This window comes from Acetobacter vaccinii (assembly GCF_008365315.1).
Classification (GTDB): domain Bacteria; phylum Pseudomonadota; class Alphaproteobacteria; order Acetobacterales; family Acetobacteraceae; genus Acetobacter; species Acetobacter vaccinii.
Window position 1 is genome coordinate 1,498,572 of record NZ_CP043506.1, and the last position, 54,663, is coordinate 1,553,234.

General features: G+C 60.0%; 59 protein-coding genes, 1 tRNA gene and 1 riboswitch (2 of these 61 running past the window's edge). Of the genes, 33 read left to right on the forward strand and 27 right to left on the reverse strand.

Annotated features, from left to right (window positions below):
- The 7 genes from FLP30_RS06695 to FLP30_RS06725 all read left to right on the forward strand — a co-directional run.
- On the forward strand, nt 1-714 hold the 3' portion of the coding sequence (locus FLP30_RS06695; RefSeq protein ID WP_149279123.1) for an ABC transporter ATP-binding protein. The gene continues 327 nt to the left of window position 1, outside the view; 714 of the gene's 1,041 nt are visible here — the last part of the coding sequence; its start codon lies off the left edge, out of view; it ends in the stop codon at nt 712-714.
- Nucleotides 715-743: 29 nt separating this feature from the next.
- On the forward strand, nt 744-1,874 hold the full coding sequence (locus FLP30_RS06700) for an ABC transporter substrate-binding protein (RefSeq protein ID WP_149279124.1): 1,131 nt from the start codon (nt 744-746) through the stop codon (nt 1,872-1,874).
- On the forward strand, nt 1,874-2,725 hold the full coding sequence (locus FLP30_RS06705) for an ABC transporter permease (protein ID WP_149279125.1): 852 nt from the start codon (nt 1,874-1,876) through the stop codon (nt 2,723-2,725). The genes FLP30_RS06700 and FLP30_RS06705 overlap by 1 nt, the downstream gene beginning before the upstream one ends.
- Complete coding sequence (locus tag FLP30_RS06710) at nt 2,722-3,513, forward strand: ABC transporter permease (RefSeq protein WP_149279126.1); 792 nt, start codon at nt 2,722-2,724, stop codon at nt 3,511-3,513. The genes FLP30_RS06705 and FLP30_RS06710 overlap by 4 nt, the downstream gene beginning before the upstream one ends.
- Before the next feature lie 12 nt (nt 3,514-3,525).
- Nucleotides 3,526-4,449: a LysR family transcriptional regulator gene (locus FLP30_RS06715; protein ID WP_149279127.1), complete on the forward strand. Its 924-nt coding sequence runs from the start codon at nt 3,526-3,528 to the stop codon at nt 4,447-4,449.
- A gap of 136 nt (nt 4,450-4,585) precedes the next feature.
- Nucleotides 4,586-5,056, forward strand: coding sequence for an HIT family protein (locus FLP30_RS06720; RefSeq protein WP_149279128.1), 471 nt, complete (start codon nt 4,586-4,588; stop codon nt 5,054-5,056).
- The gene (locus FLP30_RS06725; protein ID WP_149279129.1) at nt 5,053-5,415 is read left to right on the forward strand and encodes an ArsC family reductase; all 363 of its coding nucleotides are present in this window, start codon (nt 5,053-5,055) and stop codon (nt 5,413-5,415) included. Before FLP30_RS06720 ends, FLP30_RS06725 begins: the two co-directional genes overlap by 4 nt.
- Nucleotides 5,416-5,466: 51 nt before the next feature.
- Here FLP30_RS06725 and bfr read toward each other — a convergent pair whose 3' ends face one another.
- The 4 genes from bfr to cysG all read right to left on the reverse strand — a co-directional run bounded on the left by bfr (nt 5,467) and on the right by cysG (nt 10,545).
- A complete protein-coding gene (bfr, locus tag FLP30_RS06730; RefSeq protein ID WP_149279130.1) occupies nt 5,467-5,952 on the reverse strand; it encodes a bacterioferritin in 486 nt (161 codons plus the stop codon).
- 155 nt (nt 5,953-6,107) lie between these two features.
- Nucleotides 6,108-7,127 carry an Lnb N-terminal periplasmic domain-containing protein gene (locus FLP30_RS06735; RefSeq protein WP_149280273.1) on the reverse strand — a complete coding sequence of 340 codons (1,020 nt, stop codon included), beginning with the start codon at nt 7,125-7,127 and terminating at the stop codon, nt 6,108-6,110.
- Entirely contained in the window at nt 7,127-9,133 is a 2,007-nt protein-coding gene (locus FLP30_RS06740; protein ID WP_149279131.1) for an esterase/lipase family protein, read from the reverse strand. The genes FLP30_RS06735 and FLP30_RS06740 overlap by 1 nt, the downstream gene beginning before the upstream one ends.
- 5 nt (nt 9,134-9,138) lie before the next feature.
- Nucleotides 9,139-10,545: a siroheme synthase CysG gene (gene cysG / locus FLP30_RS06745; RefSeq protein ID WP_149279132.1), complete on the reverse strand. Its 1,407-nt coding sequence runs from the start codon at nt 10,543-10,545 to the stop codon at nt 9,139-9,141.
- 129 nt (nt 10,546-10,674) lie between these two features.
- Nucleotides 10,675-10,891, forward strand: a riboswitch (cobalamin riboswitch).
- A gap of 39 nt (nt 10,892-10,930) precedes the next feature.
- Between cysG and FLP30_RS06750 the strand changes: the two genes are divergently transcribed.
- On the forward strand, nt 10,931-11,344 hold the full coding sequence (locus FLP30_RS06750) for a hypothetical protein (protein WP_149279133.1): 414 nt from the start codon (nt 10,931-10,933) through the stop codon (nt 11,342-11,344).
- A gap of 31 nt (nt 11,345-11,375) precedes the next feature.
- Here the strand turns inward: FLP30_RS06750 and qhpR are convergent, their stop codons facing one another.
- On the reverse strand, nt 11,376-12,425 hold the full coding sequence (gene qhpR, locus FLP30_RS06755) for an AraC-like transcriptional regulator QhpR (RefSeq protein ID WP_149280274.1): 1,050 nt from the start codon (nt 12,423-12,425) through the stop codon (nt 11,376-11,378).
- A gap of 180 nt (nt 12,426-12,605) precedes the next feature.
- Here qhpR and FLP30_RS06760 point away from each other — a divergent pair, with 180 nt between their 5' ends.
- The 3 genes from FLP30_RS06760 to FLP30_RS06770 all read left to right on the forward strand — a co-directional run bounded on the left by FLP30_RS06760 (nt 12,606) and on the right by FLP30_RS06770 (nt 15,853).
- Nucleotides 12,606-13,994 carry an ethanolamine ammonia-lyase subunit EutB gene (locus tag FLP30_RS06760; RefSeq protein WP_149279134.1) on the forward strand — a complete coding sequence of 463 codons (1,389 nt, stop codon included), beginning with the start codon at nt 12,606-12,608 and terminating at the stop codon, nt 13,992-13,994.
- A complete protein-coding gene (gene eutC / locus FLP30_RS06765; RefSeq protein WP_149279135.1) occupies nt 13,991-14,782 on the forward strand; it encodes an ethanolamine ammonia-lyase subunit EutC in 792 nt (263 codons plus the stop codon). Before FLP30_RS06760 ends, eutC begins: the two co-directional genes overlap by 4 nt.
- A 291-nt stretch (nt 14,783-15,073) precedes the next feature.
- A complete protein-coding gene (locus FLP30_RS06770) occupies nt 15,074-15,853 on the forward strand; it encodes a DNA/RNA non-specific endonuclease (RefSeq protein WP_246856449.1) in 780 nt (259 codons plus the stop codon).
- Between the two features lie 155 nt (nt 15,854-16,008).
- Here FLP30_RS06770 and FLP30_RS06775 read toward each other — a convergent pair whose 3' ends face one another.
- From FLP30_RS06775 to FLP30_RS06780, 3 genes are all read right to left on the reverse strand, one after another.
- Complete coding sequence (locus FLP30_RS06775) at nt 16,009-16,239, reverse strand: hypothetical protein (RefSeq protein WP_149279136.1); 231 nt, start codon at nt 16,237-16,239, stop codon at nt 16,009-16,011.
- Between the two features lie 112 nt (nt 16,240-16,351).
- Nucleotides 16,352-16,489 (reverse strand): hypothetical protein, encoded by a 138-nt coding sequence (locus FLP30_RS14090; RefSeq protein WP_168200060.1) that lies wholly within the window; start codon nt 16,487-16,489, stop codon nt 16,352-16,354.
- 41 nt (nt 16,490-16,530) lie between these two features.
- A complete protein-coding gene (locus FLP30_RS06780; protein ID WP_149279137.1) occupies nt 16,531-17,025 on the reverse strand; it encodes a flavin reductase in 495 nt (164 codons plus the stop codon).
- A gap of 60 nt (nt 17,026-17,085) precedes the next feature.
- Between FLP30_RS06780 and FLP30_RS06785 the strand changes: the two genes are divergently transcribed.
- Nucleotides 17,086-18,114 carry an enoyl-CoA hydratase/isomerase family protein gene (locus FLP30_RS06785; protein WP_149279138.1) on the forward strand — a complete coding sequence of 343 codons (1,029 nt, stop codon included), beginning with the start codon at nt 17,086-17,088 and terminating at the stop codon, nt 18,112-18,114.
- Between the two features lie 221 nt (nt 18,115-18,335).
- Here FLP30_RS06785 and FLP30_RS06790 read toward each other — a convergent pair whose 3' ends face one another.
- The 3 genes from FLP30_RS06790 to FLP30_RS06800 form a co-directional block, all read right to left on the reverse strand.
- Nucleotides 18,336-18,956 (reverse strand): acetate uptake transporter, encoded by a 621-nt coding sequence (locus tag FLP30_RS06790; RefSeq protein ID WP_149279139.1) that lies wholly within the window; start codon nt 18,954-18,956, stop codon nt 18,336-18,338.
- A 182-nt stretch (nt 18,957-19,138) separates the two neighbouring features.
- A complete protein-coding gene (locus FLP30_RS06795) occupies nt 19,139-21,403 on the reverse strand; it encodes an FUSC family protein (protein ID WP_210419352.1) in 2,265 nt (754 codons plus the stop codon).
- The gene (locus FLP30_RS06800) at nt 21,396-21,869 is read right to left on the reverse strand and encodes a MarR family winged helix-turn-helix transcriptional regulator (RefSeq protein WP_408834362.1); all 474 of its coding nucleotides are present in this window, start codon (nt 21,867-21,869) and stop codon (nt 21,396-21,398) included. The genes FLP30_RS06795 and FLP30_RS06800 overlap by 8 nt, the downstream gene beginning before the upstream one ends.
- Nucleotides 21,870-22,166: 297 nt before the next feature.
- Between FLP30_RS06800 and FLP30_RS06805 the strand changes: the two genes are divergently transcribed.
- Nucleotides 22,167-22,811: a histidine phosphatase family protein gene (locus FLP30_RS06805; RefSeq protein ID WP_149279140.1), complete on the forward strand. Its 645-nt coding sequence runs from the start codon at nt 22,167-22,169 to the stop codon at nt 22,809-22,811.
- On the opposite strand, the gene FLP30_RS06810 is transcribed toward FLP30_RS06805, so the two are convergent.
- The 4 genes from FLP30_RS06810 to cobT form a co-directional block, all read right to left on the reverse strand.
- The gene (locus FLP30_RS06810) at nt 22,756-24,249 is read right to left on the reverse strand and encodes a superantigen-like protein SSL4 (protein ID WP_149279141.1); all 1,494 of its coding nucleotides are present in this window, start codon (nt 24,247-24,249) and stop codon (nt 22,756-22,758) included. The genes FLP30_RS06805 and FLP30_RS06810 overlap by 56 nt on opposite strands.
- Nucleotides 24,250-24,356: 107 nt before the next feature.
- Nucleotides 24,357-24,995 carry a 5,6-dimethylbenzimidazole synthase gene (gene bluB, locus FLP30_RS06815; protein WP_149279142.1) on the reverse strand — a complete coding sequence of 213 codons (639 nt, stop codon included), beginning with the start codon at nt 24,993-24,995 and terminating at the stop codon, nt 24,357-24,359.
- 126 nt (nt 24,996-25,121) lie between these two features.
- Nucleotides 25,122-25,916 (reverse strand): adenosylcobinamide-GDP ribazoletransferase, encoded by a 795-nt coding sequence (cobS, locus tag FLP30_RS06820; protein ID WP_149279143.1) that lies wholly within the window; start codon nt 25,914-25,916, stop codon nt 25,122-25,124.
- A complete protein-coding gene (gene cobT, locus FLP30_RS06825) occupies nt 25,913-26,953 on the reverse strand; it encodes a nicotinate-nucleotide--dimethylbenzimidazole phosphoribosyltransferase (RefSeq protein ID WP_149279144.1) in 1,041 nt (346 codons plus the stop codon). The genes cobS and cobT overlap by 4 nt, the downstream gene beginning before the upstream one ends.
- 68 nt (nt 26,954-27,021) lie before the next feature.
- On the opposite strand from cobT, the gene cobU reads away from it, so the two are divergent.
- Entirely contained in the window at nt 27,022-27,591 is a 570-nt protein-coding gene (cobU, locus tag FLP30_RS06830; RefSeq protein WP_149279145.1) for a bifunctional adenosylcobinamide kinase/adenosylcobinamide-phosphate guanylyltransferase, read from the forward strand.
- Between the two features lie 173 nt (nt 27,592-27,764).
- Nucleotides 27,765-29,219 carry an NAD-dependent succinate-semialdehyde dehydrogenase gene (locus FLP30_RS06835; RefSeq protein WP_149279146.1) on the forward strand — a complete coding sequence of 485 codons (1,455 nt, stop codon included), beginning with the start codon at nt 27,765-27,767 and terminating at the stop codon, nt 29,217-29,219.
- 134 nt (nt 29,220-29,353) lie between these two features.
- On the opposite strand, the gene FLP30_RS06840 is transcribed toward FLP30_RS06835, so the two are convergent.
- Both FLP30_RS06840 and FLP30_RS06845 read right to left on the reverse strand, forming a co-directional pair.
- Nucleotides 29,354-31,582 (reverse strand): TonB-dependent receptor, encoded by a 2,229-nt coding sequence (locus tag FLP30_RS06840; RefSeq protein WP_149279147.1) that lies wholly within the window; start codon nt 31,580-31,582, stop codon nt 29,354-29,356.
- A 198-nt stretch (nt 31,583-31,780) separates the two neighbouring features.
- On the reverse strand, nt 31,781-32,275 hold the full coding sequence (locus FLP30_RS06845) for a DUF2946 family protein (protein ID WP_149279148.1): 495 nt from the start codon (nt 32,273-32,275) through the stop codon (nt 31,781-31,783).
- A gap of 114 nt (nt 32,276-32,389) precedes the next feature.
- Here FLP30_RS06845 and FLP30_RS06850 point away from each other — a divergent pair, with 114 nt between their 5' ends.
- From FLP30_RS06850 to FLP30_RS06870, 5 genes are all read left to right on the forward strand, one after another.
- Nucleotides 32,390-33,205: an energy transducer TonB gene (locus FLP30_RS06850; RefSeq protein ID WP_149279149.1), complete on the forward strand. Its 816-nt coding sequence runs from the start codon at nt 32,390-32,392 to the stop codon at nt 33,203-33,205.
- Nucleotides 33,206-33,259: 54 nt separating this feature from the next.
- Nucleotides 33,260-33,335 (forward strand) — tRNA-Glu (locus tag FLP30_RS06855).
- 524 nt (nt 33,336-33,859) lie between these two features.
- Nucleotides 33,860-34,738 carry a hypothetical protein gene (locus tag FLP30_RS06860; RefSeq protein ID WP_149279150.1) on the forward strand — a complete coding sequence of 293 codons (879 nt, stop codon included), beginning with the start codon at nt 33,860-33,862 and terminating at the stop codon, nt 34,736-34,738.
- Between the two features lie 132 nt (nt 34,739-34,870).
- A complete protein-coding gene (locus FLP30_RS06865) occupies nt 34,871-35,461 on the forward strand; it encodes a sugar O-acetyltransferase (protein ID WP_149280278.1) in 591 nt (196 codons plus the stop codon).
- Nucleotides 35,462-35,518: 57 nt separating this feature from the next.
- Nucleotides 35,519-36,397, forward strand: coding sequence for a PhzF family phenazine biosynthesis protein (locus tag FLP30_RS06870; RefSeq protein ID WP_246856450.1), 879 nt, complete (start codon nt 35,519-35,521; stop codon nt 36,395-36,397).
- Between the two features lie 403 nt (nt 36,398-36,800).
- On the opposite strand, the gene FLP30_RS06875 is transcribed toward FLP30_RS06870, so the two are convergent.
- The 4 genes from FLP30_RS06875 to FLP30_RS06890 all read right to left on the reverse strand — a co-directional run bounded on the left by FLP30_RS06875 (nt 36,801) and on the right by FLP30_RS06890 (nt 40,030).
- Complete coding sequence (locus FLP30_RS06875) at nt 36,801-37,559, reverse strand: hypothetical protein (RefSeq protein WP_149279152.1); 759 nt, start codon at nt 37,557-37,559, stop codon at nt 36,801-36,803.
- 445 nt (nt 37,560-38,004) lie between these two features.
- A complete protein-coding gene (locus FLP30_RS06880; RefSeq protein ID WP_149279153.1) occupies nt 38,005-38,484 on the reverse strand; it encodes a YaiI/YqxD family protein in 480 nt (159 codons plus the stop codon).
- 136 nt (nt 38,485-38,620) lie between these two features.
- Complete coding sequence (locus tag FLP30_RS06885; protein WP_149279154.1) at nt 38,621-39,394, reverse strand: TSUP family transporter; 774 nt, start codon at nt 39,392-39,394, stop codon at nt 38,621-38,623.
- Nucleotides 39,395-39,511: 117 nt separating this feature from the next.
- On the reverse strand, nt 39,512-40,030 hold the full coding sequence (locus tag FLP30_RS06890) for a hypothetical protein (protein WP_149279155.1): 519 nt from the start codon (nt 40,028-40,030) through the stop codon (nt 39,512-39,514).
- 200 nt (nt 40,031-40,230) lie between these two features.
- Here FLP30_RS06890 and FLP30_RS06895 point away from each other — a divergent pair, with 200 nt between their 5' ends.
- Nucleotides 40,231-40,599, forward strand: a complete 369-nt coding sequence (locus FLP30_RS06895; protein WP_246856451.1) for a hypothetical protein — start codon at nt 40,231-40,233, stop codon at nt 40,597-40,599.
- Between the two features lie 17 nt (nt 40,600-40,616).
- Here FLP30_RS06895 and FLP30_RS06900 read toward each other — a convergent pair whose 3' ends face one another.
- The gene (locus FLP30_RS06900; RefSeq protein WP_246856452.1) at nt 40,617-41,108 is read right to left on the reverse strand and encodes a PACE efflux transporter; all 492 of its coding nucleotides are present in this window, start codon (nt 41,106-41,108) and stop codon (nt 40,617-40,619) included.
- 62 nt (nt 41,109-41,170) lie between these two features.
- Between FLP30_RS06900 and FLP30_RS06905 the strand changes: the two genes are divergently transcribed.
- From FLP30_RS06905 to FLP30_RS06935, 7 genes are all read left to right on the forward strand, one after another.
- Nucleotides 41,171-42,073 (forward strand): LysR family transcriptional regulator, encoded by a 903-nt coding sequence (locus tag FLP30_RS06905; protein WP_149279156.1) that lies wholly within the window; start codon nt 41,171-41,173, stop codon nt 42,071-42,073.
- 150 nt (nt 42,074-42,223) lie between these two features.
- Nucleotides 42,224-42,721 (forward strand): RNA polymerase sigma factor, encoded by a 498-nt coding sequence (locus tag FLP30_RS06910; RefSeq protein WP_168200061.1) that lies wholly within the window; start codon nt 42,224-42,226, stop codon nt 42,719-42,721.
- A 34-nt stretch (nt 42,722-42,755) separates the two neighbouring features.
- On the forward strand, nt 42,756-43,706 hold the full coding sequence (locus FLP30_RS06915) for a FecR family protein (protein ID WP_149279158.1): 951 nt from the start codon (nt 42,756-42,758) through the stop codon (nt 43,704-43,706).
- Nucleotides 43,707-43,960: 254 nt separating this feature from the next.
- On the forward strand, nt 43,961-46,390 hold the full coding sequence (locus FLP30_RS06920; RefSeq protein ID WP_246856453.1) for a TonB-dependent siderophore receptor: 2,430 nt from the start codon (nt 43,961-43,963) through the stop codon (nt 46,388-46,390).
- The gene (locus tag FLP30_RS06925; protein WP_246856454.1) at nt 46,390-46,674 is read left to right on the forward strand and encodes a hypothetical protein; all 285 of its coding nucleotides are present in this window, start codon (nt 46,390-46,392) and stop codon (nt 46,672-46,674) included. The genes FLP30_RS06920 and FLP30_RS06925 overlap by 1 nt, the downstream gene beginning before the upstream one ends.
- Nucleotide 46,675: 1 nt before the next feature.
- Nucleotides 46,676-48,232 (forward strand): PepSY-associated TM helix domain-containing protein, encoded by a 1,557-nt coding sequence (locus FLP30_RS06930; protein WP_149279160.1) that lies wholly within the window; start codon nt 46,676-46,678, stop codon nt 48,230-48,232.
- On the forward strand, nt 48,232-48,555 hold the full coding sequence (locus tag FLP30_RS06935) for a DUF3325 family protein (protein WP_149279161.1): 324 nt from the start codon (nt 48,232-48,234) through the stop codon (nt 48,553-48,555). The genes FLP30_RS06930 and FLP30_RS06935 overlap by 1 nt, the downstream gene beginning before the upstream one ends.
- Here FLP30_RS06935 and FLP30_RS06940 read toward each other — a convergent pair.
- The 5 genes from FLP30_RS06940 to FLP30_RS06960 are packed head-to-tail and all read right to left on the reverse strand — an operon-like array spanning nt 48,552 to nt 52,374.
- Nucleotides 48,552-49,202, reverse strand: coding sequence for a M48 family metallopeptidase (locus tag FLP30_RS06940; RefSeq protein ID WP_246856455.1), 651 nt, complete (start codon nt 49,200-49,202; stop codon nt 48,552-48,554). The genes FLP30_RS06935 and FLP30_RS06940 overlap by 4 nt on opposite strands.
- 31 nt (nt 49,203-49,233) lie before the next feature.
- The gene (locus tag FLP30_RS06945; RefSeq protein ID WP_149279163.1) at nt 49,234-49,701 is read right to left on the reverse strand and encodes a YcgN family cysteine cluster protein; all 468 of its coding nucleotides are present in this window, start codon (nt 49,699-49,701) and stop codon (nt 49,234-49,236) included.
- Nucleotides 49,698-50,117 (reverse strand): hypothetical protein, encoded by a 420-nt coding sequence (locus FLP30_RS06950; protein WP_149279164.1) that lies wholly within the window; start codon nt 50,115-50,117, stop codon nt 49,698-49,700. The genes FLP30_RS06945 and FLP30_RS06950 overlap by 4 nt, the downstream gene beginning before the upstream one ends.
- Nucleotides 50,114-51,301, reverse strand: coding sequence for an extracellular solute-binding protein (locus FLP30_RS06955; protein ID WP_149279165.1), 1,188 nt, complete (start codon nt 51,299-51,301; stop codon nt 50,114-50,116). The genes FLP30_RS06950 and FLP30_RS06955 overlap by 4 nt, the downstream gene beginning before the upstream one ends.
- On the reverse strand, nt 51,250-52,374 hold the full coding sequence (locus tag FLP30_RS06960; RefSeq protein WP_149279166.1) for an ABC transporter ATP-binding protein: 1,125 nt from the start codon (nt 52,372-52,374) through the stop codon (nt 51,250-51,252). The genes FLP30_RS06955 and FLP30_RS06960 overlap by 52 nt, the downstream gene beginning before the upstream one ends.
- A 73-nt stretch (nt 52,375-52,447) precedes the next feature.
- Between FLP30_RS06960 and FLP30_RS06965 the strand changes: the two genes are divergently transcribed.
- The 5 genes from FLP30_RS06965 to FLP30_RS06985 form a co-directional block, all read left to right on the forward strand.
- Nucleotides 52,448-52,750 (forward strand): hypothetical protein, encoded by a 303-nt coding sequence (locus FLP30_RS06965; protein ID WP_149279167.1) that lies wholly within the window; start codon nt 52,448-52,450, stop codon nt 52,748-52,750.
- 41 nt (nt 52,751-52,791) lie between these two features.
- Nucleotides 52,792-53,217, forward strand: coding sequence for a phage holin family protein (locus tag FLP30_RS06970; RefSeq protein ID WP_149279168.1), 426 nt, complete (start codon nt 52,792-52,794; stop codon nt 53,215-53,217).
- Between the two features lie 134 nt (nt 53,218-53,351).
- On the forward strand, nt 53,352-53,864 hold the full coding sequence (locus tag FLP30_RS06975; protein WP_149279169.1) for a MarR family winged helix-turn-helix transcriptional regulator: 513 nt from the start codon (nt 53,352-53,354) through the stop codon (nt 53,862-53,864).
- The gene (locus tag FLP30_RS06980; protein ID WP_149279170.1) at nt 53,858-54,052 is read left to right on the forward strand and encodes a DUF1656 domain-containing protein; all 195 of its coding nucleotides are present in this window, start codon (nt 53,858-53,860) and stop codon (nt 54,050-54,052) included. The genes FLP30_RS06975 and FLP30_RS06980 overlap by 7 nt, the downstream gene beginning before the upstream one ends.
- 26 nt (nt 54,053-54,078) lie before the next feature.
- A protein-coding gene (locus FLP30_RS06985) for a biotin/lipoyl-binding protein (protein WP_149279171.1) crosses the window boundary here: on the forward strand, nt 54,079-54,663 show its 5' portion. Its footprint extends 327 nt past the window's final position; the window shows 585 of its 912 coding nt (coding positions 1-585); it begins with the start codon at nt 54,079-54,081; the stop codon falls past the right edge of the window.

Consider the following 54,663-nt stretch of genomic DNA (forward strand, 5'->3'; position numbering starts at 1 on the left):
CGTATGCGCGGCGTGGGCGTTGCCGAACGCCGGGCGCGGGCCCTCAAGGCGCTGGAAATGGTGCATCTGCACGCAGTCATGGACCGGCGGCCAGCCCAGCTTTCAGGCGGGCAGCGCCAGCGTGTGGCGCTGGCGCGTGCACTGGTCAACCAGCCATCCCTGATCCTGCTGGACGAACCCCTGGGGGCATTGGACCTCAAACTCCGGCGGGAAATGCAGGTTGAACTCAAGCGTATTCAGAAACAGACAGGAATCACCTTTGTCTATGTCACGCATGATCAGGAAGAAGCCCTGAGCATGAGCGACAGGATTGCGGTGTTTTCTGAAGGTGTGATCGAGCAGATCGGCACACCGGCGGACCTGTATGAGCGGCCTGTCAGCACGTTTGTGGCGCGGTTTATCGGGTCTTCCAACATCCGTCATGAAGCGGGGTACGAGGTGCTGCTGCGGCCGGAGGATATCCGGCTGGAAGCACAGGGCTACGTTCCCGCCCCTGATGAAGTCGGCCTTGCTGGCACCATTGGGGAGGTATCCTACCTTGGTCCCGTCACGCGCTGCCGTGTTGTGACCGAAGGGGGGGAGGACGTGCAGGCAATTCTGCCCTCACGTCTGGCGCGCGGTCTGCGCGAAAACATGGCCGTTGTGGCCGTCTGGTCCCGTACGGCGGCCTATACTCTGCCCCACGGGGCAGGGCGGGCGTCCGGGCCGGTCTGACTGTTCGCATGGGATACAAGAGGATGAGCATGAAGGGTTTTGGAACACTGCTTCTGGCAGGCTGTTGCACGTTTCTGGCCTCGGGGGCCCGGGCGGCGGATCTTCCGGCATCCATTGGCAAGGGTGAAGGCGACCTGAACGTGGTTGCATGGGAAGGCTACGCGGATGATGCGTGGGTCAAGCCGTTTGAAGCCACAACAGGCTGCAAGGTGCACCGCAAATACGTTGGCTCGTCGGACGAAATGGTGGCCCTCACCCGCATGGGGGGCGGCAAGGGGTTTGACGTTGTCTCAGCCTCGGGTGACGCTGCACTGCGGCTTATCTTTGGCAAGAATGTCCAGCCGGTGAATGTCAGCCTTATTCCCGCCTATGCTGACATCATGCCCGAACTCAAGGAGCCTGCGTTCAACACCGTCAAGGGTGTGCATTACGGCGTTTCCTACGAGTGGGGGCCCAATGTGCTGATGTGGAACAGCAAGGCCATTACCCCGGCCCCCACAAGCTGGTCTGTCATTTACGACAAGGCCCATGCCGGGGTGATTACGGTGCCCGACAACCCAGTGCAGATTGCCGATGCCGCCCTCTACCTGGCGCATATCAAGCCCGAGCTGCACATTACCGACCCTTATGAACTGACACAGGAGCAGATGGACGCCGTGGTGGCGCTGCTCAAGGCACAGCGGCCGCTGGTCAAGAAATACTGGGCACTGGCCTCGGACGAGGTAGATCTGTTCAAAAGTGGTGATGCCCAGGTGGGTGCTGCGTGGCCGTACCAGGCCAATACGCTGCGTGCGGCGGGTGTGCCGGTGCAGGATACCATCCCGGTGGAAGGGGCAACAGGCTGGGCTGATTCCTGGATGATCAGCGCACATGCGGAACACCCCAACTGCGCGTATCTGTGGATCAACAATGCCCTGACCCCCAAGGTGCAGGCCCAGCAGGCTCTGTCCTTTGGGGAAACACCGGCTAACACCAAAGCCTGTGCTGAAATGGATGCCCTGCAACCCGGAAGCTGCAAGCAGTACCATGCCGATGCCTCGGCGGCGTATTTTGCCAGCATCAAGTTCTGGAAAACCCCGGTCAAACAGTGTGGGAACGGGCAGAACTCCTGCCTTGACTATTCCGCCTGGCAGCGGGCCTGGCAGCAGGTCAAGCAGTGATGCGCGCGGGCCGAAAGCTTTTGGGGCATGTGGCCCTGCTGGTGCCGCCGTTTGGCTGGTTGACGGTGTTTTACCTCGGCAGCCTGTCAGTCCTGCTGCTTTCGGCCTTCTGGCAGGTTGATACGATGTCGGGCGAGATTGTCCATGACTGGACGCTGGAGAATTTCCGTATTCTCCTCTCGGATGCGACGTATCGGATCGTGGCGCAGAGAACGGCGGGCATCGCCGTTCTTGTCACCCTGACAGATATTGTTCTGGCATGGCCGCTGGCCTGGGTGATTGCCCGCAAGGTGGGGCGGCGGGCGCGGCTGGTCCTGCTGGTGCTGGTTGCGTTGCCGTTGTGGTCGAGCATGCTGGCACGCATTTATGCGTGGCGGCTTATTCTGGGGCACGATGGTGTGCTCAACTGGTTCTTGCGGGCGGCGGGCCTGCCCGAACAGTCCTTTGCATTTACCAATGTGGCCCTGTGGCTGGTGTTTTCCTACCTGTGGCTGCCGTTCATGCTCATGCCGCTGGTGGCCGCGCTGGAGCGTATTCCGGCATCCTTGCTGGATGCCGCGGGCGATCAGGGGGCAACACCTGCACAGGTTTTCCGCACGGTTATTCTACCCTTGGCGGTGCCGGGTATGGCGGCGGGGTCGGTCTTTACGTTCGCAGTCACATTGGGTGACTACGTGACCCCCATGCTGGTGGGCGGTGCCGGGTCCGAATTTATCGGCAATGTCGTGTATTCCAATGTTGGTGTGTCGGGAAATATCCCTTTTGCAGCGGCATTTTCCTTAATTCTTCTTATGGCGGTCGGCGCGTATATGCTGGTTGCCCGCCGGTTTGGAGCGTTTGACGGGGCATGAGCGAAACTGTACGCACCTGGGTGCTATGGGCTGCCGCCATGGCGGTTCTGGCTTTTCTGCTGCTGCCGTTGCTGGTGGTGCTGGTTTATGCGTTTGACGCGGCATCGGTACAGGTCTGGCCGATCCGGGCGTTCTCTCTCAAATGGTTTGCCGCCACCTGGGCGGATGAGGAAGTGCGCGGCGCTCTTACGGCCTCGCTGGAGGTGGCGGGGCTGGCAACACTCTTTGCCACCGTGCTGGGCACGCTGTCGGCTCTGGGCATGAATGGCCTGTCCCCCAGGGCCACGCAGGCGGGGTCGTTTTTGCTGACCCTGCCCATTGCCCTGCCCGGCGTGCTGACCGGGATTGCCATGAACAGCTTTTTCACCGCCTGTGGCATTCCCTTTACTCTGGTTACGCTGGTGATTGCGCATACGACGTTTTGCATGGTGATCATCCATAACAATGTCATCGCGCGGTTGCGGCGGCTGCCACCGTCCTTGGCGGAGGCCGCGCAGGATATGGGGGCCACCCCGTTACGCAGTTTTGGCACCATCACCCTGCCGCTGCTGGCCGGGTCCATTGTGTCGGGCATGCTGCTAGCCTTTGCCCTGTCGTTTGATGAGGTGATTGTCTCGACTTTCACGGCGGGGAGTGAGACAACATTGCCCTTGTGGATTTTCGGCGCAATCCGTCTGGGGCAGCATATGCCGGAGGTCAATGTGGTGGTGTTTGCGGTCATTGCCGTCACACTCGTGCCCATTATCATCGGGCAGAAACTGGCGGGGGATGTCTCCCGCGAACATTAGGGAAGACAGACTATGGCCCTGACCCTGCGGCAGTTGCGGTATTTTGCATCTGTAGCGGAGGAGGGGTCTATCTCCGGCGCGGCCATGGTGCTGCTGGTGTCGCAGTCCACCGTTACGGAAGCTCTGCGGGATCTGGAAGCCGAAATGGGTTTCCGCCTGTTCGACCGCCACGCCAGAGGTGTTATCCTGACCCGGCGTGGCCAGCAGTTTTTGCAACGTGTGCAGCGTATTTTAGAAGACGTAACCGCCGCCACCCGTATGAAGGACGAGGCGGAAGAATCCCTCGCCGGGGCGTTTGTGCTGGGGGTTACGCCCGTTGTGGCAGGGTATGTGCTGCCCGATATTCTCACCCGTTTCCGCCGCGCCTTCCCACGTGTGAAAGTCACGCTGGTGGAGGACCAGCCCGAATATCTGGACCACATGCTGGTGGGGGGCGAGCTTGATCTGGCCATCATGCTGCGGCTGGGTAATACCGTGCCCAATGCCTGTGGGTTCAGGGTCATGGGGGTATCGCCCCATTATGTCTGGCTATCGCATGGGCACCCCTTGGCCGAGCAGCAGCAGATCAGCCTGCGCAACCTGCAGACCGAACCCTATATTGCTTTGGCGTCAGACGTGCTGGAAAGCCGCATGGGGGCTGTGTGGGAGCGCCTGTCTTTTCGGCCGGAAACGGTTTTTCGCACAACATCGATCGAGGCGGTGCGTAGCCTTGTGGCCTCGGGCCATGGGGTGGCGGTGCTGCCACAACTGATCTATCGCCCCTGGTCGCTGGAAGGTGAGAAGATAGAACGCCGCCCCGTGCAGGAAGAGCTGCCCGCGGCGGATCTGCTGGTCATGTGGCGGCGTGGGCTGACTTTGGGTACGCCTGCCCAGTATTTCATGGATATGGCGCTCCAGCGCAGTAACCGGGCGGGTACAAGCCTTCAGGACGACTAGTGGCTTTTACTTTTTAAAGTATGACCTGGATTCAGGCAGATAGAGCGGCGGGGATGGTTCCCTTGCCACTTCGGTTACGTGTCGGCCCGGCATGAGCCTGCTATAAGGGCGTGCTGATGGAGCATGGGAAAAAACAATGCCGACAGAAAATATTATTGCCCACCGCGTTGAACTGGCCCGTAAGGGACGCTTCGCACAGGTTATTGGCAAAATGCCCTCAGGCTGGCTGGTCGTGGCGGATACGCAGCCTGTGCCGGGTTACTGCATTTTGCTGGCAGACCCCGTTGTGTCCAGCTTGAATGCGCTTGAAGGAGAGGCCCGCCAGCGCTATCTGGCCGATGTTGTGGCGGTGGGTGATGCCCTGCTGGCAGTCACGCAGGCCGAGCGGATCAATTACGAGACATGGTGCAATCTGGCCCCCAGCCTGCACACCCATATTGTACCCCGTTATGCGGATGAAGACGCTGCCCGCCGGGTGCAGCCCTTATGTGTCGGGTATGATATTGCCGCCGCACGGCCTTTTGACCCGCAGGCGGATGCCGCCTTTATGCAGAGCATGCGCGCAGCGTTGGGGATTGCCCCGGCAGAAGGAGAACACCAGGCATGACCGATACCACACCCACACTCTATGGCATCAAAGCATGTGACACCATGCGCAAGGCCCGACTCTGGCTGGCAGAGCATGGGGTTGATGTTGTTTTTCATGATTATAAAACCCAGGGCATTACAGCAGCGCGGCTGGAATCCTGGGTGGCGCAGGTCGGGTGGGAAAAACTGCTGAACCGGGCCGGAACCACATTCAGAAAGCTGTCCGACTCTGACAAGGACACTATAGATCAGGCAAAAGCGATTGCTCTGATGGTCCAGCATCCGTCGCTGATAAAGCGGCCGGTGCTTATCTATGCAGGTGGGATTTGTGTTGGCTTTAAGCCAGACATTTACGCGGCCCTGCCACTACAGGGCTGAGCTGTCATATAACGCAACCCCGCCGGGCTAAAGGCCCGGCGGGGGAGTGTCTTATTCCTGGTCCGGCGCTGCGGCGGAGTTCAGCTGGATATAGCGTTCGATACCGATCTGGCGGATCAGGTCGAACTGGCGGTCCAGGAAGTCTTCATGCTCTTCCTCGTTGGCCAGAATCTTCAGCAGCAGATCGCGGGAGACAAAGTCGCGCACGCTTTCGCAGTAGGCGATGCCTTCACGCAGGTCGGCCATGGCCTTTTCTTCCAGCTTTAGGTCGCATTCGAGAATTTCCTTCACGTCCTGGCCGATCAGGATCGTGTTCAGGCGCTGCACGTTGGGCAGGCCACCCAGGTACAGAATGCGCTCGATCAGCCAGTCGGCGTGGCGCATTTCCTCGATGGATTCTTCATATTCCTTCTTGCCCAGCTGGGTCACGCCCCAGTGGCGCAGGGTGCGGGCATGCAGGAAGTACTGGTTGATGGCTGTCAGCTCGTTGGTGAGCTGGAGGTTGAGATAGTCGATAACCTTGGGGTCTTTAACCATGGTCTTGTACCTTCCTGTCATAGGGTGCGTGTTGCACTATCTACTGTTTGTTGTGGGCTTATGCAAATAAAAAATTTTATTAAATCAGTATATTAAGAAGAATAATTCGCATTTGCGGATCAATGTTTCATTTACGCGTGATGTGTATTTGCGTGTTATTCCGAACTGGGGGGCAGTGGCAGGCCACGGCGGATGCTGGCGGAATAATCAGGGGCATCCGGCGTTGCCCCCTCGGGCCGCTGGATCAGGCTGCGGCGTTGCAGGTCTGCAAAAGGAATATGCGTGTCCAGCAGGCCCAGGTCATAGGCAAGGGCTGCGGTATGGCCACTTAGCAGCACGCGCCAGTCAAACCGCCAGTGCAACTGCACCCCTGCACGGGTGAGGATTTCGGTCGTGCAGTTGGTGGTCAGCGTATTGTACCAGCGTGGGTGGTCATGCAGGGTTTTTATGGCGTGCAGATAGTTCAGGAACAGCGCCTTGCGTGTCTTGGCAGACAGGTCAAGGTGGTAGACATACACACGTTCTTTGCGAATATCGGTGCGTACGCCAATCAGATCACGTTCGTCCGCCACAACGTAGAACAACTCGTAATGGTGGAAAAAACCGGCAATGGCGGAATAGGGAAAAGTCTTCTGCCGCCGCGTTTCAATGGAAACCGCAAGGTGGCGGCCATCAGCAAACCCGAAGCTGAGAAAGACATGGGCAATGGCCGGGCCAGACCAGTAGGAGGTGATCAGGTCAACCGAGGTCACATCATCCGTATTAAAGGCAGCGTTATAATACTGCGTTGTGTAATCGTCGGGTGTTTTGTAGCGGATATTGCGAATGTTCTCGATATACGCCGTATTGCCTTTAAAAATGACATTTGCAGGCACGGCGTATTCCGCCGCCCAGTCGCGGGTATTACGGGGCTGGTCGGTCAGATACCACGTCAGCCCGGCTGCGAGTAGGCAGCTTATGGCAATACGGCGCGGGGCTGCCGGGCGCACCAGCAGGCAAAGCAGCAGCAGGGCGGGAAACAGTATGGCCAACACACCGCGCAGCATGGGCGGTGTTAAGGTGGAGTACCAAAAGGCCGCTCCGCCATATAAGGCGATGGGCAGCAGCAGCCCCTGCAACAGCCAGCGCCCTATGCGGTGAGGGGGCGTAGCGGGGCGGGGCTGTAGGTTGCTCATCATGGCTGCGAAAGGGCGGGCGCTTGCAGGTACTGGCCACCCATGCGGGTAATGTCGGCCTTGTCGGTGTTGTCCTGCAAGGCGGTTGCGGAGTGAGTGGCGGCAAGCTGCTGGAGCAGAATACGCCTGACCTCGGCAATGGTGATCGGGTTTGCCTGGGTGGAATGGCCCGAGTGTCGGACTACCAGTTCCGACACGGTGCCGGGTAGATGGGCACTGCTGTACATGACAACGCCATCATCCGCTGTTTTGAGCGGGCCATCGCCCAGCACGGGAATAATGGAGTATGTGTGCACATCAGGCGCAATCGGGGTTGCCGCCAGCGCACGGATAAACGGGCTGTTGGGCGACATGCTGTAAACACTGCCCAGGCGGCGGGGCCCCATGTCGGTTTTAATGGTGTCACCATTGCCTTTGATGATCTGGCCCATGGCGTCGGTAATACTGAATGGCAGCGTGACCATCCCCCCGATCAGATGCGCGATGGAAAACCCGGCGACGTAACTGCCCTGGTGCGGTGTGGCGATAAAAACAACCGAGCGTATGTCCGGCATGGGGGTGGGGAACAGCGCGGCCTGAAGGAAAGCGCGCGTCCGTGCGGGCATGTGCAGGCTGGCCAACGGGTGATGGGACAGGCTGTTCCAAAGCCTGTCCTGCGGGTTGATGACCAGCATTCGGGCCAGCAGCCCCCCCTGACTATGGCCGACCAGCACGATCTGCCCCAGTGCCGGGTCGGCCTTGGGGCCACCCAGGTCTGTGATGGCCTTGTCCAGCGCCTTGCGGAGTTGCAGGGCGGAATAGGGAATGGGGTTGCCCGTGGCATAGGAAAAAAACCAGAACTCAAAATGCTCGGTTATTTCAGGGTCTTCCAGCAGGTCATTGACCATGTCGGCCCAGCGGCCGGGGCTGGAGGCCGTGCCGTGTATCAGCACGACAGGAATATGCCCCGGCTTGTGGGGTTCAATGCTGACAAGCTGTGCCTTGTGGGTGCCGTCAAAAAAACGACCGTCCAGAAAACCCTTGTATTCGCTTGACCAGTCCACATTCTGGTTCAGGCTGATGGCACGTGTGGCGGACTGGTCATACTGGAGGGGCGGGGTATTCTGCGCCTGTGTGCCGCTCTCGGCCCCATCCATGCTTTTAAGGATCAGGCGGCCCATAATCCGGTCTGACAGCACCTGCCTGCGCGGGTCGGGGATTTGCATGAACAGGCTGACGGGCACACGCAGTTTGTCAGAGACAGTCAGTAAGGTCTTGCTCTGGCCCGCCGTGTTCTGGGTGGGTTTTATGGCGACTGCGGCCAGTGGTTCGCCCATGCCCGGCTTGCTGTAAATATTTTTCAGCCCCGAGACAGACAGCCGCGCCGTGGGTTGGAAGTCTGTCAGAGTATAGCCGTGCCACAGGCGCTCGGTCGGGTCGGCTGACAGGTCCAGCGTGCCAATGGGCAGGGTCCAGCGTTGGCTCTGGGGGTCAACCGGGGTGCCCATGGCCTCTGTCAGGGCCAGCATGTAAATGTCGCAGGCCTGGCGGAAATGGGGGTTATAGGGGCTTGGCCGGTCTTGCGGTGGGGCGTCGGGTGTCAGGTAGGCGTAAGCATACAGGGCGGCCACCATAAAGCGGGCACGGTCACGTTGCCTGCGGCCCAGATCGTAGCTGAGTTCGGCCAGGGCAAAGAGCTGGTCGGGCAGGTTGGGGGTGCTAAACCCGGCCTGTGTACTGCTGCGCAGGCTGGCCAGCGCCAAGGCTGGGTCTTTACGCCAGAGTTTTTGCAGGTTCTGGCGTTCAAGCACAATGCGGGTGGTGGTGCTCAGGTGGTGCCCGTCCAGCGCGCTCTGGCTGCGTTCGCGGTAGGCGTCCTCAAGACCAAGGCGCTGGATGGTGACCGGGGGGGTGCAGCCTGCCAGTAAGATACAGGTCAACAGGCTGGCCAGCGCTCCGCCGCGCCGCACGGCAGCACCATAGGGGGGGGATGTGGTGGGGCGTGGGGGCAGGGGCGTATGGGGCATGGGGGTCAGACCGTCACTGGGCTTACGCGGTGGTTGATGACCTGGCCAATAATCAGCAGCGCCGGGCTTGATGCCTTTTGCTGTACAGCCAGATCAGGCAGTGTTTCCAGCGTGCCGGTGATCACCCGCTGGTCGGGGGTTGTGCCGCGTTCCACCAAAGCGGCGGGCCAGTCGGGTGGCAGACCGTGGGCGGTCAGCCTGGCGCAGATATGGGGCAGGGTGGACAGCCCCATGTAAATGACAACGGTCTGATTGTGCCGGGCTACGGCGTCCCAGTCCAGTGTGATGCTGCCATCGGCTTTGGCATGGCCGGTCATGAACAGGCAGGATTGTGCACAGTCGCGGTGTGTGAGCGGAATCCCCGCGTAGGAGGCACAGCCATTGGCAGCGGAAATGCCCGGCACAATGCGGAATGGCACGCCAGAGGCGGCCAGTGTTTCCATTTCCTCCCCGCCGCGCCCAAAAATAAAGGGGTCCCCCCCTTTCAGGCGGAGCACGCGTTGGCCCGCCTGAGCACGGCGCACCAGCTCGGCGTTAATGCCTTCCTGCGGCAGGGTGTGTTTGTTGCGGCTTTTGCCCACAAATATCCGCTCTGCATCACGGCGGACATAATCCAGAATGCCGGGGGCTACCAGATTGTCATACAGCACGGCATCAGCGTCCTGCATCAGGCGCAGGGCGGCAAGGGTCAGCAGGTCCGGGTCACCCGGTCCGGCCCCGACAAGCCAGACCTCGCCCCGCTGGGTGTGGTTGGCCAGCAGGCTGTCCAGCTCCTGCCGGGCCTGCTGGGTCTGCCCTTGGCGGGCCAGATGCCCGCCCATACCGTCCAGGAACCGTTCCCAGAGCTGGCGGCGCTCGGCAGGGTCGGGCAGTTTCTCACGCAGCCAGTGGCGCTGGGCCTGCATGAAGGCGGCCAGACGGCCAAGCCCCGCGGGCATGATTTCCTCTATACGTGCGCGCAGGCGGCGGGCCAGAACGGGGGCAGCCCCCCCGGTGGACACCGCAATCTGCACCGCCCCCCGGCTGACAATGGCGGGGGTGATGAAGCTGGAAATTTCAGGGTCATCCACCGCGCAGACAGGAATACCATGGTCCTGGCACAGCGTGGCCAGTGCGCTGTTCAGCCCCCGGTCGTCTGTTGCCAGATAGGCCAGACGGTAACGGGGGGCCAGCAGGGTTGCGGCATCTTCTGGCCGGGCATGGGTGGCTTTGTGCGTTATGGCACCTTCGTCCGCCAGTTGGCGCAGTTCTGCGCAGAGTGTGGCGGAGACAACATGCACCTGTGCCCCGGCCCCCAGCAGAAGCCGCACCTTGTTGGCCGCAACCTGCCCCCCGCCCACGACCAGGGCTGGCGCATCGGCCATGCGGAGCATAACAGGAAACCAGGCTGACGGATCGGATGATGGCTGCATGCCGCATGAGCAAGCAGGCTTTGCCCTCGGATGCAAGAGAGAATACGCGCTTTTCCCCGGTGGTGTGTCATGGATGCGGGCGTGCAACGCATGGTTTTTGCTCGCACTGGCGGGTGTGGGGCGGTAGTGTCGGGCCTGACGGTCGATGGTGCCGCGCAAGCGGCTGAAAAGGGAACACCGTAAGCCCAGCGCCACAGGGCAAGTCGGTGGCTGTGCCCGCAACTGTAGGCAGCCGTCTGGCTCCGGCACCCGTGTTTCGGGTAGTCACTGGCCCTGTGGGGCCGGGAAGGCAGGAGGCAGGGGAGAGGCTGCAAGTCAGGAGACCTGCCATCGTCTTTTTCAGCCATGTCACCCGCCGGGACCAGCGGGGGGCAGAGTAGCCTGCATGATTTTCAGCCCCTTGCCCCCTCAGGGGCGCTCCTACCCTGCCACTGGGGGCGGGGCGGCGGAGATGCACCCATTGGTGCGGCATCTGCTGTCCCTTGCGCCAGACCGGGCTACCGCCCTGCGCGTGCATGACGGCCCCCCTTTGCAGGAGGAAGCCAGCCTGCAACAGGCGGGGGCGCAGATACTGCACAGCCTTGTCGGGGCAGTGCCTGCCGAATTTGCCGCACGTGGCACCCGGCTTGAAACGGTGTTTCGCCCTTTGCTGGACGAGGCTCTGGCTCTTGCCCTGCGTGTTCGCTTTCCGGGGGCTGCGGCATCTCCGGCAGGGCAGGCTATTGTGCAGGCCTACGTGGCTGCTCAGCAGGTTGTTGGGGCGCAGCGGGCAGCCATGGCGTTATATTGCGCACGCTAAGCTTGTAATCCTGGTGCGGCTTGGAGGCAGGTCAGCGATCGCCCAAGCCTGCCTTCTGCCGCCAGTGGCGGGGTGAAAGCCCGCTCCATTTCCTGAAAGCCCGGCTGAAGGCGCTGGTTTCGGAATATCCCAGCTGGGTCGTAATGGTGCTTATGTCGTGCTCTGGCAGGCGCAGCAGACGTTGGGCTTCGGCATAGCGCACGCTTTCCAGCAGGCTGGAATAGGACAGGCCCTGCTCGGCCAGCCTGCGTTGCAGGGTCCAGGTGGGCATGTCCAACTGGGCCGCCAGTGTGGCGATGGTATTTGCACCTGTGGGCAGGTCACGCAGGATGAGGGCATGTGCCTGTTCGCGCAGCGTCTGGGGCTGCGCTACGGCAGGGGTATGCCCGCGGGCAAGCGCAATCAGGGAAGCCCGCATGATATCCAGCATGACAGGGTTGGCGTCGGGCATGGGGCGGTGCAAGTCCGCAGTGCGGAAGACCAGAGCATTCACACTCTGCCCGAAGTGGACATCAGCCTGAAACGCATCCCGGTGGGCGTTTGCCTGTTCGGGCTGGGGGTGGGTAAAGCAGACGGCTTGGGGTGTCCAGTCTGGCCCCAGCGCATGGCGCAGCAGGTTGGTGAACATGCCCAGCGTCAGTTCCGCATCATGGCGGCGTTCTGTAATGGCCGGGTCCAGAATGGCGTATTCCAGCCGTATCAGGGGGCCTGCGCGCACCAGGCGGGTGTGGGTCAGGGCCTGATGGTAGCCAAAGTGTGTAGCCAGGTTGCTGACAGCCTCCTCCACCGTGGCGGAGAGCAGGGCCACAAAGCCGATCAGCCCCAGCATCTGGGGTTGGAACTGCTGGCCAAACCACAGGCCCAGATTGCCGTCCCCTGTCTCCCGCGCGGCTTCGTGGAACAGGCGGCAGTATCCATCCAGGCTCAGCCGGTCGGTGGGCATGGCAAACTGGCGGGTGCACAGCCCGGCCCGGCCCGCAATGCGGTCAATGTCGCCGCCGCGCTCGGTCATGAAACGTTCAACGCCTGCCGCCGCGGCGGCCAGAACGCCGGGGGGTGATGCGCTGTCAGCCGGAGCCATGCGGTCCTTGTCCTGCGTGGTGTGGCAGCACATGGGGTGTGCCGCGTGTGACCAAGTGTCAAGAATTTGTGCGATGCGGTCAAGCCGTGGACGGGCGGACATGATACGTTGCATGATCGAACCAAGGGGCATGCCAGCCCATGCCCAAGGTGCTGCCAGTTGGGAGAAGGGACAGGTCGGATGGCGTATCAGCATGCCCTGGGGGGTGAAACCTATCGTTTCGACACCTTGCAGCAGCTTCTGGCGGTGGCCTCACCCGCCCGGTCGGGGGACCAGCTTGCGGGGCTTGCCGCCGGGTCAGACGCCCAGCGCGTGGCAGCCCGCCATGCGTTGGCCGACCTGCCGCTGGACACATTCCTCAAGACCGCGCTGGTGCCGTATGAGGCGGACGATGTGACCCGCCTGATTATCGACACGCATGACGCGGCGGCCTTTGCGCCTGTGTCCCATATGACAGTCGGCCAGTTCCGCGACTGGCTGCTGTCGCACGAGGCCGATAGTGCTGCCCTGGCGGCTGTAGCGCCGGGGCTGACGCCGGAAATGGTGGCTGCAACCAGCAAGATCATGCGCAATCAGGATCTGATGAGTGTGGCCCGCAAGGTACGGGTTATTACCCGTTTCCGTAACACCATCGGGCTGGAAGGGTGCCTGACCACGCGCCTGCAACCCAACCACCCGACAGATGACCTGAAAGGCATTGCGGCGTCCACGCTGGATGGCCTGCTGTGCGGCATGGGGGATGCGGTTATAGGCATTAACCCCGCGACAGACAGTGTCGCCAATGGTCTGGCGTTGCTGGACATGCTCGACCATGCCCGCCAGCTTTATGACATTCCGACCCAGACTTGCGTGCTGACCCATGTGACCAACACGATCGAGATCATGAACCGCGGTGGCGCGGTGGATCTGGTGTTCCAGTCCATTGCCGGGACACAGAAGGCGAATGAGGGCTTTGGCGTCACCCTTGGTATTTTGCAGGAGGCGTATGAGGCTGCTCTGTCGCTTGGGCGCGGCACGCTGGGGCAGAATGTCATGTATTTTGAAACCGGGCAGGGTGCCGCCCTGTCAGCCGGGGCGCACCATGGTCTGGACCAGCAGACAGTGGAGACCCGTGCCTATGCCGTGGCCCGCGCTTATAAGCCGCTTCTGGTCAACACGGTGGTGGGGTTTATCGGTCCTGAATATCTGTATGACGGCAAACAGATTATCCGTGCCGGGTTGGAGGACCACTTCTGTGCCAAGCTGCTGGGCGTACCCATGGGGTGCGATGTCTGCTACACTAACCACGCTGAGGCTGATCAGGATGATATGGACACCCTCATGGTGCTGCTGGCCACGGCGGGCATTACCTTCCTGATCGGGGTACCCGGCGCGGATGATGTGATGTTGAATTACCAGAGCCTGTCTTTTCATGACATTCTGACCCTGCGCAGCCTGGTGGGGCTACGTCCGGCACCGGAATTTGCCGCCTGGCTGGACAGGATGGGCCTGTATGATCAGGCGCGGGAGCGCATGCGCGCCCTTAGCCCCAGACAGAGCCTACTGGCAGGCATGGCAGGTGTAGCATGACGCATTATACCCCCCGCAGGCCCGGTCAGGTTGCCCCGCAGCAGACGCAGGGGGACGACTGGCAGCCTCTGCGCCAGTTCACACGGGCGCGTATTGGTCTGGGGCGCAGTGGTGATGCGCTGAAAACACCTGATGTGCTGGCGTTTCAGGCCGCCCATGCCCGTGCGCGGGATGCTGTGCATACACCGCTGGATGTGCAGGGTATGATGCAGACGCCGGGGCTGGAAGATGCCCTGCATGTTGGCAGCCGCGCGCCCGACCGGCCTACATACCTGCGGCGACCCGATCTGGGACGCAGGCTGTCCGATGCGTCGCTGGCGATGTTGGAAAAAGGCGACTGGGACGTTGTTTTTGTCGCAGGCGATGGTCTGTCCGCCACCGCTACGCAGGAGGGTGCGATTGCCCTCTTTGAGGCCATGCGTGAGCGGTTGAGTGACTGGCGCATTGCCCCGCTGGTTATTGCTACACAGGCCCGCGTTGCCTTGGGGGATGATATTGCCCAGGCTATGGGGGCCAGAATGGTGGTGGTGATGATTGGGGAGCGACCGGGCCTGAGCGTTGCCAACAGCCTTGGAATATACCTGACCTATGCCCCCTATGTCGGGTGCCCGGATTCTGCCCGTAACTGCATTTCCAACATGCACCCTCACGGCCTGCCCGTGCCGGTAGCGGCCGACAAACTGGCCTGGCTGATGCGCGAGGCCCGACACCTGAAGCTGACAGGGGTTGGCTTAAAGGACGCCGCCCCGGAGACTGATGTTATCGAGGTGGAAAAAAAGCTGACCTGACATGGATTTTCAGGACTATCCGTTACACGCAGTCCGCAACAGGGAGTATTCCTGACCCCAAGGCACTAGCCCGGAAACCCCGGAGGGGGCTGTTGGCCCCAGTTCCATTCCGTAATGGCGTGGTTTGTAAAAAATTGTGGCTCTGTTGTGGAGTATCTCCGGGACGACAGCCGAGAGTTGACAGTCTTCACCCCGCCCGTTCAGGTAGCCCCTTTTGTGCGCCAGTAGGGGATGATGATGGGTGTCAGGCAGAGCCACAGTGCCAGAGCAACAAGGCATGTTTGGGGGCAGGTGGCCTGTGTTGCCGTATTGGGTTTGCTGACAGGGCTGGTCCCTGCCCATGCCGAAGGGGAAGTGGCAGCCAGTTGCCAGGCTTTTGGTCCGGGCAACACGCTGCCCACCATTACCCGCCCGTTCATGCTCAAGGGGGCGAGTGTCCTGTGCAACCACGGGTATGCGGTCATGGTATCGTCCGTGACCCATACGCCGCTCTGGTCGGCTGAACATCTGGTGGCAGCAGAACTGGAGGCTGCAGCCGATCTGCCCCGCACAGGGTCATTCTACGCCGATCCCCGGTGGCAGGGGGGCAGTTCCTTGCAGGACTACCGGGCATCGGGGTACAGCCGTGGGCATCTGGCCCCCAGTGCCGACCAGCCAGACGAGCAGGCCCAGCATGAAACCTTTGCTCTGTCCAATATCGTGCCTCAGGCTGCTGTGCTGAACGAAGGGATATGGGCCAGGATTGAAAGCACCGTGCGGGATATGGCGCGTGATGAGGGCGAGTTATACGTCGTGACTGGCCCGGCCTTTCACGGCAAACCCATTATGACCATAGGGCCGGGGCATGTGTATGTGCCCAGTTCAACCTGGAAGGCTGTGTATTCTCCCCGGCGTGGGCGTGCGGGGGTGTATGTCTGCAAGAATGTGCTGCGGCACCCGCATTGTGACAGCGTGACTGTCGCAACCCTTGTGCGCAATACAGGGGTGGACCCTTTTCCTGCCCTGCCAGATACAGTCAAGCAGCAGTTCTGGCATCTGCCATCCCCCCACAAAAGGCGCACGCGGCATTAAAGACCTGATAGCCTGTACCCACTATCCACAGGATTATCCACAGACGGGCTGCTGCATCTGTGAGCAGATTTGTAAAAAAACGGCCCCAGCCACAAGGATTGCAGAGGTCTGGGGCAGGTTTTCTGGTGTAGCGGTGTAGGTGTGTGGGCGTGGGGTTAATCGTTGCGGTAATACAGGCTATTGCCACAGCGGTAAATTGTCTGGGCGGGGCTGAAAAAGCCGGTGCTGGGCTGTTTGCCAACAACCATGCAGTGTTGCTCGGCTATGAATTCATCCCACTGCTGGTTTCGGTAATTTTTGACCATGTGGGAGCCGCCATAAATAATTGCCCCCACCGTGCCAAATGCAATCGTCCAGATCAGGAATTCTTTTAATTTTTTAGACATACCGCGTCATCCTTTGCATGCCTTTTCTGAAATATAAGGGTTTTCCTTAAAAATTGCATAGGATTTCAAAGGGGCGCGAGGGCTTATCGCACAATAGTGTAGAGGGCCGGGGTCAGTTGGTGCAGGACCAGCCAAGCCAGGCCCACAGGAGCACGAACAGACCCAGCAGAAGGTGCATGACAATCAGCACCGGGCCGGAAATAACCGGCACTGTGTTACGTTTGTGGGGTCCAGCGGGGGGGAGGGGCATCAGGGGTGTCCTTTCAGTCTGTGCGGCCACCCCTTGGGTTGTCAGCCTGGTGCTTGTGGCAGGCTGTGATAGGCGCGGCTGAAATACACAAGTCCGTTGGCGGTCGTATGGTTGCACAGGGCGCGCACTAAGCCGAACAGAACACTGTGGGTGCCAACCTCGGCAATCTGGCTGATTTCGCAGTCAAGGTTGACAAGGGCTTCATTAAGCACCGGTGCACCTGTTGTCAGGCTGCTCCAATGGCCCTGAGCAAAGCGGTCTTCCATGCTGTTGGGGCTGGCAAAATGGTTGGCCAGATCCTGCTGCGTGCTGGACAGCACATTGACACACATGGACGCACCCTGGTGGAAAAAGGCCCGTGCCCTGCTGTTTCTGTTCAGGCACACCAGCACTGTGGGTGGGGTGTCGGTGACAGAGCACACGGCCGAGGCCGTAAAACCGACAGGGCTTTCCAGCGTGCCAGTGGTCACAATGGTGACAGCAGCGCCAAGGCGGGCCATGGCGTCGCGGTACGCGCTGGTCTGTGGAGCTGACATCTGCTTTCCTTATTCCTGAAAGTATCGGCTGTTTTTGCACATGAAACAGAGAGGAAAGCAATGACGCAAGATGCCCTTTCGGGGCTGGCGGATGTCAGAACCGAACGCGTGGGCCATATGGGCCGTATTGTTCTTGACCGCCCTAAGCGGCTGAACGCGCTGGATGCAGGCATAGCTAAGGCCATTGACCGCGTGCTGGACGCCTGGGAGCACGACGATAGCGTCGCCGTTGTTGTGCTGGAAAGCAGCAGCCCGCGTGCCTTCTGCGCCGGGGGGGACCTGCGTGCGATCCGGGAGGCACTGCTGGCTCATGGCCCCGATAGCACATTTGAGCTGATGGATACCGCCTACACAACCATGCTGCGGCTTGCGGATTACCCCAAGCCCGTCGTGTCGTTGCTTGACGGGATCGTGATGGGGGGCGGGGTCGGTATTGGCTGCCACGTCAGCCACCGTATTGTGACAGAACGCTCTGTTCTGGCCATGCCTGAAACATCGATCGGCTTGGTGACGGATGCCGGAGGGTCCTGGCTTCTGTCACGTCCCGGCGGGCATGTGGGCTTGCGGCTGGCGCTGACCGGGGGGCGCGTAACAGGGGCACAGGCTGTGGCACTGGGTCTGGCTGATGGGCTGGTGCCTTCTGACTCGCTCGACGCCCTGCGTGCGGCCTTGTCGGAGCAGAATGTGGATGACGCTCTGGCGCGTTTTGTCACGGCACCGGGTGATGACGGCACGGTTTCCGCCACGTTGGAGGCCTGTTACGCCGCGCCGGATATGGCGGGTATTCTGGCCCGGCTGGAAGCCTGCCCGCTGGAGGAAGCCCGGCAGGACCTGGATGACCTGTCGCGGGCCAGCCCGTCTTCCTTGCTGGCAACCTGGCTTGGCTGGCACGCAGCCCGTAAGCTTGGCACCCTGCACGATGTTTTTGATCTGGAGCGGCGTCTGGTGCGTCATGTCCTTGCCCAGCCGGATCTGGCGGAAGGTGTGCGCGCCAGGCTGGTGGACCGCGATAATACGCCTGCCTGGCAACCCGCTACTCTGGCGGAGGTCGATACCGCAGCAATACAGCGTGTTGTGGAGGGTGTCTGAAAAAAGGACTTTCACCCGGTCTGGCTGGTTGTTTTAAAATAACCGCCTGATGGGGAAGGGTGAAAATGTCCGGGGGACTGCCTTTATATAAAAGGCAATGTCCTTTGAAGCCTTTTGGGAAATTGTAGAGTAATGTAGGCGGGCTTTGGCAATATCCCCAAGCCTGCCCCAGTAGTCCGCGCGACCCATCACAGGGGTTGCGAGGACACCAGAGAGTGTATTCAGGCTGCTGCGTGGTGCAGGGCAACAGGCCGTTTTGCAGGCAGGCCAACCGGCAGCACAGGGCTGTGGAACTGGGCTTCCAGAATTTCGGCAGCAGCCAGATAAACGGCAGATAGACCGCAGAAAAGCCCTTCATATCCGGCAATGACAGTCAGGGACGGGGCCTGCGCCAGTTCTGCAAAAGCCAGCAGGGCAAACAGAAGTGTCAGAGAGGAAAAAATAACCTGGTGTGCGCGCGTTGCCCGCAACGTGCCAAAGAACATGATCAGCGTAAACAGACCCCACAGCAGCAGATAAGCCCCGATCATGGCCGGGGTGCTGGCGGGGACAACCCCCGTGTGTGGCAGGGCGATCAGCGCCACCAGGGAGATCCAGAATGCACCGTAGGAGATAAAGGCTGTCATACCAAAGGTGTTGCCTGCGGCGTATTCCAAAAGACCGGCCATAATCTGTGCCAGCCCGCCAAAGAGCAGGCCCATGGCCAGAATGGCCGATCCCATGGGTAAAAAGCCTGCATTATGCAGGTTCAGCAGGATTGTGGTCATGCCAAAGCCCATAAGCCCAAGCGGTGCCGGGTTTGCTTTGGCAATGGCGGGGGGAGAGGTGACTGCATGTATCATGATTGTTCTTCTTGCTGTCTAGGGTACATGACTAACCCTTAAAAGCAGACAGGCCCGAAAGTTCTTTAAAAACGATTTTACCGTAATAAAATTAAATTCATTGAAAAGTATTTTATGAGAATGCAACTTTTTGCCGTTGCGAAGTAACGCCCCGCAACGGCAACAGCCATGGTGTGGACAGGTTATTTTACGGCCAGGCGGAGTGTGCCGGGCATGACGGAAACCGGGTCTGCGGCATCCGGGGCATCGGCCGCACGCTGGATTGGCCCCTTGTGGTGGAAAAAGCCCGGTATGGCCAGGATAATACTGGCTGCCTGCTCCAGACAGGACACCGTACGCTCGCACGTCAGGTTGATGCCGCCTTTCTGGCTTGGGCTTGCCGCTATGGCATCGGCCGCCTGCATGAGTGCCGTGGCTGTGGCCGTGGGGTTACGGTGCAGTTGGCCAAAAGCAGCCAGTGCCCTGTCCAGCGTTGCGCGGGCCTGCGGGTCCAGCGTGGCATGGGCTGCGTTCCAGCGGAGCCGTACAATCAACCTGCCGAGCGAAAGGGCCGCAAAGGCACCATCGGTATAGCCCTGCCTGTCCACCCCGGTGGTGATAAAGGAAAGGCGCATCATCAGGCGGGAGATTTTTTGCAGTTGCAGCCCCTCCCATGCCACCCAGGCGATGGTGCGTTTGCGAGGGGTGCGGGCCAGTTGCTGCACGCTATGCGTCAGGGAGGACACAAGTCGGGCCGCATCCAGCTTATGGTCAGCCGGGAGAATAACCCTAAAGACAACAGCCAGCAGCGCACAGGCGGCTGCCATAGTTATCCATGTGTTGGTCAGGGTCATGTCATCATACACAATCGGGTTGTTGACCGACAGCATCATGGTGAAAAACACCGCGTAACCAAAGGCACCAATGCCGTAGCGGGGGTGGAACTGCAACCACACGCCCGGTAGCAGGAACAGGCAGAGCGTCAGCCACAGCAACGGGTAGCCATCAATCCGGGGCAGGGCCAGCATATGGCACAAAAACCCGGCAGGAATGGCCAGTGCCGTGCCCGTTGCCATCATGGGGCTGGCCTTGGCAGCCGAGGGTGCGGTGGACAGCAGGCTGGAGGCCGCCACAATATACACCAGCAGCATGGGGCCAAGGCTCCAGTGGAAAACATACCACAGCAGCCCCGCCAGCAGGGTGATCATGGCCCCGCGTGTGCCGTTGCGCAGCGCCATGGGCCATTCCAGATAGGTGGGCACAGCCGGAGCGCCCGCCGCATCCGGGCGGCGGCTGGTCAGGTTGTGCAGGGCCAGGTCCATCTGCACCAGCGTGTCGCGCGTATTGTCCAGCGCAACCAGCATGGCCGAGCCATGGCGCTCTCTTGCCAGATGTTCCAGCGCTTTGAGGGTATCGTGCAGGCAGGCGGACAGGGGGGCCGGGTTGTCCAGCCAGGCCGGGTCTTCCGTCAGTTCCAGCAGTCGTTCCAGCGACTGCGCCATGTGGTCATGGACAGTGTGGGTTTCCTGCTCTGCGGTTTCCAGTGTCAGCCAGTATGGGTGGTAACTGACAATCAGCCCGGTCAGCCTGCTGAGGGCAAGGCGCAGGTTGCCAATGCGGGCCTGCATGTCCGGGTCGTCGGCTGCGGCGTATTCTATGGCCGGGGCCAGCCCTGCCATATAGGACAGCAGCTTGGCGCGGCTGTCATAAACCGGGCGCGGCAGGCTGCGAAAGCTGCCAGCGTTGCTCTGTTCCTCACGCTTCTCAAGCAGGTCCAGGGCGGTTTCAGCCAATGTGCCGTGGGCTGTGCGCTCGCTTTCCGCAGCATGAAAAATCCAGGCATGGCGCACCGTGTCCCGGAAGGCGCTGCCAAGTCGGAGCAGCACACTGCTGGGTTTGCGTGGCGATGTGATCATGAACACAAAGGCCGTCACCACCACACCCACACAGACTGCGGACAGACGCCCCATGGCGGACAGGAAAATCCCTTCCGGCTTTGCAAAGGCGGGTGAGGCGACAATAACAATCGTGTAGCCCACCAGCACCGCAGCATAGGCGCGGAACAGCCGCAGGAATGTGGCTATCATACAGGCAATGCCCACAATGACCGCCAGTGCCGCAAAATACAGCACCGGGGCCTGCACAAAGGCCGACATGATTGTCACGCTCAGTGCAGCCCCAAGCAGGGTGCCCGCCACGCGCCACACACTTTTGGACACCATGGCCCCAACCGTGGGGTTTGCAACAATCAGCACGGTTGTTGCCGCACTCAGCGGGGACTGAAGCTGGAACAGAAAAGCCAGAAACACGGCAATGCCAATGGACAGGAACACACGTCCCGCATAGGCGCCGGTGGCCAGAAAGGCCGACCATTGTGCCGGGTCGTGGAAGGTGGCCGGGATGATGCGTGTAAGCAGGCGGTTCAGCGCCTGCCATGGCTGGGTGCTGCCGCGGGCCTGATCATGCATCATGGTGGCTCCGGCGGGCCAGCAGCCCGGCCAGCAGTTCACGCACCATCTTGACCTGTGCGGGGGGAATGTCCTGACAGTCCTCGCGCTCCAGCCCGGCGGCAATCTGGTGGAACATGTCGCAACGCGCCTGTCCTGCGGGGGTGAGCAGCAGGCGTTTGACCCGGCGGTCATGGGTGTCGGGCTGGCGGGCCAGCAGGCCCTGTTTTTCTAGCAGATCAAGCACCCGCACCAGGGCTGAGCAGTCCACATCCATGGCGGCGGCCAGACTGCTCTGGGTTGCACCGTCGGGCAGCATGGTCAGGTAGGTCAGCGGCCGCATGATGGCCAGCGTCATGCCGTGGGGGCGCAGGGCGCGGTCCAGACGGGTGCGCCACAGCATGGCTAGCCGCATGACGCGCAGGGTGAGCAGCATGTCAGGAAAGCATGTCTCATCCAGCGCGGGTGGGTCGCGCGGCTCGGTCATGGACACCTCATTAATTAGGACAAATATATTTGAGATAAAAACGTTTATCCAACTATAATAACCTGCGTTTCCCCGGTCAATCGGCTGTACCCGCACAGTCGCGCGATGGTGCCGCCCCTGTCCTTGTGGCCTTGAAACGGGGCAGGCTTTGTGCACATCCTGCCCTCTCAGACAGTGTCCCAATGGGCATGAAACGGGGAGTGACGCTGGCCGTCAGGCGGGTGGCGCATTTCTGCAATTCCAGGTGTTCACCCCTGCCGCTCATGGCGGTCATGGGCTGGGCGGAGGGACAGGACCATGCAGCCTTTTCCGTTACTGCTTGTCAGACATGCGGCCGTGCAGGTGCAGACGGGGGTCTGTTACGGGCGGAGCGATGTTGCCCTGCAACCGGGGTGGGAAAGCATTGTCGGCGGCCTTGCCGTGCTGGCCAGAGGTATGCCGTGCAGTGTGGTCTATACCTCTCCGGCCTCTCGCTGCCACGATATGGCAGGCCGTCTGGCGCAGGTTACGGGAATGAGCATGGTGGTGGATGCCCGTCTGGCGGAACTGGATTTTGGCCAGTGGGAAGGGCAGCGCTGGGATGACGTGGCGCGTACCCAGTTGGATGCCTGGGCCGCCGACCCCGAAGGGTTTGCCCCGCCGGGAGGGGAAAGTGGACGGACCCTGCGGGCCCGTGTCGGGGCGTTCTGGCAGGATATTGCGGCAAAGGGTACAGCCGCCTGTGTGCTGTCCCATGGGGGGCCGCTGCGTATTCTGGCCTCCCTTGCTGTGGGGGAGGTGCCAGACCTGCTTGCTCCGTCCATGCCACAGGGGTTTGCCCGCCTGCTGACAGCCCTGCCATTTGCCGGAAGTGGGCAGGAGGAGGCTGATCCTCAGGCCGAGGTCTTCAGCCTTGCGCGGCCAGTCCACCGGCAGCGTGTGCCTCTGGCAGGCTCTGCCTGAAGGGCGTGCGCCTGCCCCGTTGCCTACGCCTGCGTGGCTGGCGGGGAATGGGGGTTACACCGGACGAGGGGAAGCCGAACAACACAAAGGCCCATCCCTGGGCGACAAAGGGTGTCAGCGCCGAGTTGGACACCATCATGGCCGGGAATGCGGCATTCATGGCATTGCCCTGCTCGGCCAGCCAGGCGCTCAGGGCTGGGCTGGGGGGATTGGTATCCCCAGCCAGGGTGCGGGTGTTGGGGTCTGACGCGTAAAGTGCAATTTGCTCCAGTGTGGCATCAGTGCTGGACAGCAGGGCCAGAAGACCAGTCTGGAGCACCCGATGGGCAAGGAGTGTGCCAGACGCATCGGCCATGTCTGCCTGTGTTGCACTGTCCTGTAGGGTTTGAATGCGCCCTGGTGCTCCAAGACTGTCAGATGTGTCTGGCTGGAGCGGGGTATTACCCCTGCGGGGTGTGCTGTGGGGGCCAAGTTGCTGTGCCAGTGCGGCCTCTCCCCCCAGCAGGGCGGACAGGGCAGAACTTTCCAGCGTAGGCAGGTTGCCAGACAGACCCGAACCCCCAGCCCCGGTTGAGGCGGTGCGTGTGCGTGTCGTGGGCGGCAACACATACTGGGCAAAGGTCGCATCAGCCTCAGCCTGCGCGTTACGCAGGGTTGTTTCCAGGCTTGTGGCTGTCTGTGCGTTTGTCAGTTCCTGGGCGCTGGCAGGCTGGCCGGTCTGTGTCGGGCTGGTGCTGATGCTGGCAGCAGTGGGTAGAGTCGTTTCGTCCGCCGTATCCTGCAAGGCGGCCAGCGTGTGCAGGCTGTCTGGTCCAACCCTGTTTGGGGTGGTGGTTGCCGCAGGCACAGTATCGGCACTGGCTTGAAGGAACATGGTCAGCCCGCTGGGTTGCGGCACTGTATTACTGGAGCCTGATGCACCGCCTGTGGCAAGCGATGGCGTTGTAGTCTGCGCGGTGTCGTTGAAAAAGAGTGGAGTGTCCAGCATCTCCGAGGACTGAGGCAGTTCCAGAGGCAGAGTGCCGCTTTGTGGTCGGCTGTATCCGTACAACGGGGGTGTCTGCACCGGGGTGGGGCTGTCAGGCAGGGTGGTGGTGGGCTGCTGTGGGGGAGCCTGCCCCTCTTCTACCGTCGTGGAGGGCGGTGTGCTGGCGCTGCCCTTTGGCTGGGAAGTGCCCTGTTCTGGTGCGGTCGTATTAGGGGCAGTCGTACCGGGTGCGGTGTTTGCGCTAATGGCGTTGAGGAGCGTGCGCGCAGCCTCTGACAGCACAACGGTGTCACCATCTTCAACAAGGGCGGCCAAAGCTCCGTCCGTCATGCTGCCGGGGGACAGGGCGGTGGGTTGGGTGGCTGCGGTTTTGGAGTCGGCCTGGGGGTCATGCCGGGTATCAGGCATGAGGCCGGGCCACGGCAGCCCCCCCATGGGGGAGGACGTCATGCCCGGTAGTCCTGTGTGGCTACGCTGCTGCCCCGGCCTGCCCGGGGGTGGGCCTGTGTTTTATGGCGGGGCATGGGCATTCTGTCCTTGGGGTGCGGGGTGGTAGGTTAGCGGTTTATCCAGCGCCGTCGGGCTGGGTTGCGGCTTTCCCAGCCACGGCGCTCAAGCTCTGGTGTGCTGGCAGGTTCCTGCGGGTAGCCAACGCACAGATAGGCCAGAAACTGCCAGTGTGGGGTAATGCTCAGCGTGCTACAGGCTTCAGCCGGGTCCAGGATCGAGACCCACCCCACCCCAATGCCCCGCGCGGCGGCAGCCAGCCAGAGGGTATGGATTGCCATGACAGCGGACCATGTTGTGGTTTCTGGCATGCTGGCACGGCCTAGCCCTCGGCCCTGGGCAGGGTTTGTGTCGCAGAACACGGCAATATGGTGGGGGGCTTCGTCCATGCCCGACAGTTTGAGCGTAGCGTAACGCTGTGCGTCTTCACCACTGCGGCCGTCCAGTTCGCGCGCATTGCTGCGGATGAAGTTCTGCCGGATCGCCGCCCGGCGTGCCGGGGTGTCCACCCGGACAAAGCGCCATGGTTCGCTCAACCCGACGGAGGGGGCCAGGCAGGCCTCATGCAGCAGGGTGTCCAGCACGCTGTCAGGCAGCGGCGTGGTGCGAAAGTGCCGCACATCACGCCGCCAGATGAACAGGCGGTCCAGATCGGCCAGAAAAGCGGGTGGGAAGGCAGGGGATGTCATGGCCGTATCATGCCGCTAAGTCATCCACCCAGCAAGCGGCCAGTGTGGTGGAGTTATGGAGAAAAAGCTGGTGCCTGCACGCGGGAGCAGGCTGTTGTCCTGGGGCACTGGGCTTGTGCTCCTGTGTCAGCCTGTAAGGGCGGCTAATGTTGTCAGCGCCAAGCAGTCGGCCATCACTGCGCAGCAGCCCAGAACATCCCCTGTGTAGCCTCCCAGCAGGCGACGGGCCTGACGCCCTACGACATAGGTTGCCACCAGTGCGGCCAGGGCCGGGGCCATCAAAACAGCCGGCTGTGCGCCAAGGGCCAGTCCTAAACCCAGGCAGAGCGCAAGGGTGGCCAGTCCGGCCCCGAGCAGGGCACGGCGCGGCAGGGGGGACAGGGCATGGGCCAGCCCATCTGCCCGGGCGGGGGGCAGCCAGGCCGGAATGGCCAGCATGGCCGCGCGGGCCAGCCCACCGGCCAGAGCGCAGGCCAGCGGCGCCATAACCGGGCTGAAAGCAAGGAGCGCGCCAGCCCGTATGCCGTAGGACAGGCACAGCGCCATCACGCCATAGCTGCCCACCCGGCTGTCACGCATGATCTCCAGCCTGCGCTGGGGGGTGCTGGCACCGCATCCATCGGCCATGTCAGCCAGCCCGTCTTCATGCAGGCCGCCTGTCAGCAGGGTTTGCACGGTCAGAGCCAGACAGGCGGCGGCCAGCGGGGGGACATGGGCCAGCATCAGCAGCGCCAGAGTGGTGCCGGTGACAGCCCCGATGCCCGCTCCGATCAGTGGCCAGCACCAGACGGAGTGCGCCATGGGCCATGCCTGACCGTGACAGCTTTTGGGGGCCAGCCATAGAACCGGCAGGCGCGTCAGCAGGCTCAGGCCACAGGCCAGATCCAGCCGGAACCGGGCCAGAGGTGTGTGTGTGGTCATGCCTGTGGGGTGGACACAGCCGCCTGACCAAAGGTGGCCATGCCGGTGTGGCAGGCCAGAGCTGCCCGTAGGATGGAAACCGCAAGGGCCGCGCCCGACCCTTCCCCAAGTCGTAGCCCCAGCCCCAGCAGGGGGGGCAACCCAAGGAGTGTGGCCAGGGTGCTGGTGTGTCCGTCCGGCGTTGCACAGTGGGACAGTTGGGTGTGGGCAAGTCCTTTGCCGGGGGTGTTGAGCATGGCCAGTGGGGCTGCGGCACACAGGCAGACAAACCCGTCCAGCAGAACAGGCACGCCTTTGTGGCGTGCGCCCAGCGTGGCCCCCAGCATGGCGGCCAGTTCATACCCGCCAAGGCGGCGGGCAATATCCAGCGGGTTGCCAAGGGCGTGGGCATGGCGGTGGAGCGCCATATCGATCACAGCGGCCTTGCGGCGTGCACCAGCATCGTCCAGCCCGGTGCCGTGACCCGCCCAGTCCGGCCCGGCCCGGCCTGTCAGGGCTGCGGCCATGGCCGAGGCAGCAGTTGTGTTGCCAATGCCCATTTCCCCCAGGCACAGCAGGTCGCAGTCGGGCGGGACGGCGTTAAAGCCTGTTGCCACGGCATGGAGGAAATCATGCTCCGTCATGGCCGGTGCTGTGGTGAAGTCTGCCGTCGGACGCAGGTCGTTCAGGCAGATGACATCCAGCCGTGCGCCAACAGTGCGGGCAATCTGGTTGATGGCGGCCCCACCGTGGCGGAAATTGTCCACCATCTGAGCGGTCACCGCCATCGGCCAGGGGGAAACACCATGGGCTATCATGCCATGGTTGCCTGCAAAAATAAGCACCTGCACCGCGTCCAGCCGAGGGGTGGACCGATGCTGCCAGCCGCCGAGCCACTGGGTCAGGTCTTCCAGTTGCCCAAGGCTGGCGGGGGGTTTGGTCAGAGTGGCCTCGCGCAGGGCTATGGCCTGCCGGGCTGCGCTGTCGTGCGGGGGCAGGCTGGTACAGAGTGTCAGCAGGGCCGGGAGAGAGAGTGGCGCGTCAGGGCTGGGGGGCATGGTCGGTCATTCCGTGCTTCGGGCAGGCTGTGGTATGGCGGCAGCTGTGGTGGTGGAGGGAGTATTGCATGAACGGCCCTGTTCTCAACAACTGTGGCACGGGCCTTGCGGGAACCATGCTGGTGCTCGGTGGTGCCCGTTCAGGCAAGAGCAGTTTTGCCGAAAGTCGTGTGCGCACCCTGCCTGCGCCCTGGGTCTATCTGGCAACAGGCCGCGCATGGGATGATGAAATGCGTGCCCGCATTACCCAGCACCAGGCAGACAGGGGGCAGGCAGGGTGGCTGACGGTGGAGGAACCCGTGGAGGTTGCCCGCGTGCTGCGCCAGCATGCCCATACCCCGGTGTTGCTGGATTGCCTGACTCTATGGCTGACAAACCTGCTGCTGGATGAACAGGATAGCGCGGCCGCCACTCAGGGTTTGCTGGACAGCCTGCCAGCCCGGCAGGCACCAACGGTGCTGGTGGGGAATGAGGTCGGGCTGGGCATTGTGCCGGAGAATGCTCTGGCCCGCCGATTCCGTGACGAGGCAGGCCGCCTGCACCAGCGTCTGGCACAAAAAGTAGGGCAGGTGGTGTTTATTGCCGCAGGACTGCCCCTGGTGCTGAAGGATGAAGGCCAGCCACATCCACAAAGTTGATGGGCTTTTGCGCAGGGCTACCCCCGGTCCGGGGTATTGTGTGGGGTGGTCTTGAGACGCAGTTTGAGTGCTACCACTTGCGTTGTCGTAATGAAGATGGTGAGTGGTGCACAAATGCTACGCGCGGGCGGCTGCATGGTGCACCGCCGCCCTGTCGTGTGTGAGGGGGGCAGATGGCCGATACGATTGTAAACACACAGCTTCTGATTGGTGGCCAGTGGCGGAATGCCGCCGACGGCCGGACGCTGGATGTGCTGGACCCCGCAACAGGGGACAGCATTGGCAGCGTGGCGCACGCGACCAAGGCTGACATGGAAGAAACGGTTGCAGGTGCCGCCGTTGGTTTTGAAGCCTGGCGCAACCTGACCGCCTGGGACCGCTATGTGATCATGCGCCGCGCTGCTGACCTGCTGCGTGAACGGGCCGACCAGATCGGCCGGATCATGAGCCGCGAGCAGGGCAAGCCGCTGGAGCAGGCGGTTATTGAGATCAACGCTGCTGCCGGGGTGATCGAGTATTTTGGTGAGGAAGGCCGTCGTCTGAATGACGAACTGGTGCCCGCCCGTGCCCCCAATGTTGAACAGCGTGTTCTGCGCCGCCCGGTTGGGGTGGTTGCGGCGTTTACGCCCTGGAACTTCCCCATCAACCAGATCGCCCGCAAGCTGGGTGCTGCACTGGGTGCGGGTTGTGCCGTTATTGTCAAAGCACCGGAAGACACGCCTGCATCCCCTGCAGAACTGATCCGCTGCTTCTGCGATGCGGGCATTCCCGCTGGTGCGGTGTCGCTGCTGTATGGTGTCCCGGCAGAAATTTCGGAATATCTGATCGCCCACCCGGTTGTGCGCAAGATTTCCTTCACCGGGTCCACCCCCGTGGGCAAGCATCTGGCCGCACTCGCAGGCGGGCAGATGAAGCCTGTGACCATGGAACTGGGCGGGCACGGTCCTGTTATTGTCTGCTCCGACGCGGACCTGGATGCCGCTGCTGAACGGTTGAGTGCCGCCAAGTTCCGCAATGCCGGGCAGGTGTGCGTTGCGCCCACGCGCTTCCTGCTGCACAGCGACATTGCTCCGGCGTTTATTGAAAAGTTCAAGGCTCGTATCAGCGCGCTTAAGATCGGCCGTGGGCTGGACGAAGGCGTGACCATGGGGCCGCTGGTGAATGAGCGCCGTGTATCAGCCCTGACCGAACTGGTGGAAGACGCCCGCCAGAAAGGGGCAGAGCTGTGGCAGCCTGCAACACCGCTGCCCAACACGGGCTTTTTCTTCCCGCCCACGCTCGTGCTCAAGCCCACGCTGGACATGCGCCTGATGCAGGAAGAACCCTTTGGCCCCATCGCCATTGTGGATGAATTTACCGACCTGTCCGCCGCTGTGCAGGAGGCTAACCGCCTGCCGTACGGGCTCGCCGCCTATGTGTATACCAGCAATGAGCGTACAGGCCGCGTGCTGGGCGAGGCGCTGGAAGCAGGGATGGTCGCAGTCAACCACCATGGCATTGGCGTGCCGGAAGTGCCTTTTGGTGGCATGAAGGATTCCGGTTACGGCACCGAGGGCGGGCCAGAAGCCCTGCGCGCCCACACCATTACGCGCCTTGTCAGCAGCCAGCATGCCAAGGCTCCGTTCTGACACGGGGATGTCCGGGGCAGGGATGACCTGCCCCGGTCTTGCTGACTGATGAACAGATTAGAGTTCTTGACTATCGCCTTTGTTGTAAAGGCGATAGTCTTTTGAAATATTGAGAATATTTCGTCTATTTTCTTTTAAAATGTTGCGGTCAGGCTGACGTTGAACGACCGTCCCATGCCCGGCAGGGCAATGTGCTGGCCCGTGCTTTTTTCCGTCATGACCAGCAGCCCACCCAGCGGCATATAGTAGCGCTGGTTGAAAATATTATCGATCCCGGCATTGAGTGTCAGCATCCGCCACTTGTAGCTTCCCGCCAGATTCAGCAGGGCATAGCCGGGTGTGCGTGCTTCATTCCGCACCCAGTCCACAGTGCTTTTTGCTTTCACTAGGTTCAGTTCCACCCGTCCTGTCCATGGGCCTACGGTTTCGTTAAGTGCCAGCGTGCCGTTTAGTGGCATCTGCTGGTACAGCCCGGAGTGGGAGACCATATCCTGCCCGCGCACCCAGTTGAGCACACCCGTGACTTCCCCTCTGCCATAGTGTGCGGAATCCCACAGGGCATAACGGCCAGAGGCATTGATGCCATACATCTGGGCATTGTGGTTGACGAACTGGAGCACATAACCGTTGAGATGGTTCATGCTGTTGGCCAGTGAACCAATGCGCTGCACGTTGATGTAGTTGTGGGCGTAGGTGTAGTACGGCTGCACTTTCAACTGCCATCTGTTGGCTAGGGATGGGTCGTGCCAGTCGAATGTCACGCTGGCCGTATTGGCAACTTCGGATTTGAGGTCGAGGTTGCCGACATACCCGTTGCCATCCCCAAACCAGCCGATCATGGTGGTGGCCATGCTGCTGCGCCCCCAGGCATAGCGTTCATACAGGTTGGGTGCCCGGGACTTGCGGGCGTAACCGGCCTCGATCGTCAGGCTGTCAGTGGTTTTCCAGCGCAGCATGGCGGTGACATCAAAGTTGACATCTGTCCGGCCATGGGGGCGGGCATTAAAGGCTTTGGCCGCCGCCCCGTCGGTGCTCAAGCCCGACATACCGCCCATGCCTGACATCATTGACATGCCGGACATGCTGCTGCTCATCCATGAATAGGGTGAAACATTGCCGGTATTCATCATCACAACATCATTGCGCAGGCCCAGCAGGGTGGACAGGCGTGGGGTCCAGCGGGCCTCCCATTCTGCAAAATGGCCCAGCCTGTCGCGGTGGGCGTCGTTGAGGGTATGGAATGTGTCGGGCCCCATCATGCTGCTGCCTGCCAGCGGGGGCCACCAGTCGTTCAGCCCTTCGTGGTCAAAGCTGCTGCCCAGACGCAGGGTATGCGCCCGTGCCAGAGGGATGGTGGCCTTGATGGCATAGCCCGCCGTGCGGGATTCATCATTCATGGGCATGCCGGTCGTGGCGGAATGGCCGCCCTTGTCAGCCAGCATGTTCATGGCGTGGCTGACCCGCCGCCAGTAGCCTGTGGCTTCAAGCTCACCCCAGTCAAACGTGCCGGTATATTTGCCGTTGACCCCGGTGGAGCGGTTATTGGTCATGTCCATATACTGGTTGGGAAAGCCCTCGCGCGGGGTATCCTGCTGGCTGAAGGTCAGGGCCAGAAGGTGGTTGCCCTTGTGCATGCCAAAGGTGATGTCGTGGCTGTAGGTCAGATACTCGGTTGACGGGACAGGCCCAAATCCACCCCCGGCGGAGTAATTGCCTGCCTCGGCATAGGAGGCATTGTAGCGCAGGCTGAACATGTCGTTAGCAACGGTCATGTCCCCATGGGCGGCATAACCGCTCCCGTTGCTGCGATACGTGCCGCTGGCCGAGCCGGTAAAAAGGATTTTGCCGTGGCGGGCAAAACGTGGTGGCGCGCGCTCGACAATAATCGAGCCCCCCAGACTGTCCCCCCCGCTGCTGACAGGGGTAAGCCCGGCAACGCTGGTGGCGGTCTGCACGCTTTGGGGGTCTATGTAGGAGAGGGCAGGATTCATGTGGTTGGGGCATGCAGGGCTTATCCGCACGCCATCCACAAATGTTGCCACGCGGTCGTCGGCCATGCCGTTGAGCACGGGCAGGTTGGCAAGCCGCCCACCTGCGTAGCTGCTAAAGCCCGGCTGGTCGCGAAAGAGCGAGGCACTGTCCGGGCTGGACAGGCTGGACATACGGCGGGAGGCTGCGTTGGGGGACGAGGCATTGAGCGGGGAGTCCGCCAGTTCCGTGTCGTCCTGAGTGTCGGAAACATCAAGCTGGGGCAGGGTTACAACGGTTGCGGCGTGGGTTGGTGTTGCCAGCGGTGCGCAGCAGACAGTCGCGACCGCCCATAGCCAGCCATAATGCTGGCCCAGGGTGCGGGTATAGGACATGGGAAAACAGTCATCCTGTGTCAAACATGCAAGACAGGCTCTGGCAGACCCGCCAGCACGCCGAGCAATGCTGCGACGTGCCGGGGTTACCAGAACGATGGGGAAGACTGTTTTCAGACATGGGGTATGGCAGACGGTTTGCAGCGCGCTCTGGCACTGTTCTGCCGCAGACCCAAAGGAGGGGCCTGCAAGAATCTGTTACCCCTGGAAAGCAGCCTTCCAGAATGAAGACAGCAGGGGCAACGGGGGGCCGCACGCAGGGGGCAGGCCCAAGGGAACAGGGGGCGGTGCCCGCGGGCGGGATGCAGCCCCACCCCGGTGCAGCCATAAAACCCCGACTCCCGGCAGAACAGGCGGCACAAACGGAATAAGTGCCGCGAGTGTCAGCAGGGGGCACAGGGGGCAGTTCTCACCGTCATGGTGGTCATGCGGCATGGGGGGAGCATGCTCCCCACGGGTGCCCATGGACATGGCATGCATTGCGGGCATGCTGTCGTCTGACGGGTCGGAACATTCCTGCGCGTCGTGCCCGGGGGCTATGTCAATGCCAAGGGTGCGTTCCAGCGTGGCCCGTGGCAACTCCCCTGGGAGCGCGTAGGATTGCAGTGCCAGCAACCCGGCAAAGCAGCCCAGGACCACCAGCAGCGTGGGCCATAACAGCCGCGTGCGTAGGATGGACAAAGGGCGGGACATTGCGCGTGCAAACACCTTGGCTGTGTGCGGGGCTGCTGCGCTGTATCTGCCTCCCCGGCGGGGTGCCTGTCAAATCTGGCGGGGCTATGACATAACCCGGTGCGGAGGGCTGCTGTGAACGCAACCGAACATGACAGGCTTGTTCAACCCAAGGCGGATTGCACCTCCGAGGCTGCGTCGTCTTTTCATTTGCGTCCGGTGTCAGGGCAACCTTTGGGCCTGTCCGCACGGCAGGAGACCCGGCGTCTGTGGGGTGTGGCCTTGCTGCTGGCGTTGGGTGCTCATGCGGTTCTGACTGCCGTGCTGGTGTTGACGGCAACACATACGGCCCCCGTGCAGGGGCAGGACAGTGTGGTGAGCATGGTTTTTGAGCCCCCTGCCACGAGTGCCCCGCCTATGGCCCCTCTGCCAGATTCCATGGAGCCTTTGCCAGACACGCCTCCCTTGACGGCCCCTGATGTTCCAGCCCCGGCAGATGTGACCTTGCCGCCCTTGCCAGCCAAGCTTGGCATTCCACCCCACACTGCGCTGCATGCTGCTGCTCCGAGAATGGCCCTGTCCTTGGCAGCGCATGGTCCAACACAGGGGGCCGAGGCCACAACAGGGCATGGGCTGGCAGATAAAGCAGCCCCCTCTGCCGCTACTCCGCCTGCGACAGGGGGCGGCAAGGCCCATGGTCTGTTGCTATCCTGCGCGCACGTGCAAACCCATTACCCCCCCATGGCCCGCCATTTGCATGAAGAAGGAACGGCTGTAGTCGAGGCCGCACTTGACCCTTCCGGCCATGTGCTGACAGCGCGCCTGTTCAAAACTTCCGGCTTTGATGACCTGGATGACGCGGCGGTGGAGGCTGTCCGAGGGTTGCAGTGTACCCTGCCAGAAGGAGGGGCGATTACAGGGCATATCCCTGTTGTTTTCCATCTGCACTAAAAAGACTTGTCTGAGGACATCTTTTCGCATAGGAGACAGCCATTGCCTCTGCCTGTCCCGTTCGTCTAGAGGCCTAGGACATCGCCCTCTCACGGCGACAACACGGGTTCGAATCCCGTACGGGACGCCATTGAGTGTATAAGCTTCTGCATTTGTGCCTAAATGCGCCGCTGTTCGTTTGAACATTCAGAACTGCTCAGAAAACCAGCATTTCCCTTCAGTTGTTCTGGTCTAGGTTTATCCTAAATCTTCCGCAGTATTGCGCCGGTCTATAGCAAGCCAATCTGCCGTCTGATCTGCTGGCATTCTGTGCCTGCCTCAAAATCTGGTTTTGCATGGTAATGCGTGTTCATAGCCTATCGGCCTCTGCCCGCATTGTGGGTTTTCATGGTGCTTCTGGCTGTTGGTGGTAGCCCTGATCATCAGGGGGGTTTGCTGTGTGCAGAACGCGGAAGAGGCATGTCTGAGTGGCAGAGTTCTTCACATTTTCATCACAAGTAATATTCAAAGATGCTCTTTACTTTTCGCTTACCAATTTTGAGGTTCTTTATTACCAGAAAGAATTCTCTCAATGCTTTGGATGTGGGGTAAACTGTGGCTACTCTGACTACTACCACTCTGTCATGGTCGGCGTCATGGTTTCAGACCCCGTCTATGGCTGATAGGGAAGCGCATGCAGCGAATGGCCAAAGCACTCTGCACCATGGCAGTGCGGTTGTAAGCACGACGGACAATAATTCCAGCCAGTATGATGATGCAGACGGCGACACTGTTGCTTTGTCTGACGAGGCGCAGACTTATATCAGCAACACAACAACGCAGTTTAAAGATTCGACAGGAACAGTACAGAAAATTTACGATACTTTGGCGTCGATTATTAGCAGTTCCAACACATCAGATTCCCAGAAATGGGCGGCTTATGTGACGAGTGATGAAATGCGCTTTGAGTCTCAAGCCCATGCAGGTTCCGGGGTTGATGGTCTTGTCACAGCGTTTGACCAGCAAACCGAAAACACAGCATTCATGAAGACAATCAATGCTGCCCTTGCCGATATAAAAACAAGAAATTTACAATATGATGACCAGCAACCTGTCTCCATCCCGATAGAAAGGGCTCTCCTGTATCTCCAGCAAAGAGAACAAAGAGCTGCTGAGGAGGAAGTATGGGGCTCATCCTCGTTGTCTATTCATATACAGGCAAGCACGCTCCAGACAGGGGCAGGAACTGAAACAAGCTTTACGCTGTCATCCAATTTTTCCGGACAAGAGTTTTTTGGGCTTGGTAATGCGTATCAGAGCCCGCTTGCTGTGGATTCAAGCAGTTCTGGGCCATATAATTTTTCACCATCCGGCAATACAACAAGCATTCAGGCAAGTTTTGGGTCTCTTGGTACAAAAAATGCCGAGAGGGAGCAGGACATGATTGACGAGCTTTTTGCGTCACCGTCTCAATCACCCTCCTCCTCTGGTGCAGAGAGTGATCAGAAAAAAATGCGTGACATCAATCATGATGAGGAAAATTCAGTTTTCTAAAAAGCGTTCGAGGTGTGCCCTCGCTACGGTATTTCTGCCACACTCTGCGAGTTGACTGGTAGTCTAGGTCTCGTCCCACACAGAGTGGAACTGGGCGGGTAAGGCAGTGATACCGACGGAGCAGAATGGGTGATGACGCTTGATGAGCAAATGGACAAAATCCGCAGTGGCGCGGTGTATAACGACCTGACAGCCGAACTCGTGCAGGCCAGAGAGCAGGCGGTGTTTCTGGCTAATCGCTATAATGCCAGTTTTGGTAAGTCATCGGCAGAACGGGAAGATATTCTGAAAGAGCTTTTGGGTCGTATTGGCAGTAAAGTGCATTTTGAACCCACGTTGCGCTGCGAATTTGGTCGTAATATTGTTATCGGCAACAACTTCTATGCCAATTTTGATTGTGTGTTGCTTGACGGTGGCGGCATAGAGATTGGCGATGACGTTCTTTTTGGCCCCCGTGTTGGTATTTATACGGCCAATCACGCCATAGATGCCAAGGAACGAGCCGCCGGTGGGTGCTACGCAAAGCCCGTCAGGATAGGCAACAGGGTGTGGATTGGCGGCGGCGTGCAGATTACACCGGGTGTGACGATAGGTGAGGGTAGCGTGATTGGGGCAGGGAGTGTTGTCACTAGGGATGTTCCCCCCAATGTGATTGCTGCGGGTGTTCCCTGTAGGGTCATAAGGGCTATTACCGACGCGGACAGGACCGGCTTCCAACCATAGTCAGTGTAGTAAAAACGGCCTAATTTGGTCGTTAATTTTTGCAGATGGGGTCTGTTGATGCGTGCCTATAAAGTTGTCGATGTATTTTCTGACCGTCCTTTCAAAGGTAATCCGGTGGCCGTTGTGCTGGATGCCGAAGGGCTGGATGATGGGACAATGCAGGCCATAGCACGTTGGACAAACCTGTCGGAGACAACATTCGTCCTGCCAGCAACACAGGCGAGGGCAGATTATCGCCTGCGGATATTCACCCCAAAGCGGGAACTGCCCTTTGCTGGGCACCCGACACTGGGGAGTGCTCATGCTGTGCTGGAAGCCGGGCGTTATAGCCCAAAGAACGGTGTGCTGGTGCAACAGTGCCTGCAAGGGCTGGTTCGTATTGCGGTAGAGGGGGAAGGTAAGAACTGCCAGCTTGTTTTTGACCTGCCAGATGCATCCATAACACCTCTTGCTCCTGCGGATGTTGAGGAACTGGAAGCTATTGCGGGTATTTCCATTATGCGTCGTGCAGCACCCGCGATTATTGATGTCGGGGCTGTCTGGGTTGTCGCACAGGTGGCAAATGCCGATGTGCTGCTGGGGCTAGAGCCAGATCTTGCCCATTCAGCCCGATTTGAAAATCGACTTGGAGTAACAGGCATAACTCTGTTTGGCGACCACGGGCATGGTGAGGCCGAGATTGAGGTGCGCACCTTCGCTCCCTCCTGCGGGTGTGAGGAAGACCCGGTGTGTGGCAGCGGCAATGGGGCGGTTGCGGTTTTTCGGCATACACGCGGACTCTTGGCAGCGCAGGGCGGCACGAATCGCTATAGTGCGGCCCAGGGGCAGCGGGTCGGACGGGCTGGGCGTATTGCTGTTGAGGTGGATGCACGCGGCAAAGTCAGAGTTGGCGGGGCTTGTGTGACCTGTGTGGATGGCACCCTGCGCGATCAGTAAAACCTTTGAGTTTTAGGGGTTTAATACGGTTTTTAGGCTCTGTGTTTAATGCCGGGAAGAGCCAGTCATTCGGTGGCACGTTAAGCTGTGTCGCTTTTGATCTGCTTGAAAGATATGGAGAGTCGATAACTCTATTCTGGTGTTGCAGTCTCTCATTGCGGGAAAGAGGTGGAATACTTAAGGAGGGCTTTCCCAACCCTCCCTGTGCTTGCCGACTATCTGTTCCCGTCGGGAAAGTGGGCCAGTTTTACCCTTATGCTGACCGAACAAGAACACAGACCAAAATCATGACTCGGGCTACAACCAATTCTACTCTGTCTTGGAAAAGGTTTTAAAGAACACCAGAGGCGTAGGTGCGATTTGTGCGCCACGCTGATTAAGAGAGCAGGCCCGGAACGTTGTTTCAGACCTGTGTGGCCAGTTGTTCAGCACTTTGCAGGGTGCTTTGTGTGTCGCTGGCATCGCTATCTGCCAGAACATCCTGCTTTTCCAGATGCTTTTTGCTCTCTTGCAGCATGTTTTTGATCTGCTCTGCCAGGGTCTGCACAGTCTGGGCGAAACCCTGATGGTCGTCGCTATTTGTGTCGGACTGATTGCCGGAGGACGATGCCTGTTCGTCCGTGGCGGTATTGGCCGCCTGCGTGTTCTCTTCTGCTTGTGCGGTCGTGTTTTGATCTGATTGCGGTGTTTGTGCGTTGGTACCATTCTGAGGGGAAGACAGAACAACCGTGCCGACAGCAGTATTGGCCGCACTGCCGCCGCCGCTTTGCATGTACTGGGCAACGGCTGCTGCAAGTTGGTGGGCAAGCTGGGCCAGTTGCTGCGCCAGTTCCTTGTGGGAGAGCAGAGCCTTGATCTGCATGAGTTGACGCATCTGCGCTTTGAGGATGTTGACCCGCTCTTCCGCCTGTTGCTTGGCGTCAGAGTGGTCGGACCTGATCAACTGGTCCAGTCGCCCAAGAGCCTGCTGCGCGGAAGACATGCTGGCACTGGCGAGGGAGGAACCACTGGCGAGGTAATCCTGCCCTGCCTGTGACAGGGTTATCTCAACGGAGGATGCCTCTTTCTCAATAGCCTGAGTGGAGGCGTTTGTGTCTGTGCTGTCGCTCGCCACGGATGGACGGCTGACATCAGTATATGTGACCGTGGCGGAAACGAGCATTGGAAGATCGTCCTGTTGATCGTGGTTTGAGCAGGAGGCAGTGTCATGATGTTATAAAATGCCCCCCGATCATTAAGTGAAATGGTTTGGAAGACGTTAATTTTGTAATTTAATTAATGTCCATTGCATGGATAAAACGACAGGTGCTGTTATCGCGCACGCGCGCTATCGTGCCGTGCTGACGAGAGGGGCAAGGTCTCGAAGCCATGCCAGATGATCAACGGGTATTAGTATAGCGTATTGAAATAGAATGTTTTTCTATCAATTTTACAGATTATGCCTGTGCATTGGAGGGCGTGCTTTGTGACGTAACAGGCACAAAACCCCCGTTTTGCAAGGCACGCCCCAGATCGGGCGGGGATGCCGTAGTCTGGCAGGACAGATGTCCTCGCGGGAGAAGAGGGCAAATTGTCCGATGCAGCAGGCAGGTGCAGAGGGGTATCGTTTACTGCGGCTGAGGAGTCCGGGGGAAAGGCCGAGGTTTGCGGGCTTTGACCACCACGGTATCCAGTTCAGACAAAAAGCGCGACCTATCGGCTTTCCCAAAGGCAGCACTGCCTGAGGTCATGACTCCGGCAGAGCGTAAATCTGTCATCAGGTTACGCATGGCCAGAGCCATGCCGATCGCGTCCTTATCCAGAAGGCGCCCTTTTGGCTCCAGCACATAGGCCCCTTTTTCCACACAGCGTGCGGCCAGGGGGATATCTGCTGTAATGGCAATATCACCAGCGGCAATGTGGTCGGCAATCCAGTCATCTGCCACGTCTGGTCCGGCATTCACAACAACCCGCTCGATCAGGGCGGAAGCAGGCACAGCCATCATCCTGTTGGACACCACAAATACATGCAGCCCATAGCGCCCCGCAACACGATACACTTCCTCTTTGACAGGGCAGGCGTCGGAATCAACAAAAATACGGGTCATAACCTCACTCTATGGTCGTCAGCCTTTCGGGCCGTCCCATTCCGGGGATGGTGTTCAAACCTGGGTTTTGTATCGAAGGCTCAGCTTTTTTATGGGCATGGCAACTAAGGGCGTCTTGTTCAGGTGCCACACGCGCTTAGAATAAATGCCAGATCGGATTGTTGCGGTCTGCCAGCAGTTTGATGGTCAATGCAAAGGACATAATGACCAACAAGGGCCGCACACCTTTGCCACCAAAGCGTATGGCCAGTCTGGCCCCGATCTGGTTGCCCAGCACGTTGGCGCATGCCATGCCCAGCCCCAGTAACCATAGCACCTTGCCCCCTGCGATCATGGCACTCAGCCCGGCTAGGTTGGTAACAAGATTGAGAAATTTGGTATTGGCAATGGCCCGCACCAGACCAAGCCCCGCAACTGCGACCAGCACAGTGGTCAGGAACGACCCGGCACCGGGGCCAAAAAAACCATCATAAAACCCCACAACGCTAATGCAGGCTGTCAGCCCCCAGCGGCCCAGACGGGCATGGCGGTCGGCTGTGCTCATGGGGGGCGCTAACAGAAAGTAAAACCCCATACCAATTAGCAGAACGGGCACAAAGGCGGACAGAAAAGCCGGGTTGATGAACTGTACTGTTGTGGCCCCAGCAACAGACCCCACAAAAGCCCCAGCGGCAGGCAGGGCAAACTGTGCTAGGTCAACATGGCCCGCCCGCAAAAAGGTCAGAAAGGCGGAGGAGGTACCAATGGTGCTTTGCAGCTTGTTGGTCGCCAGTGCCGAGACGGGGGGGACCCCCACCGCCATCAGGGCAGGTATGGTCAGCAATCCACCCCCACCTGCCAGTGCGTCGATGCCGCCAGCGACGAAGGCGGTGGAGATGAGGAACAGGATAGTTTCAAACGTAAAATGCATTGGGTGTGGCTACCCCGAGGGCGTGACACGACGCAAAGACTTTTTGCGTCATGTCTGTGTCAGCCGGGCCGTGAGTGCTGGGCGCATATCGTGGGGCAGAGGTGCACCCGCGCTGATTTAACCCGAGATCGTGGCCTGGAACTTCAGCTTTCCATCATTGGTGGAGCATGCAAGCTGCTGTCCGGGCAGGTAGTCACAGGTTCCGCGGGCTTTGAGCAGCATTTCATGCGGTGTGCCTTCGTAGTCTTTGATCAGAAGGCCAAAAATCGAGTATTTGCTGGGGGTCATCGCCGGGGGGATGGCGTTGTAGAATGTAATGGCCGCCTTGGGGCCGTAGAAGGAAAACTCCTTACCACCATCCTTGCGGTCAGCGACAAAAAAGCCATTGCATGGGAGCTCATCAGCTTTGGAGCCCGGCTTGGTGCTGATGTACAGGACTTTGCAGCCCGTGCTGCGCTGCCCGGTAATGGCGGTGTGGTTGGGGTCACCGTTCTGCTGGGCTTCAAACTCGCTTTCAGAATGCGGCAGCGTTTCAGCCGCAGCCCTCTGGGTGGGGCCAAGCAGAGGGATAAACCCGCACAAGGCCAGCCCCATCATTCCTGTCCGCGTAGAAATGGTTTTGAGAAAACTCACCATGTCATGGTCCCGTTACAAGGGTTGCGTGAACACTCACTATGCCGCCAGTGCCTGCGGGTTGAAAGGGGCGTGTGTTCTGCCCTGGCGTGGCTTGTTGAGGGCGGGGCAGGGTGTTGGGGCGCAGCCCTTTCTCTCTGACTGGTTTTGATTTCCCGCTGTCAGGCGTATGCTGCGCGCAGGGACCAGAAGGGGTTGAGAACATGCGTAAATGGATTGTCTATTGTGGGCTTGTCGGCGTCATTTCAAGCGCAACCCCAGCGTTGGCGCAGGAAGAAGACAGCGACTACAATGCACTGTCCCGCAAGGTGACGACAAATTCTACCTGCATTGACTATCTTAACTCTGAACACGGAGAATACGCAGGTGATAAAATGTCAGAATCCCTTGCCCCGGATGAGGAAACAATAGGGCTGTCCAGAGCCATCAGGGATGAATGTCAGAAATACCCCAAGGAACCGCTCGAAAAGGCCGTGTCGAGTGTCAAAAATGCTTATACGCACAAGCTGTCTGACATTATGGAAAAAGTAAAACGCGGTAAAAATTCGTTGAATGGCAAAAGCGGATCATAATTTTTCAAGACTCATATTTATAACGATGCTGCCTGTCGACCACTGCCAGCAGGCAGGAGCGGTATGGGAAAAAGCCGGTCATAAGCCCAGTTGAAGAAGAAAGCATACACCAGATAAAAAAGGGCGATTGAAAGCGTAAGCGAGAATGTTTCCGCCAGGCTGGTCCGCAAATACAGGGCAATAGCGGGCAGTAATACTATTTGCAGGCCACCCTCAAACAGACAGGTATGAATAACCCGCAGGACAACTGTTTTTTGCGTTGTTTTGAACAGTCTCATCATGGTGTGGTCAAAAAGGTGATTATAGCAGTAATTCCACACGGTGGCAGTGATTGCACTGCCAAGGCCGATAACCCCCATGGCGCTTTCCTGAAGGTTAAAAAGATAGCCTCCCACAGGGATCACGATGGCAAGAGCCAGAATCTCAAACAGCAGGGCATGGCGCATCCGGTCAGGGACGGAGCGCATGGCGGCAGGCTGGGCGGGGGATTGGGTCGCTGGTGTTGACATGCCGCGCAGCCTATCTTTCCTTTGAGGAAAGGAAAGATAGAAACTATCGGAAAAGCAGATAGATGAGTGTGTCGCTGGAACAGTTGGCCGCCTTTGTCACAACGGTTGACGCAGGGTCTTTCTCTGCTGCGGCGCGCAGGTTGGGGCGCGCACAGTCAGCCATTAGCACCCATGTTGCCAATCTGGAGGTTGACCTTGGCGTGCAGTTGTTCAGCCGCCATGGGCGCACCCCGGTGCTGACCCCGGCAGGAGAGCGCCTGCTACAGGAGGCCCGCGTTGTGCTTGACCGCCGGGAGCATCTGATGGGCGTGGCCAGAGCTTTGGAGGAAGGGGTTGAAAACAAGCTCGTCGTCGCGATTGATGAATTATACCCGGAGCAGGCTTTAGGTCCGGTCTTTTCCGAATTTGCCCGCGTCTTCCCGCATGTTGAAATGGAAATCCTGTTTCCGCTTATGGAAGATGTCGGAGAGCTGGTGCAGGCAGGCGCAGCGCAGCTTGGTGTCATGTGGCAGCAGAACCGTATGCCACCAACCTTGCAGTTTCAGACCATTGGTCGTGTGCCGCTTAAACTGGTGTGTGGGCGGCAGCACCCTCTGGCGCAGGGCGGGGCCGTGGCGTGGGAGGACCTCAAACGCTACCGGCAAATTCTGGTCGCGGCCCGTGGGCAGGACCGGGAAAAGCAGTATCTGCGTGTTGCGGGGGAGGTCTGGTGGGTGGAGAGCCACTGGGTGATTCTGGAACTGGTAAAGCACGGCATCGGCTGGGCTTTTGTGTCCGATCATGTGCTGGAGGCCTCACCCACAGCGCCGGATATTGTGGTGCCCCCCTTGCAGTTTGATACCAGCGACAGGCTGGTGCCTCTGGCTGTGGTCTGGGACCACAGGCGCGCGCAGGGGGCTGCTGCGCGTTGGCTGCGGCAAAGGCTAGGCGCGGATATGATGACCTGGAAAACACCAAACCCCTGAGGCAGCTTTGTTGTGAGAAGGGTTTGTCCAGAACGCCGCCGCTGGATACGCACCAGAAGGTTGGAGGGAATGGGAACATAGTATTTGCGAATGGTTCTTAACTATGCTAATCCACGGGCTTCTCTCACGTACAGTCAGGCGACCCGCAGGGTGGACAGGACACGAATCAACACACTGTTTATCAACCACCGGCGCGAACTGGCGGATTATGTTGGCAGGCAGTTGAATGACCGCGATCTTGCCGCGGATTTCGTGCAGGAAACCTTTATCCGCTTCATGGAGCACGGGGACACACTGCCTGCGGAATCCTGCCGGGCATTTTTATACAGCACGGTGCGTCATCTTGTTATCGACCATGTGCGTGCCCTGCGCCGCCGCAAGACAGATGCCGTCCCGACGGAAGACCTGGTCCATATTGTCGATGACCGACCCTGCGCGGAGGATGTCATGGCTGCGCGGGAGAGAATACGCCAGATTGCAGCCCTGCTGGACGATTTGCCACAGCTGACACGTCGTATCTTTGTGCTCAACCGTGTGACGGGGCTGAGCTACCGCGTTGTGGCGGCGCGCCTGCACGTGTCTGAAAGTACGGTGCAAAAGCACCTTGCAACTGTGCTGCGGCACCTGCTGTTGCACCTGCCGTGCTGAGGCTGGGGGCACAGAACCGCAGGCCGCGTGGTTGATGGAGACCACACAGGCCCAGCGGAACAGGGCGGAGGAGGAAGCCGCCCAATGGGTTATCCGTCTTGGCGGAGGCAGCCTGAGCGCGCAGGAGCAAAGGGACTTGGAGACATGGCGGGCGGTATCGGCCTGCCATGAGGCGGCGTTTCAAAGAGCATCGGTTTTATGGTCTGACCTGGATCTGGGGGGGCGTGAGAAAAAAGCCCGTTATCGCCGTGTTGCCATGCAGGCAGCCACGGCCGGACTGGCCGGGTTGTGTGTTCTGGGCGGTGGGGTTGGCACGGGGTGGGTGGAGCCCGCCCGCTGGTTTGCTGACTATACAACCAGCAAGGGTGAGATCCGCACCGTGCGGCTGGAAGACGGCAGCAGCGCCGTGCTGGACAGTCATGCTGCCATTAACATCCGCTATACCGCGCGGGAACGTCGGGTCGTACTACTGGGCGGGCAGGCCTATTTTACGGTCGCACCGGTTGCCGGGGGCGAGCACAGGCCTTTTGTCGTGCAGGCTGCCAACGGTGGTGCAACGGCTCTTGGCACGCAGTTTATGGTCACGCGGGAGGGGCGGGGGGTCGATACTACCGTGACCGAGCATAGTGTGCGTGTAACGGCATGGCCGCATGGCGTGGGCCCGCAAAGCGTGATTGTTCCCCAGGGGCAGAGTATTCATTACGATCAGGACGGGATTGGCCACCCGCATCAGGTGGCGGCGGCTACAGTGACGGCATGGCGCATGGGCCAGCTTGTTTTTGATAACGCGCCCCTGTCTGCGGTGATTGAGCAGCTTAACCGCTACCGGCGGGGGCGTATTGTGCTGGTCCGGCGGGGGTTGGCAAAGCGCCGCGTCAGCGGTGTGTTTGCCTGTGCCGATGTCGGCAGTGCAACCGCCACAATCACGCGCGAGCTGGGTGTCAAAACCCTGTCCGTCGGGGGGCTGATTACACTGATGTATTGAGCACGGAGGAATACACCGCCTGTGTGTCTGTTTGTAACCATCTGTAAAATAACGGGAAAATAAAAAACACCATAAAAATGCAAAAACCATTACTGAAATGTGACGGCCCGCACGTCCTACTCACAAGAAGCAAATGCAATTCATTCTCGGTTATGCCGGGAGTGTCGCCGTGGAGTGAGATGAGGATGACTGTGGAAAAGGTGCGTCGGCCGGTCAGGCGGGGTCAATACTGTACGGCAGCACTGTGGGGGGTTATGTCTGGGACAGCTCTGGCCTTTGCCGGGGGGGCGGTGTGGAGCTCTGCGGCTTATGCACAACCGAGTGCTGTTGCCAGTCCGACAGGGCAGCCCACCCTGTCGGTCAATATCCCCGCGGGTGATCTCAACAGTTCTTTGCTGGCGCTAAGCCGGGCTGCTGGCTTGCAGATTTTTTATGACATGGACAAGGTGCGTGGCCTGCGGGGTAATGCTGTGTCCGGCACCATGACAGCGGACGACGCCCTGTCGCGTATTCTTGCTGGCAGTGGCTATACGTTTTCACGCTCTGGTACTCGTATTTCTGTCATGAAGCCCTCTTCCGCCATTATGCTGGGGCCAATCCGCGTGGGGGGCACCTATCATGAAACCGTGCCCGCAACAGGCATGATCGGCAACCTGCCGCCCGCCCTGCCGGGGGGTGAAATTGCCCGTGGTGGGCAGTTGGGCATGCTGGGCAACAAAGACGCGATGGACACGCCATTCAACGCCACCAGCTATACCGCGGCCTTTATAGAAAACCGCCAGATCAGAAGCGTGCGGGATGCCCTCAAGGATGACCCCTCCATACGGGGTGGTTTTGCCACAGGCACAGCCGGGGTCGAGCGTATTCAGATCCGTGGCTTTACGCTCGATGACGTGGATATGTCATACGGTGGCCTGTATGGGATGATGCCTTTTAGCGGCATTACCTCCGAACTGGCAGAGCGGGTGGAGGTCCTGCGTGGCCCTGCTGCGTTGCTCAATGGCATGTCGCCCGGCGGGGCTGTGGGCGGTGTGGTCAACATTGTGCCCAAGCGCGCGCATGACACGCCCATTTCCAAAATCGAGGCCGATTATACGTCCAACGCCCAGTTTGGTGGCCATGCCGATGTCGGGCGGCGGTTTGGCAAGGACAAGCAGCTTGGGGTGCGTATCAACGGTATGATCCGCTCCGGCCCGACCGCCACGCCGTATAGTGACCTCAAGACCGCATTGGTTGCCACCGGGGTTGACCTGCGCCTGCACCGGGTCCGGCTTTCAACCGATTTTGGATACCAGCACCGTGAAATTGACGGTGTTATTCCCTTTGTTTCTCTTGCATCCGGTGCGCCGGTGCCTGACGCAGGCCGGGTGAAGCGTAACTTTGACCTGCCCTGGAGCTATATGACAGGGGAAGACATTTTTGGTGTCTTCCGTGGTGAGGTCGATCTTTTTCGTAATTTCACAGCGTATGGCAGCGTTGGGGTGCATGATTACAGCTTCAGGGGGGCGTATTCCCAGCAGGTTGTTGTCAAGGATGCGTTGGGGAATGGCACAGGGGCCGTACCCGTGGGCATTGCCCAGAACGGCCGCTATCTGACAGCCGAGGTCGGGGTGCGGGGGTCTGTCAAAACTGGCCCTGTTACGCAGGAACTGGCATTTTCCGCCAACCGGCTGGACCTGACTATGGGCCGTATTTTTGGCTCCAACTCCAGTATTTCAGCCTATTCCCTCAATATGTATAGCGGGAAAGATCGTTTCCTGCTCAACCATGATGTCGCGGTGCCTGGGTCTTCCCCCACCACAGGCACATCCACCTTGTCCAGCCTTGCTTTTGTGGACACGGTGTCGGCTTTGGACAAACGTATTCAGGTCACGGGTGGTTTCCGGGTGCAGCAGGTGCAGTCTGCCAATATCAGTGCAACCACGGGGCAGGCAACCAGCAGTTATGACCAGACGGCTATCAGCCCCTCTGTGCTGGCAGTCTTCAAGCCCCTTAAAAATGTTTCCATTTATGGGAACTGGATTCAGGGCTTGCAGCAGGGCACAACCGTTGGCACCAATTATGCCAATGCCGGGGAAATTTTTGCGCCCTACAAATCGACGCAATATGAAATTGGGATCAAGGCTGACCTAAAAAAATTCCTTGTTACGTTTGATGTGTTCCAGATATCTCAGCCGAGCACTGTTTATGACAACACGACCAATATCATGTCGCTGAATGGTGAACAGCGTAACCGTGGGCTGGAGCTGAATATTGCAGGGGAGGTCGTGCACGGCCTGCGTGTGGCCGGGGGGATCATGCTGCTGGACCCGATCCTGACAAAAACACAGGGCGGTCTGTATGATGGCAAACGTGCGCCCAATACATCGCCCGTCAACTTTAATATGGGGCTTGATTATGATGTCCCATTCGTCAAAGGTTTTTCGGTAACGGCCGATATTATGTATACCAGTTCACAATATATCGAAAATGCAGCCCATCGCAGGAGTATTCCCGGCTGGGTCAGGCTGGATATGGGGGCGCGCTACGTTATGAAAAACCCGGTGTCTGAGACAGGAAAACTCTCGTTCCTGCTGAATGTGGATAATGTGGCCAATGAGCGCTACTGGAACTCCGGCGGGTATAATTACCTGTCCCTGAGTGCACCCAGAACATTCCGTTTTTCGGTCGCGGCTGATTTTTGATGGCACCCCCATGGCTTAAAACCACCGCACGGGTTGGGCTTGCCATAGGTGGCGGGTATCTAGCCTCGGCCTCGGTCCTGGTTCTGCTGTGCATGATGCTGGCAGCCCTGGGCATGCCCAGGGCCGAGGCCGCCACGTTGGGCATGTTGCTGGTTTTTGTGGTGTATCTCTGTTTTCTGCTGTGGGTTTTTGCCTCTGCCACGCTGTGGCGGCCGTTTGTTGTGTTCTTTCTTCTTACAGTGTCTGGGTATGGGTTAACCGCTTTCATGGGGCATGGGCACTGATATGGACCAGGATTTTCGGCGTTCTATGGGGTGGCTGCATACCTGGGCCGGTGTTGTTCTGGGGTGTTTTCTGTTCGCTATTTTCTGGATGGGCACACTCTCGGTCTTTGATAGCGAGATAGACCAGTGGATGAAGCCCGCGACACGCATAGCACCAGCCCAACAGACACTGCCGCTTGAAACATTCCGTCCGTTTCTGGAAGAAGCTGCGGCCCATAAAGCAGCGTTCTGGAATGTCTCTTTCCCCAATGACCGCCAGAGTGTTGCCGAAGTCCGGTACCGGATTGGCCGAAAATCCATCAGCCATGATATTGACCCCCATACAGGGCAGGTTTTACCAGAGGCCGGAACGCTAGGGGCTTCGGGGTTTATCTTCCCGTTCCATTATACCTTGGAACTCCGCTTTATGGGGCTGGGGGAGTGGCTTGTCGGTCTTTCCTCCATGGCCATGCTGGCGCTGTGCGTGACGGGCGTTATTATCCACCGCAAGCTATTCGCAGATTTTTTCACATTCCGGCCGGACAAGAAGGCACGCCGTGTTTTGCTGGATGTGCATAATATTTCTGGTGTTCTTGGCCTGCCGTTCTGCCTTGTCATTACGTTTTCCGGTCTGGCTATTCTGGGCGTTACGTATTTTCCCTCTGGCGTAAATGCACTGTATGATAACCCCAGAAGTTATTTTAACGAGGTCAATAGCCTTGGTTTTCTGGCAGGAAAACCGGGTAAGCCGGATAATACAAAATCTGCTTTGAATGACATGGAAGCCACTGCCCGGCAACTCTGGGGTGGTACGCAGCCCGGTCTGGTGCTTGTGGCGCGTCCGGGTGCGGCCAATGCCAGGGTGGCGTTTTTCCGAGAGAGCGAGCAGCAGGTTGTCATGGACCGGGCGATTGTTGCTTTTGATGCTGTGACAGGAAAAATCGTGTCACAGTCATCTACTGTCCGGCCTATTATTCGTGTGCAGCATTTTCTCAGCGGTCTGCATTTTGTCCATTTCCATCATTGGTTGCTGCGGTGGCTGTATTTTGTGCTTGGCCTTGGCGGGTGCACGCTTATTGCTACTGGCTTTCTGTTTTGGCTGGACTCCCGGCGTAAAAAACAGGGGGCAACATTTGGCTTTCGGTTGGTGGAAGGGCTGTCAGCCGGGGCGGTGACAGGCATTATTCTGGCAACATTGGCATTTTTTGTCGCTAACCGGTTATTGCCGCCGGGTGCGCGGTGCTGGGGGCTGGATCGTTCAGCACTGGAAGTCTGGAGTTTTTACGCGGTCTGGCTGGTGGCCTTTGTCCATGGTTGGGTGTGGCCGCGTAAGGTCTGGGGGGTGCAGAGTGCGGCTATCAGCCTGCTGGCTGTGCTGGCCGTTGTCCTCAACTGGGTGACCACAGGCGACCACCTCGCCCGGACTCTGCTGCACCGTTGGCTCTGGCCAGTGGGTGGAATGGATATGGTGCTGTTGCTGGGGGCCGGGCTGGCCTTGCTGGCGGCGGTGCGTCTGTCGCGCAAGGCACGGCAGCAGAGCGGGGCTGCTTTGCCTGTGTCAGTAAGGAAGGCTGCATAATGCCTGGCTTCTTCTTTTATCCAGCGTTATCAGTCCTTTTGTTTTTTACATTTTCCTTGCTGGCACTGACCCAGTTTCCACATCGGCGGGCAACGGGGACGGCGGAGTTGCCCGCCAGCAGGGCAACACTGATACGGTGTGTGGCATCAGTGTTGCTGGTGCTGTCGCTGGTCTGCGCCGTCGTGCATGATGGCGGTGGTTTTGGCACTTTGCTGTGGGTCGGGCTGATGGCGGTGTGTGCCTGTGCGGTGACTCTGGTGCTGGGCTGGTATCCTGCCTTGCTGGCACCGCTGGCACGGCGTATGCAAAGCGCAGGCGTTTAGCGCGCCCGTAACAGCAAAGGGCCGTGGTGGCGCAACCAGTTTTCCGCCACATCGCGGTGTGGTGTCAGGGTTGCAACGTGTTTCCAGAATGCCGGGCTGTGGTTCATCTGGGCAAGGTGGCTGAGTTCGTGGGCGATCAGATAATGGCGCACCGGGTGGGGGGCCAGGATCAGCCGCCATGACAGCATGATCCGCCCTGTGCTGGAACAACTGCCCCAGCGGCTGGTCGGGTCGCGTATGTCCAGCCTGCCGGGTTTTAACCCTGCGGCCTGGGCCATGGCGCGTAGGTCTCGGCCCAGGGCGCGGGTCGCATGCTGCCGCAGATACTGCATGACCCTGCGGCTGAGGAAGGCGGCATCGCCTGTAATGACCAGGGTGTCGTTTTCAATCCAGGCCCCGCCGTGGCGCGTGGGGGCGTGGAGGATACGGTAGGGCTTGTCCTCAATTGTAATCAGGCTGTCTGCGGTAAAGCTGGGGCCTTGGGCGAGGCGTTGCAGGCGGCTGACAATCCAGCCCGTATTTTTGTGGACAAAGGCTAACGCCTGAGCCGGTGGGCAGGACTGCGGGACAGTGACTGTCAGCGCGTGGTCGCGTGGGGCAATGCGCAGTGAGAGCCTTCTGGCCCGTGGCGAGAGCCGCCAGAACACACGCACAGCCCCAAGAGGCGCAAGGGTGATGTTATCCGGCAGCAGTGGCAGGTTCCCCCGGCCATGTCACAATGTAGTCCTCCAATGCACCCGCCCGCCGCTCGCTTATGCAGCGACCCGCTGCCGATGCCCCGGAGGAGATGACCGTGTCAGGCGTGCCCGTTATCAGCGGGTGCCAGTCTGGCAGGGGCAGCCCTTCAGACAGTCTGCGGTAGGCGCAGTCAGGGGGTAGCCAGTCCAGTTGCGGGATCATCTCTGCGGTCAGGGTCACGCAGTCCTGTACCTTGCGCAGGCGGTTGGGATAGTCCGTGCACTGGCACGTGCCAACGTCCAGCAGGCGGCAGGCGACAGACGTATAATAGAGTTCTTCCGTGTCATCATCGCGCAGCTTGTGCAGGCAGCACCGGCCACAGCCGTCGCACAGGGCCTCCCACTGTGGGCGGGTCATGTCCTGCAATGCGGTGGTTTCCCAGTAGGGGGCGGTGGTGGTGTCGGTCATTGCAGAATTCCACAAACAAGGGTCAGGCTCAGGCTGATCAGCATCGGAGTTTTGAGCAGGGGCCACCAGAGCAGGCGGACCTGCTGCGCTCGGTCGGCCCCCAGTTCCACCGCTGTGGCGGACCAGCTTGCAGGCAGTGTGCGTAGGGGCAGCGACAGGGGCAGTGCCAGCAGCGGGACCAGCAAGACAGCCTGCGCAAATGGTGTGGCCGTATTCTGCCACAGCAGAGGCAGCCCCAGCGCCAGTGCGGTCGCTGGCACGATCAGGAGCAGACAGAGCATATACAGCACCGCCCCGGCCCGGGCCAGCGCGGTGCCGAGCAGGAGGCACGCTGTGGCGGCAAAACTGACAACAAGAATAATCAGGCCAGACAGTACAGGGGCATAAGGCCCGGTGGTTAACAGAAGCGGGATCACGGCAGGCGGGCCCAGCGCTGGAAACGGGGGGCGAGGGTCGGCAGGGCAGTGTTCCAGAAACTGTCGTTCAACTGTGTAGGGGGTGGAATGGGGCCTGTCTTGGTCTCGGTCAGCGCGATGTCCTGCATGGAGGGCAGGCTGGGCCACGCATTGGCAAAAGCCTGCTGCTGGGCGGGCTCTTCCAGCCATGTCACAAGGCTGAGGCAGGTGGCGTTGGTGGCGGAACTCAGTGGTAGCCCCCAGGAGTAATGGACTTGCAGCCGCTGGGGCCAGTACAGGCCAAAGCGCTGGCGGTTGGTGGGATCATCCCCCAGGATTTCACCCGTGGGCACAAGCCCCATTAACGCACCGCCGGATTTGAGAATACGCCCGGCGTCTTCCGGCGTGGACCACCACGCAATGTAGGGGCGGATCTGGTCAAGCTTCTGGAAGGCCCGGTTGACGCCCTCGGGTGAGGACAGCACCCGGTACAGCATGTCAGGCGGCACACCATCGGCCAGCAGGGCGACTTCCAGCGTTGTGCGCGGGTCGTTCCGCAGGCCTCGGCGGCCGGGGTGGCGTGCGACATCCCAAAAGTCCGCCCAGTTGGGTGGGCTGTCCAGCCGGGCGTGGTCCCAGGCCATGGCGTAGTCGATGGAGGCTGAAGGCTTGCCACAGGCGTTGGCCGGGGTATCCGCCCCCTCGCGGGCCAGCAGGTCTATGCCACAGGCCATGTGCAGGCTGCTGGTTTCCATCATGCAGGCAGCAATCCGGCCGGGGTGGTGGGCCTCCTGCTGGCGCAGGCTGTCTAGGCTGCCGTTCCAGGGGTGCAGGGCAATGGGGTGGTGCGCCATATGGGCATAAGGGCCGAACAGCACCGCCTTCTGGGTTTGGGTGATCCTGCCTGCAAAGCTGAGCACCGTCAGCCGCGCCGGGGCGACGTGGCGCTGGCGGTGCCGGGGCTGTGCGTTGGACACGGCGGCAGGCAACAGCACTCCCAACCCGGCAAGAAGGGCCGAGCGACGCGACAGCAGGGAAGACCCCATATGGCCAGCACCGGGTTGTGGGGCCACAGGGGTCTTGCGCGGGAAGGGACGTGGAAGCAGGGGAAACCTCTTGCGAGTCTGGAACTTGGGGGAACGACGATACCAGTCTAGCCGGTTTTCTGGTCCATCGGAAAGGCAATGGCATTCCGCGCCTGCCACGCCAGCACGGCCTGCCGGCCTGCGGCCAGGTCGCGGGTGGTGTGTACCGGGGGGCGCTGGGCCAGTATTTCCGTGCCGTCACGCGTGCGCAGCCGCATGGCGATGGTATGGCCAAGGTGATGGGCCGAAACAAGAGTGCAGATAACATCTCCCGCTTCGGGGGTATCGGCGGCCATCTGGCGGGGGAACAGGACGGACAGCCGGTCTGGTGGAATACAGATGCTGGCCAGATCGTTTTCTTCCAGCATGGGGGTGGTTGCGGCCTCCACCGTTTCCCCCGTGGGCAGGCGCAGGATTGCGGTGTCGTCGTCTATATCCAGCACCTTGCCGGTCAGGACATTGGCGTTGCTCATGGCTACGGCCACGCTGCTGCTGGCGGGGCGGTCCATCAGGGTGGGGGCGGTGGCAAGTTGGATCAGGGCACCGTTTTCCAAAATGCCGGTTCTGTCTGCGGCCATCAGGGCCTCGGTACGGCTGCGGGTCAGCAGCAGGGCGCTCAGCCCGATTGCATGACGCAGGCGGTCCAGCATGGCCATGGCCTGCTCGCTCGCGGTTTGGTCCAGAGTGTCAAAAGGCTGTTGCAGCACCAGCACGCTGGGGGTGCGGATAAGCGCACGGGCAAGGGCCGCCCGGAAAGACTGCAACCCCGACAGCCTGCCCGCTGGTGTGTCGCGCAGGGCGTCCAGCCCGGTCAGGGCCAGGGTTTCGTTCCCGCGGCGCAGTATTTCGGCGTCCGGCAATGTTCTGGTGGCCCGCAGGGGGAACAGAATATTGTCCAGCACGCTCAGATGCGGGAACAGGGGGGCCTGCGGACCAATGGCGGCAATGCCCCGGAGGTGAGGAGGGGCATTGGTGGTAACATCCACCCCTTCCACCATCAGGTTGCCGCCCAGCAGGGGGCTGCGGCCTGTCAGCGCATCTGTCAGGCGGGGAATATCGTGCGGGTCCGACCCGATTCCCAATAGGGCCACACATTCCCCTCTGTGAATGTCCAGGGTGAGTGGGGGGGTAGCGGGCTGGAACGCAAAATCGTGAAGTGACAGGGCTGTGGGCGAGCCATGCACAGCTTGCATGCAACTGAATCCTCGGTTTGGGTGTTGAAATGATGGTGTCATTTCACTGACTCGCACGAAAGGGATGAAGTGCATGTCTTCGGATAAAATCAAGGATGTCAAAGCCGCTGGTGAAGCCGTGAGCGAAAGCGCGCGTGAGGAAATCGAGGCCGTCAAGGCCCATCTGGAACGTCTGCTCAGCCAGCATGTTGTGCCAGCACTGGGCCGTGCCGGGGACAAGGCGGGTGTGGTGGCCGAGCAGGCGGTTGCCAATGCCAAGGAACTGGCCGATCATACCAAGCATGACCTTGCTAAGCGGGCACGGGGCCAGACATCGTGGGTGTCCATTGCCATTTCAGGCGTGGTAGGCTTTATCCTCGGGCGGTTGTCTCGCTGACTGTTTAGCGCCACCCCCGAAGGAAGGTAACTGCAGAGCCCATGCGTATCCTTGATCTTGGTAAATCCGCCCTTAGTGCACAGTCCAGTGTGGCGCAGCAGATGGCCATACGCTATGGCCGCCAGGCTGCGTTTTTGGTGCTTGCGGCTGTGTTCGGGGCGTTTGCCCTGATCACCGGGCATGGGCTTTTGTGGATTCTGCTGGTTTTTGTTGCCCATTTTGGCCCCGTTGGCGCGTCCTTCGTGGTGTTCGGGCTGGATGTGCTGGCCGCTGTCGTGTGCGTGCTGTTTGGCCGCCGCTCGTACCTGACGGTCGAGGAAGTGGAAGCCCGGATTGCCCGTGACCGTTACCTGACCCAGATGCGCGAATCCGTGACCATGGCCGCTGTGACTGCCACAGTGGCGACCGCCATGGGCCGTGGCGGCATGCGGAGCGTGTGGGATCTGGTGCGCCGTAAAAAGTACTGAATCTGTCCAGTCTGGTCTGGGCCATAGGTTCCATTCCAAATTTGCACTGGCGTGCCGCATTGTTTCTGTAAAAAGTAGGGCGTGATTTCGCGGGTGCACATAATTGTATGTGCACCCGCAGGCTTGGGCAGTGAATGGAACCTCAACTTCATACGGTCATGGCAAGTGATATCCGGCGCTCCTTTGGGTACCGGCTTGCCAGACTTGCATCCATGTGGCGGCGCGAGATCGACTGTGATCTGCGTGAATTTGGCCTGACCGATGCAACGTGGCGCCCTATTTACCACCTTCATTTTTCCAGCACCCCCATGCGCCAGACCGATCTGGCCCGCTCCCTGTCGCTGGAGGCTCCCTCCCTCGTCCGTCTGCTTGATGTGCTGGAAAAGCGCGGCTACGTCCGCCGCGACGCGGATGATGAGGACAGGCGCTCCAAACTGGTGAGCATTACGGCAGAAGGCCGCAAGGTGGCCGCGCTGGTCACCCGGGTGGCCGATTCTGTGGCCGTGCGCCTGACCGCCGATGTGTCGGAGCAGAACCTGCAGGACTGCCGCGATATTCTCGACTGTATTGAAAATGCAGCCCAGAGCAACCGGGATGAGCCACCAGCACCCTCCAGTGCAGATGGGGCAAGGCCCGCGTCATGCTGACAGAATTCAACCTGTTTGGCGTCTTCATGGCGCCAATTGTTGTCTACGCGCTGGCGGCTTTGCCGATAACCATGTGTGTTCGGTTCGTGCTGTGGTGGAGCGGCCTGCTGGGCTGGTTCTGGCATATCGCGCTGTTCGAAGTTTCGCTTTACGTCTGCATCCTGTGCCTGCTGATCCTCTACGTCTGACCCTGTAAGGCTTTTGAGTCGCCGCAATGCCCTTTCTGCGCACCCTGATCCGAGTTGTCCTGACCCTGGTGGTCGTATCCCTGGCCATTGTCCTGGGGATTACCCTGTGGAACGTCTACATGATCTCGCCCTGGACGCGCGATGGTCGTGTGCGCGTCTATGTGGTGGATATGGCGCCCGAAGTTTCTGGCACGGTGGTGCAGATTCCGGTGGTCGATAACCAGTATGTCCACAAGGGCGACCCGCTGTTTGTGCTCGACCCCGTGCGCTTCCGCCTGGCTATCCGCGAGGCGCAGGCCCGTCTGGACGGCGCGCTGGAGGATCTGAAGCTCAAGCGCAACGACGCCAAGCGCCGTATGGGCCTGGGTGGCATTGTGTCGGCGGAAGAGCAGGAAGTCTTTAACTCCAGCGTGGCCACACAGATTGCAGCAGTTGATGCCGCACGTGCAGCTCTGGATGTGGCCAAGCTGAACCTTCAGCGGTCCATTCTGTATTCTCCGGTCAACGGCTATGTCACCAACCTCAATCTGCGTGTGGGCGATTTTGCTTCCACCGGGCAGGCGCGTATGGCCGTGATCGACGCGGACTCCTTCTGGGTTTACGGGTATTTT

Coding starts and splice junctions, on each gene's coding strand:
- FLP30_RS06710 (WP_149279126.1), top strand. CDS start 2,722: ATGAGCGAAACTGTACGCACCTGGGTGCTATGGGCTGCCGCCATGGCG.
- FLP30_RS06780 (WP_149279137.1), bottom strand. CDS start 17,025: ATGTCAGCTCCACAGACCAGCGCGTACCGCGACGCCATGGCCCGCCTT.
- FLP30_RS06935 (WP_149279161.1), top strand. CDS start 48,232: ATGCCTGGCTTCTTCTTTTATCCAGCGTTATCAGTCCTTTTGTTTTTT.
- FLP30_RS06885 (WP_149279154.1), bottom strand. CDS start 39,394: ATGCATTTTACGTTTGAAACTATCCTGTTCCTCATCTCCACCGCCTTC.
- FLP30_RS06975 (WP_149279169.1), top strand. CDS start 53,352: ATGGAACCTCAACTTCATACGGTCATGGCAAGTGATATCCGGCGCTCC.
- FLP30_RS06795 (WP_210419352.1), bottom strand. CDS start 21,403: ATGCATGATCAGGCCCGCGGCAGCACCCAGCCATGGCAGGCGCTGAAC.
- FLP30_RS06895 (WP_246856451.1), top strand. CDS start 40,231: ATGCGTAAATGGATTGTCTATTGTGGGCTTGTCGGCGTCATTTCAAGC.
- FLP30_RS06810 (WP_149279141.1), bottom strand. CDS start 24,249: ATGACGTCCTCCCCCATGGGGGGGCTGCCGTGGCCCGGCCTCATGCCT.
- FLP30_RS06860 (WP_149279150.1), top strand. CDS start 33,860: ATGGCTGATAGGGAAGCGCATGCAGCGAATGGCCAAAGCACTCTGCAC.
- FLP30_RS06880 (WP_149279153.1), bottom strand. CDS start 38,484: ATGACCCGTATTTTTGTTGATTCCGACGCCTGCCCTGTCAAAGAGGAA.
- eutC (WP_149279135.1), top strand. CDS start 13,991: ATGACGCATTATACCCCCCGCAGGCCCGGTCAGGTTGCCCCGCAGCAG.
- FLP30_RS06775 (WP_149279136.1), bottom strand. CDS start 16,239: ATGTCTAAAAAATTAAAAGAATTCCTGATCTGGACGATTGCATTTGGC.
- cysG (WP_149279132.1), bottom strand. CDS start 10,545: ATGCAGCCATCATCCGATCCGTCAGCCTGGTTTCCTGTTATGCTCCGC.
- FLP30_RS06760 (WP_149279134.1), top strand. CDS start 12,606: ATGGCGTATCAGCATGCCCTGGGGGGTGAAACCTATCGTTTCGACACC.
- FLP30_RS06925 (WP_246856454.1), top strand. CDS start 46,390: ATGGCACCCCCATGGCTTAAAACCACCGCACGGGTTGGGCTTGCCATA.
- FLP30_RS14090 (WP_168200060.1), bottom strand. CDS start 16,489: ATGCCCCTCCCCCCCGCTGGACCCCACAAACGTAACACAGTGCCGGTT.
- FLP30_RS06965 (WP_149279167.1), top strand. CDS start 52,448: ATGTCTTCGGATAAAATCAAGGATGTCAAAGCCGCTGGTGAAGCCGTG.
- qhpR (WP_149280274.1), bottom strand. CDS start 12,425: ATGGCTCCGGCTGACAGCGCATCACCCCCCGGCGTTCTGGCCGCCGCG.
- FLP30_RS06800 (WP_408834362.1), bottom strand. CDS start 21,869: ATGACCGAGCCGCGCGACCCACCCGCGCTGGATGAGACATGCTTTCCT.
- FLP30_RS06720 (WP_149279128.1), top strand. CDS start 4,586: ATGCCGACAGAAAATATTATTGCCCACCGCGTTGAACTGGCCCGTAAG.
- cobT (WP_149279144.1), bottom strand. CDS start 26,953: ATGCCCCCCAGCCCTGACGCGCCACTCTCTCTCCCGGCCCTGCTGACA.
- FLP30_RS06805 (WP_149279140.1), top strand. CDS start 22,167: ATGCAGCCTTTTCCGTTACTGCTTGTCAGACATGCGGCCGTGCAGGTG.
- FLP30_RS06960 (WP_149279166.1), bottom strand. CDS start 52,374: ATGCAAGCTGTGCATGGCTCGCCCACAGCCCTGTCACTTCACGATTTT.
- FLP30_RS06835 (WP_149279146.1), top strand. CDS start 27,765: ATGGCCGATACGATTGTAAACACACAGCTTCTGATTGGTGGCCAGTGG.
- FLP30_RS06870 (WP_246856450.1), top strand. CDS start 35,519: ATGCGTGCCTATAAAGTTGTCGATGTATTTTCTGACCGTCCTTTCAAA.
- FLP30_RS06725 (WP_149279129.1), top strand. CDS start 5,053: ATGACCGATACCACACCCACACTCTATGGCATCAAAGCATGTGACACC.
- bfr (WP_149279130.1), bottom strand. CDS start 5,952: ATGGTTAAAGACCCCAAGGTTATCGACTATCTCAACCTCCAGCTCACC.
- FLP30_RS06790 (WP_149279139.1), bottom strand. CDS start 18,956: ATGATACATGCAGTCACCTCTCCCCCCGCCATTGCCAAAGCAAACCCG.
- FLP30_RS06705 (WP_149279125.1), top strand. CDS start 1,874: ATGCGCGCGGGCCGAAAGCTTTTGGGGCATGTGGCCCTGCTGGTGCCG.
- FLP30_RS06715 (WP_149279127.1), top strand. CDS start 3,526: ATGGCCCTGACCCTGCGGCAGTTGCGGTATTTTGCATCTGTAGCGGAG.
- cobS (WP_149279143.1), bottom strand. CDS start 25,916: ATGACCACACACACACCTCTGGCCCGGTTCCGGCTGGATCTGGCCTGT.
- FLP30_RS06905 (WP_149279156.1), top strand. CDS start 41,171: ATGAGTGTGTCGCTGGAACAGTTGGCCGCCTTTGTCACAACGGTTGAC.
- FLP30_RS06930 (WP_149279160.1), top strand. CDS start 46,676: ATGGACCAGGATTTTCGGCGTTCTATGGGGTGGCTGCATACCTGGGCC.
- FLP30_RS06970 (WP_149279168.1), top strand. CDS start 52,792: ATGCGTATCCTTGATCTTGGTAAATCCGCCCTTAGTGCACAGTCCAGT.
- FLP30_RS06900 (WP_246856452.1), bottom strand. CDS start 41,108: ATGTCAACACCAGCGACCCAATCCCCCGCCCAGCCTGCCGCCATGCGC.
- FLP30_RS06875 (WP_149279152.1), bottom strand. CDS start 37,559: ATGCTCGTTTCCGCCACGGTCACATATACTGATGTCAGCCGTCCATCC.
- FLP30_RS06750 (WP_149279133.1), top strand. CDS start 10,931: ATGATTTTCAGCCCCTTGCCCCCTCAGGGGCGCTCCTACCCTGCCACT.
- FLP30_RS06865 (WP_149280278.1), top strand. CDS start 34,871: ATGACGCTTGATGAGCAAATGGACAAAATCCGCAGTGGCGCGGTGTAT.
- FLP30_RS06785 (WP_149279138.1), top strand. CDS start 17,086: ATGACGCAAGATGCCCTTTCGGGGCTGGCGGATGTCAGAACCGAACGC.
- FLP30_RS06740 (WP_149279131.1), bottom strand. CDS start 9,133: ATGCCCCATACGCCCCTGCCCCCACGCCCCACCACATCCCCCCCCTAT.
- bluB (WP_149279142.1), bottom strand. CDS start 24,995: ATGACATCCCCTGCCTTCCCACCCGCTTTTCTGGCCGATCTGGACCGC.
- FLP30_RS06845 (WP_149279148.1), bottom strand. CDS start 32,275: ATGTCCCGCCCTTTGTCCATCCTACGCACGCGGCTGTTATGGCCCACG.
- cobU (WP_149279145.1), top strand. CDS start 27,022: ATGAACGGCCCTGTTCTCAACAACTGTGGCACGGGCCTTGCGGGAACC.
- FLP30_RS06840 (WP_149279147.1), bottom strand. CDS start 31,582: ATGTCCTATACCCGCACCCTGGGCCAGCATTATGGCTGGCTATGGGCG.
- FLP30_RS06945 (WP_149279163.1), bottom strand. CDS start 49,701: ATGACCGACACCACCACCGCCCCCTACTGGGAAACCACCGCATTGCAG.
- FLP30_RS06915 (WP_149279158.1), top strand. CDS start 42,756: ATGGAGACCACACAGGCCCAGCGGAACAGGGCGGAGGAGGAAGCCGCC.
- FLP30_RS06890 (WP_149279155.1), bottom strand. CDS start 40,030: ATGGTGAGTTTTCTCAAAACCATTTCTACGCGGACAGGAATGATGGGG.
- FLP30_RS06980 (WP_149279170.1), top strand. CDS start 53,858: ATGCTGACAGAATTCAACCTGTTTGGCGTCTTCATGGCGCCAATTGTT.
- FLP30_RS06920 (WP_246856453.1), top strand. CDS start 43,961: ATGTCTGGGACAGCTCTGGCCTTTGCCGGGGGGGCGGTGTGGAGCTCT.
- FLP30_RS06700 (WP_149279124.1), top strand. CDS start 744: ATGAAGGGTTTTGGAACACTGCTTCTGGCAGGCTGTTGCACGTTTCTG.
- FLP30_RS06735 (WP_149280273.1), bottom strand. CDS start 7,127: ATGAGCAACCTACAGCCCCGCCCCGCTACGCCCCCTCACCGCATAGGG.